Source organism: Stenotrophomonas sp. YJH_SMC_110 (assembly GCF_059369255.1).
The window spans coordinates 224,477-279,884 of record NZ_JCAFSM010000006.1 but is presented as its reverse complement, the minus strand read 5'-3'; the positions used below and the strand labels follow the sequence as shown (position 1 = coordinate 279,884).

At 67.0% G+C, this 55,408-nt stretch carries 51 protein-coding genes and 2 rRNA genes (1 of these 53 only partly in view); 33 read left to right on the top strand and 20 right to left on the bottom strand.

The annotated features are described in order from the left end of the window. Positions 1-98: ribosomal RNA gene (rrf, locus tag AC5P6H_RS13585) — 5S ribosomal RNA — on the top strand; the annotation flags it as partial. A 133-nt stretch (positions 99-231) separates the two neighbouring features. After that, positions 232-346, top strand: a 5S ribosomal RNA gene (gene rrf, locus AC5P6H_RS13580). Between the two features lie 314 nt (positions 347-660). Here the strand turns inward: rrf (AC5P6H_RS13580) and AC5P6H_RS13575 are convergent. Together AC5P6H_RS13575 and AC5P6H_RS13570 are read right to left on the bottom strand one after the other, a co-directional pair. Further along, positions 661-2,370: a M28 family metallopeptidase gene (locus AC5P6H_RS13575; protein WP_495202758.1), complete on the bottom strand. Its 1,710-nt coding sequence runs from the start codon at positions 2,368-2,370 to the stop codon at positions 661-663. An 86-nt stretch (positions 2,371-2,456) separates the two neighbouring features. Next, the gene (locus tag AC5P6H_RS13570) at positions 2,457-3,119 is read right to left on the bottom strand and encodes a DUF4097 family beta strand repeat-containing protein (protein WP_197575132.1); all 663 of its coding nucleotides are present in this window, start codon (positions 3,117-3,119) and stop codon (positions 2,457-2,459) included. Between the two features lie 95 nt (positions 3,120-3,214). Between AC5P6H_RS13570 and AC5P6H_RS13565 the strand changes: the two genes are divergently transcribed. Beyond that, positions 3,215-4,516: a murein hydrolase activator EnvC family protein gene (locus tag AC5P6H_RS13565; protein WP_049441387.1), complete on the top strand. Its 1,302-nt coding sequence runs from the start codon at positions 3,215-3,217 to the stop codon at positions 4,514-4,516. Positions 4,517-4,624: 108 nt separating this feature from the next. After that, positions 4,625-6,085, top strand: a complete 1,461-nt coding sequence (locus tag AC5P6H_RS13560) for a S41 family peptidase (RefSeq protein WP_495202757.1) — start codon at positions 4,625-4,627, stop codon at positions 6,083-6,085. Positions 6,086-6,168: 83 nt separating this feature from the next. Here AC5P6H_RS13560 and AC5P6H_RS13555 read toward each other — a convergent pair whose 3' ends face one another. Then, positions 6,169-6,861, bottom strand: a complete 693-nt coding sequence (locus AC5P6H_RS13555; protein WP_005414994.1) for a rhomboid family intramembrane serine protease — start codon at positions 6,859-6,861, stop codon at positions 6,169-6,171. 225 nt (positions 6,862-7,086) lie between these two features. On the opposite strand from AC5P6H_RS13555, the gene AC5P6H_RS13550 reads away from it, so the two are divergent. The 3 genes from AC5P6H_RS13550 to AC5P6H_RS13540 all read left to right on the top strand — a co-directional run bounded on the left by AC5P6H_RS13550 (position 7,087) and on the right by AC5P6H_RS13540 (position 10,287). Next, positions 7,087-8,514: an outer membrane protein transport protein gene (locus AC5P6H_RS13550; RefSeq protein WP_049419231.1), complete on the top strand. Its 1,428-nt coding sequence runs from the start codon at positions 7,087-7,089 to the stop codon at positions 8,512-8,514. A 113-nt stretch (positions 8,515-8,627) separates the two neighbouring features. Next, the gene (pnuC, locus tag AC5P6H_RS13545) at positions 8,628-9,227 is read left to right on the top strand and encodes a nicotinamide riboside transporter PnuC (protein WP_014645686.1); all 600 of its coding nucleotides are present in this window, start codon (positions 8,628-8,630) and stop codon (positions 9,225-9,227) included. After that, positions 9,214-10,287: an AAA family ATPase gene (locus AC5P6H_RS13540; RefSeq protein WP_197575136.1), complete on the top strand. Its 1,074-nt coding sequence runs from the start codon at positions 9,214-9,216 to the stop codon at positions 10,285-10,287. The genes pnuC and AC5P6H_RS13540 overlap by 14 nt, the downstream gene beginning before the upstream one ends. Positions 10,288-10,438: 151 nt before the next feature. On the opposite strand, the gene putA is transcribed toward AC5P6H_RS13540, so the two are convergent. Beyond that, positions 10,439-13,657: a bifunctional proline dehydrogenase/L-glutamate gamma-semialdehyde dehydrogenase PutA gene (gene putA / locus AC5P6H_RS13535; protein ID WP_495202756.1), complete on the bottom strand. Its 3,219-nt coding sequence runs from the start codon at positions 13,655-13,657 to the stop codon at positions 10,439-10,441. Between the two features lie 274 nt (positions 13,658-13,931). Here putA and AC5P6H_RS13530 point away from each other — a divergent pair, with 274 nt between their 5' ends. From AC5P6H_RS13530 to AC5P6H_RS13505, 6 genes are read left to right on the top strand one after another with little or no spacing between them, the layout of a single operon-like run. Then, a complete protein-coding gene (locus tag AC5P6H_RS13530) occupies positions 13,932-14,408 on the top strand; it encodes a DUF2244 domain-containing protein (RefSeq protein ID WP_495202755.1) in 477 nt (158 codons plus the stop codon). Between the two features lie 11 nt (positions 14,409-14,419). Beyond that, on the top strand, positions 14,420-15,373 hold the full coding sequence (gene coxB / locus AC5P6H_RS13525) for a cytochrome c oxidase subunit II (RefSeq protein WP_041863004.1): 954 nt from the start codon (positions 14,420-14,422) through the stop codon (positions 15,371-15,373). A 59-nt stretch (positions 15,374-15,432) separates the two neighbouring features. After that, positions 15,433-17,040, top strand: coding sequence for a cytochrome c oxidase subunit I (gene ctaD, locus AC5P6H_RS13520; protein ID WP_049441400.1), 1,608 nt, complete (start codon positions 15,433-15,435; stop codon positions 17,038-17,040). An 8-nt stretch (positions 17,041-17,048) separates the two neighbouring features. Then, positions 17,049-17,249, top strand: coding sequence for a hypothetical protein (locus tag AC5P6H_RS13515; RefSeq protein ID WP_032957755.1), 201 nt, complete (start codon positions 17,049-17,051; stop codon positions 17,247-17,249). After that, positions 17,246-17,836, top strand: coding sequence for a cytochrome c oxidase assembly protein (locus tag AC5P6H_RS13510; RefSeq protein ID WP_014645692.1), 591 nt, complete (start codon positions 17,246-17,248; stop codon positions 17,834-17,836). The genes AC5P6H_RS13515 and AC5P6H_RS13510 overlap by 4 nt, the downstream gene beginning before the upstream one ends. Positions 17,837-17,849: 13 nt before the next feature. Next, positions 17,850-18,725, top strand: a complete 876-nt coding sequence (locus AC5P6H_RS13505) for a cytochrome c oxidase subunit 3 (RefSeq protein ID WP_005407793.1) — start codon at positions 17,850-17,852, stop codon at positions 18,723-18,725. 20 nt (positions 18,726-18,745) lie between these two features. Here the strand turns inward: AC5P6H_RS13505 and AC5P6H_RS13500 are convergent, their stop codons facing one another. Beyond that, entirely contained in the window at positions 18,746-18,964 is a 219-nt protein-coding gene (locus AC5P6H_RS13500) for a twin transmembrane helix small protein (protein ID WP_005412025.1), read from the bottom strand. Positions 18,965-19,021: 57 nt separating this feature from the next. Here AC5P6H_RS13500 and AC5P6H_RS13495 point away from each other — a divergent pair, with 57 nt between their 5' ends. The 5 genes from AC5P6H_RS13495 to AC5P6H_RS13475 all read left to right on the top strand — a co-directional run bounded on the left by AC5P6H_RS13495 (position 19,022) and on the right by AC5P6H_RS13475 (position 23,421). Next, entirely contained in the window at positions 19,022-19,738 is a 717-nt protein-coding gene (locus AC5P6H_RS13495) for an SURF1 family protein (RefSeq protein ID WP_495202754.1), read from the top strand. A 95-nt stretch (positions 19,739-19,833) separates the two neighbouring features. Then, complete coding sequence (locus AC5P6H_RS13490; RefSeq protein ID WP_046428212.1) at positions 19,834-20,403, top strand: redox-active disulfide-containing membrane protein; 570 nt, start codon at positions 19,834-19,836, stop codon at positions 20,401-20,403. Positions 20,404-20,413: 10 nt separating this feature from the next. Beyond that, a complete protein-coding gene (locus AC5P6H_RS13485) occupies positions 20,414-21,577 on the top strand; it encodes a COX15/CtaA family protein (RefSeq protein WP_041863006.1) in 1,164 nt (387 codons plus the stop codon). A 4-nt stretch (positions 21,578-21,581) separates the two neighbouring features. Further along, a complete protein-coding gene (gene cyoE / locus AC5P6H_RS13480; RefSeq protein WP_046428214.1) occupies positions 21,582-22,475 on the top strand; it encodes a heme o synthase in 894 nt (297 codons plus the stop codon). Positions 22,476-22,611: 136 nt separating this feature from the next. Next, complete coding sequence (locus AC5P6H_RS13475) at positions 22,612-23,421, top strand: TraB/GumN family protein (RefSeq protein WP_495202753.1); 810 nt, start codon at positions 22,612-22,614, stop codon at positions 23,419-23,421. Positions 23,422-23,536: 115 nt separating this feature from the next. Here the strand turns inward: AC5P6H_RS13475 and AC5P6H_RS13470 are convergent, their stop codons facing one another. From AC5P6H_RS13470 to rpsU, 6 genes are all read right to left on the bottom strand, one after another. After that, positions 23,537-24,508, bottom strand: coding sequence for a bile acid:sodium symporter family protein (locus AC5P6H_RS13470; protein WP_032957769.1), 972 nt, complete (start codon positions 24,506-24,508; stop codon positions 23,537-23,539). A gap of 28 nt (positions 24,509-24,536) precedes the next feature. After that, positions 24,537-25,037, bottom strand: coding sequence for a protein tyrosine phosphatase family protein (locus AC5P6H_RS13465; RefSeq protein WP_032957770.1), 501 nt, complete (start codon positions 25,035-25,037; stop codon positions 24,537-24,539). Positions 25,038-25,064: 27 nt separating this feature from the next. After that, positions 25,065-26,804 (bottom strand): DNA primase, encoded by a 1,740-nt coding sequence (dnaG, locus tag AC5P6H_RS13460; protein WP_227864187.1) that lies wholly within the window; start codon positions 26,802-26,804, stop codon positions 25,065-25,067. A gap of 61 nt (positions 26,805-26,865) precedes the next feature. After that, entirely contained in the window at positions 26,866-27,786 is a 921-nt protein-coding gene (locus AC5P6H_RS13455) for a YihY/virulence factor BrkB family protein (protein WP_032957774.1), read from the bottom strand. A gap of 105 nt (positions 27,787-27,891) precedes the next feature. Then, positions 27,892-28,335 carry a GatB/YqeY domain-containing protein gene (locus AC5P6H_RS13450; protein ID WP_014645703.1) on the bottom strand — a complete coding sequence of 148 codons (444 nt, stop codon included), beginning with the start codon at positions 28,333-28,335 and terminating at the stop codon, positions 27,892-27,894. Between the two features lie 133 nt (positions 28,336-28,468). Beyond that, positions 28,469-28,684: a 30S ribosomal protein S21 gene (rpsU, locus tag AC5P6H_RS13445; RefSeq protein WP_002808376.1), complete on the bottom strand. Its 216-nt coding sequence runs from the start codon at positions 28,682-28,684 to the stop codon at positions 28,469-28,471. A gap of 166 nt (positions 28,685-28,850) precedes the next feature. On the opposite strand from rpsU, the gene tsaD reads away from it, so the two are divergent. Then, positions 28,851-29,876, top strand: a complete 1,026-nt coding sequence (gene tsaD, locus AC5P6H_RS13440; RefSeq protein WP_032957776.1) for a tRNA (adenosine(37)-N6)-threonylcarbamoyltransferase complex transferase subunit TsaD — start codon at positions 28,851-28,853, stop codon at positions 29,874-29,876. Between the two features lie 33 nt (positions 29,877-29,909). On the opposite strand, the gene AC5P6H_RS13435 is transcribed toward tsaD, so the two are convergent. After that, a complete protein-coding gene (locus AC5P6H_RS13435) occupies positions 29,910-30,575 on the bottom strand; it encodes a hypothetical protein (protein WP_049441410.1) in 666 nt (221 codons plus the stop codon). Between the two features lie 357 nt (positions 30,576-30,932). Here AC5P6H_RS13435 and folB point away from each other — a divergent pair, with 357 nt between their 5' ends. From folB to AC5P6H_RS13415, 4 genes are all read left to right on the top strand, one after another. Beyond that, positions 30,933-31,286, top strand: a complete 354-nt coding sequence (folB, locus tag AC5P6H_RS13430; RefSeq protein ID WP_005407807.1) for a dihydroneopterin aldolase — start codon at positions 30,933-30,935, stop codon at positions 31,284-31,286. A 91-nt stretch (positions 31,287-31,377) separates the two neighbouring features. Next, positions 31,378-32,649: a mechanosensitive ion channel family protein gene (locus tag AC5P6H_RS13425; protein WP_046428231.1), complete on the top strand. Its 1,272-nt coding sequence runs from the start codon at positions 31,378-31,380 to the stop codon at positions 32,647-32,649. 128 nt (positions 32,650-32,777) lie between these two features. Then, positions 32,778-34,952 carry a glycoside hydrolase family 3 N-terminal domain-containing protein gene (locus AC5P6H_RS13420; RefSeq protein ID WP_014645707.1) on the top strand — a complete coding sequence of 725 codons (2,175 nt, stop codon included), beginning with the start codon at positions 32,778-32,780 and terminating at the stop codon, positions 34,950-34,952. 128 nt (positions 34,953-35,080) lie between these two features. Next, complete coding sequence (locus tag AC5P6H_RS13415; RefSeq protein ID WP_049441418.1) at positions 35,081-35,632, top strand: hypothetical protein; 552 nt, start codon at positions 35,081-35,083, stop codon at positions 35,630-35,632. A gap of 110 nt (positions 35,633-35,742) precedes the next feature. Here the strand turns inward: AC5P6H_RS13415 and AC5P6H_RS13410 are convergent, their stop codons facing one another. Then, positions 35,743-36,909, bottom strand: coding sequence for a PQQ-dependent sugar dehydrogenase (locus AC5P6H_RS13410; RefSeq protein WP_495202752.1), 1,167 nt, complete (start codon positions 36,907-36,909; stop codon positions 35,743-35,745). Positions 36,910-37,077: 168 nt separating this feature from the next. On the opposite strand from AC5P6H_RS13410, the gene yiaA reads away from it, so the two are divergent. Further along, positions 37,078-37,530 (top strand): inner membrane protein YiaA, encoded by a 453-nt coding sequence (gene yiaA / locus AC5P6H_RS13405; protein ID WP_014645710.1) that lies wholly within the window; start codon positions 37,078-37,080, stop codon positions 37,528-37,530. Between the two features lie 107 nt (positions 37,531-37,637). Here the strand turns inward: yiaA and AC5P6H_RS13400 are convergent, their stop codons facing one another. The 6 genes from AC5P6H_RS13400 to AC5P6H_RS13375 form a co-directional block, all read right to left on the bottom strand. Continuing rightward, positions 37,638-37,961, bottom strand: coding sequence for a hypothetical protein (locus AC5P6H_RS13400; RefSeq protein ID WP_053495439.1), 324 nt, complete (start codon positions 37,959-37,961; stop codon positions 37,638-37,640). A 110-nt stretch (positions 37,962-38,071) separates the two neighbouring features. Beyond that, a complete protein-coding gene (locus AC5P6H_RS13395; protein ID WP_014645712.1) occupies positions 38,072-39,373 on the bottom strand; it encodes an APC family permease in 1,302 nt (433 codons plus the stop codon). Beyond that, positions 39,370-40,131 carry a L,D-transpeptidase family protein gene (locus AC5P6H_RS13390; RefSeq protein WP_262224811.1) on the bottom strand — a complete coding sequence of 254 codons (762 nt, stop codon included), beginning with the start codon at positions 40,129-40,131 and terminating at the stop codon, positions 39,370-39,372. The genes AC5P6H_RS13395 and AC5P6H_RS13390 overlap by 4 nt, the downstream gene beginning before the upstream one ends. Positions 40,132-40,146: 15 nt before the next feature. Then, positions 40,147-40,995, bottom strand: a complete 849-nt coding sequence (locus AC5P6H_RS13385; protein WP_495202751.1) for a MurR/RpiR family transcriptional regulator — start codon at positions 40,993-40,995, stop codon at positions 40,147-40,149. A 514-nt stretch (positions 40,996-41,509) separates the two neighbouring features. Further along, complete coding sequence (locus AC5P6H_RS13380; protein WP_495202750.1) at positions 41,510-42,604, bottom strand: dipeptide epimerase; 1,095 nt, start codon at positions 42,602-42,604, stop codon at positions 41,510-41,512. After that, positions 42,601-44,040: a C40 family peptidase gene (locus AC5P6H_RS13375; RefSeq protein ID WP_126411641.1), complete on the bottom strand. Its 1,440-nt coding sequence runs from the start codon at positions 44,038-44,040 to the stop codon at positions 42,601-42,603. Before AC5P6H_RS13375 ends, AC5P6H_RS13380 begins: the two co-directional genes overlap by 4 nt. 132 nt (positions 44,041-44,172) lie before the next feature. Here AC5P6H_RS13375 and AC5P6H_RS13370 point away from each other — a divergent pair, with 132 nt between their 5' ends. The 9 genes from AC5P6H_RS13370 to hglS all read left to right on the top strand — a co-directional run bounded on the left by AC5P6H_RS13370 (position 44,173) and on the right by hglS (position 55,033). Next, positions 44,173-45,645, top strand: a complete 1,473-nt coding sequence (locus tag AC5P6H_RS13370) for a transglutaminase-like domain-containing protein (RefSeq protein WP_495202749.1) — start codon at positions 44,173-44,175, stop codon at positions 45,643-45,645. Positions 45,646-45,696: 51 nt separating this feature from the next. Beyond that, positions 45,697-48,696, top strand: coding sequence for a TonB-dependent receptor (locus tag AC5P6H_RS13365; protein ID WP_164166856.1), 3,000 nt, complete (start codon positions 45,697-45,699; stop codon positions 48,694-48,696). Next, positions 48,684-50,270: a serine hydrolase gene (locus tag AC5P6H_RS13360; RefSeq protein ID WP_495202748.1), complete on the top strand. Its 1,587-nt coding sequence runs from the start codon at positions 48,684-48,686 to the stop codon at positions 50,268-50,270. The genes AC5P6H_RS13365 and AC5P6H_RS13360 overlap by 13 nt, the downstream gene beginning before the upstream one ends. Continuing rightward, entirely contained in the window at positions 50,203-50,916 is a 714-nt protein-coding gene (locus tag AC5P6H_RS13355; protein WP_049441432.1) for a M15 family metallopeptidase, read from the top strand. The genes AC5P6H_RS13360 and AC5P6H_RS13355 overlap by 68 nt, the downstream gene beginning before the upstream one ends. 209 nt (positions 50,917-51,125) lie before the next feature. Continuing rightward, positions 51,126-51,497 (top strand): hypothetical protein, encoded by a 372-nt coding sequence (locus AC5P6H_RS13350; protein WP_046428249.1) that lies wholly within the window; start codon positions 51,126-51,128, stop codon positions 51,495-51,497. A gap of 232 nt (positions 51,498-51,729) precedes the next feature. Next, complete coding sequence (locus AC5P6H_RS13345; RefSeq protein ID WP_014035758.1) at positions 51,730-52,140, top strand: EF-hand domain-containing protein; 411 nt, start codon at positions 51,730-51,732, stop codon at positions 52,138-52,140. A gap of 95 nt (positions 52,141-52,235) precedes the next feature. Continuing rightward, entirely contained in the window at positions 52,236-52,988 is a 753-nt protein-coding gene (locus AC5P6H_RS13340) for an HAD family hydrolase (RefSeq protein ID WP_049397778.1), read from the top strand. A 31-nt stretch (positions 52,989-53,019) separates the two neighbouring features. Beyond that, complete coding sequence (locus AC5P6H_RS13335; RefSeq protein ID WP_495202747.1) at positions 53,020-53,508, top strand: hypothetical protein; 489 nt, start codon at positions 53,020-53,022, stop codon at positions 53,506-53,508. 160 nt (positions 53,509-53,668) lie between these two features. Continuing rightward, positions 53,669-55,033 carry a 2-oxoadipate dioxygenase/decarboxylase HglS gene (gene hglS, locus AC5P6H_RS13330; protein WP_197606666.1) on the top strand — a complete coding sequence of 455 codons (1,365 nt, stop codon included), beginning with the start codon at positions 53,669-53,671 and terminating at the stop codon, positions 55,031-55,033. 75 nt (positions 55,034-55,108) lie between these two features. Here hglS and scpC read toward each other — a convergent pair whose 3' ends face one another. Continuing rightward, a protein-coding gene (scpC, locus tag AC5P6H_RS13325; RefSeq protein WP_032960979.1) for a succinyl-CoA:acetate CoA-transferase ScpC crosses the window boundary here: on the bottom strand, positions 55,109-55,408 show its 3' end. The gene runs 1,215 nt beyond the window's last position; the window shows 300 of its 1,515 coding nt (coding positions 1,216-1,515); its start codon lies off the right edge, out of view — the gene reads right to left on this strand; its stop codon occupies positions 55,109-55,111.

Genomic DNA, 55,408 nt, shown 5'->3' with positions numbered 1-55,408 from the left:
TGTGGAACCACCCGATCCCATCCCGAACTCGGAAGTGAAACGCAGCTGCGCCGATGGTAGTGTGGCTCAAGCCATGCGAGAGTAGGTCATCGCCAGGGTTTATACCCAAAACCCCGCTGCTCACGCAGCGGGGTTTTTCTTATTAAGTGAAGGCACTGCATTTTGCGGGTCCCTTCCGCCCCAAGGGCAAGATCGCGAAGCTGGCGCTGCAAGCGCTGCTGCAACCGTCTCCCTGGTGAAATTAGCGCTGTGGAACCACCCGATCCCATCCCGAACTCGGAAGTGAAACGCAGCTGCGCCGATGGTAGTGTGGCTCAAGCCATGCGAGAGTAGGTCATCGCCAGGGTTTACACCCAAAACCCCGCTGCTCATGCAGCGGGGTTTTTCTTTGTGCGCAGGAAACCCCGGTAGTGCCGGCCGCTGGCCGGCAATCCGATGGCGTTGCATTGCCCGGTAGATCCACGCCATGCGTAAGTGCTCCGCGAGGAGCATGGCGCCAACCAGGGTTGGCCGCTACCAATCGATTGCCGGCCAGCGGCCGGCACTACCGGCAGATCCACACCAACCGTGGATGAGCCGCCGACGGTACGCAAAAGAAAAGCGGCGCCCCGTGGGGCGCCGCTCTGCTCTCAACAGTGCTCAGTCGAGCATGGCCCGACTTTACTTGGCCGGGACCTTGTCCTTCATCATCGCGTCGCGGGCTGCCTTGAACGGATTGCCTGCATACCAGTTCGGCCAACGATCGCCACCGGCCAGTTCCTTGCCCACGCCGTACATCAGCTGCAGGTCTTCGACGGTGCCGTCCAGCTTCCAGGAGGCGGCGTCGAACTCGTCCTTCGGGCCGTGGTAACGGTTGGCGCCGTAGTCCGCCGCCGCCTTGCGGCCCGCTTCCACGCCACCCTCGCGCAGGTCTTCGCCGCCATCGGCGTACAGGGCCGGCACACCCGCCTTTGCGAAGTTGAAGTGATCGGAGCGGAAGTAGAAGCCGCTCTGTACCGAGGTCTCACCGTGCAGGGTGCGGTCCTGGGCGGCGGCCAGCGGCTTGAGGATGTCCTCCAGCTCCGAGCTGCCGAAGCCGGTGACGGTCACGTCCTTGGCACGGCCGGCCACCGACATCGCATCGATGTTGATCACACCGGCGATCTTGTCCAGCGGGAAGGTCGGGTGGGCGACGTAGTATTTGGAACCCAGCAGGCCGGACTCTTCCAGGGTCACCGCCAGGAACACCACCGAACGCTCCGGCTTCGGCTCCTGGTGGGCCATGGCTTCGGCCACTTCGAGAATGCCAGCCACGCCGGTGGCGTTGTCGACCGCGCCGTTGTAGATGTTGTCGCCGGTCTCACCCTCATGCTTGCCCAGGTGGTCCCAGTGCGCCATGTACAGGACGGCCTCGTCAGCGCGCTTGCTGCCCGGCAGCACGCCGACCACGTTGCGCGACTGCTTCTGTGCGATCTGGCTCTTCAGGTCGACCGCAGCGGTGGCCTTCAGCGGCACTGGCTTGAAACCGCGCTTGCTGGCGTCCTTGTAGGCCTGGGCGAGGTCCAGGCCGGCACCGGCGAACAGCGCCTTGGCCGCGTCGGCGCTCAGCCAGCCCTGTACCGGGATGCGCGCTTCCGGGTCATCCTTGGCGGGCAGGTCGTACTGCGGGCCAGCCCAGGAATTCTTCACCACGTCCCAGCCGTAGGACGCGCCGGCGGTGTCGTGCACGATCAGCGCGGCGGCGGCGCCCTTGCGGGCGGCCTCCTCGAACTTGTAGGTCCAGCGGCCGTAGTAGGTCATGCGCTTGCCGTCGAACAGCTTCGCGTCGTCGACGTGGAAGCCCGGGTCGTTGACGAACATCACGACCGTCTTGCCCTTCCAGTCCTGACCGGCGTAGTCATTCCACTTCTGCTCCGGCGCATCGACGCCATAGCCGACGAACACCAGGTCGCTGGCATCGACCTTCACCTCGGCCTGGCCGGTACGGGTGCCGACCACCATGTCGGTGCCGAACTTCAGTTCGGTGGTCTTGCCGCCCTGGGTGATCTTCAGCACGGTCGATTCATCGGCCGTGGTCTCGGTCATCGGCACATCCTGGAACCAGCTGTCGCCGTTGCCGGGCTGCAGGCCGATGCGCTGCATCTGGTCGCGGATGTAGTTGACCGTCAGTTCTTCGCCCTTGCTGCCCGGGGCGCGGCCTTCGAACTCATCCGAAGCCAGGGTCTTGACCATCTCGGCGAAGTCGCCGGCGTTGATCTCCGGTGAGAACTGATGGGCGGCCGGCTTCGCGGCAGCGGTATCGGTGGGCGGCGTGGCAGCCGGCGTGGATTCGCCTTTGCAGGCACTGAGCGCGGCCGCGGCGGCCAGGCACAGGAGGAGTTTGCGGGGCATCGTCGATTCCTGGAGAACAAAGGGCGGTCGCATCTCATGCGCGACCGGTAAACGCGAGTATCACCGAAGCGGCGGGTGCGACGGGTTCAGTCGGCCGGCGCGGTTTCGGTATCGAACGGGATCGGCTCGGCCCCGGTGACCGGGCCGATGCGTGCGGTACGATGCACGTACAGCACCACCTCGCGCTCGAACTGCAGCGGCCCACTGACGACCGCGTTGGGGCCGATGATCACGCGCGGCTTGCGGCTGGCGGTGAGCGAGACACTGAAGTTCGGCTTGCGCACATGCACGCCGCCGTTGACCTGCGAACCGATGCCGACGGTGATGTCACCGTTGACGGTCTCGACGTCTTTGCCGACGCGGCTCTCGACCAGACCGATGCCGCCGTTCACGGTCTCTACGCCGCCTTCGATCTGGCTGCCGCGATCAGTGAAGATGCTGCCGTTGACGGTGCTGACGCCACCGCTGGCGATCACTTCGCGACCCAGGCGGACACCGCCGTTGACCGTTTCGATCTTGCCGGTGCGTGCGCGGTCGGCAACCTTCACCCCGCCGTTGACGGTGTCGATGCTTCCGGTCTCGACGCCTTCGCCGACGCGGATGCCGCCGTTGACGGTGTCCAGCTTGCCGTAGCGTTGGCCGGGGTCGGCGCTGATGCTGCCGTTGACCTTGCTGATGTTCTCCTGGGCGCAGACCGGCCCGGTGACCAGCAGTACGCCCAACAGCAGCGGAATGGATAGAGTTTTCATGGAGACCTCGATGGATGTGCGGCTGGCAGGCCGCGTGCGGAGATGTCACCATTCCCCGGTACCCCCCGCAACTGCCTGAAGTCACTGGAAAGCCCTTGCGCGACAACGCCTTCCCATCACGCCGACATCACATCGCCGCCCTACGCGGCGGGCGCTGGCTGCTGCTGGGGCTGGCTGTGGCGCTGGCTCTGCCCCTGCCGGGTGCTGCGCAGACCACCCGCGAGACCGAGCGCAAGCTGCAGAAGCTGCGTACCGAGCTGAAGGGCGTGGCGCAGGAGCGACGGCAGATCGAAGGGCAGCGTGGCCAAGCATCGCAACAGCTGCGCGAGGCCGACGAGAAGGTGGCACGCACCGGCCGCGCGCTTGCGCAGACCGAAGCGGCGCTGCGCGAGCAGGCCCAGGCCCTGGCCCAGGCCGAGCAGCGCCGCAGCAGCCTGCAAACCAACCTGGCCCAGCAGCACCGCGAACTGGCCGGCCTGCTGCGCGCGGCGTATCAGCTTGGCAATCACGCACCGCTGAAGCTGCTGCTGTCGCAGGACACGGTGGCCGATGCCAATCGCGCCCTGGCCTACCATCGTTACCTGCAGCGCGAACGAGCGCAGCGCATCACCACGCTCACCGCCGACCTGAAGGAACTGGAAGCGCTGCAGGCGCAGATCGCCGAGCGCAAGCAGAAGCTGCAGGGGGCGCAGCAGGACCAGAAGCAGCAGGCAGCGGCGCTGGCGGCCGACCGCCGTGACCGCGCGCAGACCGTGGCCTCGCTCGACGAACGCTTCAAGGACCGGCGCGAGAAGGAACAGGCACTGGGCCAGGATGCCAAGGCGCTGGAAACGCTGCTGGCCAATCTGCGTGCCGCTGCCGCCCGGGCCGAAGCCGAGCGTCGCGCGGCGGCACGTCGAGCTGCTGCCGAAAAGGCCGCTGCCGAGCGGGCCGCACGCCAGGCGGCCGCACAGGGCCGGCCACCGCCGCCGGCAACCAAGGTTCCACCTGCGGTGGCGTCGGCACCGGCACCGAAGGTCGGCGGCCTGGGTTGGCCGTTGTCCGGCAACCTGCTGGCCCGCTATGGCGGCAAGCTGCCCGATGGCCGTACCAGCAGCGGCGTGCTGATCGGCGCGCCGGCCGGCAGCACCGTCACGGCCGTGGCCGACGGCACCGTGGTGTTCTCCGACTGGATGACCGGCTACGGCATGATCCTGATCGTCGACCACGGCAATGGCTACATGAGCCTGTATGCCCACAACGACACCCTGCTGAAGGATGCTGGCGCACGGGTCAGCCGCGGTGATGCGGTGGCCAAGGTCGGCAATTCCGGTGGCCAGGGCGTCACCGCGCTGTACTTTGAGCTGCGCCGCGGCGGGCAGCCGGTCAACCCGGACAGCTGGCTGCAGCGGCGCTGAATCCAGGCCTGCCGGATGCGGGTTGGATTCAACGGGAATTTAGCTGTGCTTCGCGCATAATCGGTGCATGTGCCTTGGGCACGATGTCAACGTCGACAGGAGTGATCCATGCGCGCAGCCCGTACCGCCACCCTCTTGCTGGCCCTGTTGCCAGCGCTGTCCTGGGCGCAGCAGACCGCGCCCGCCCCGAGCCAGGAAACCAGCGGGCAGGCAGCGAACAGCGAGGAGGCGGTGACCTCGAAGGTGCCGCTGGAGGACATCCGCCGTTTCGTGGCCGTGTACAACGCGGTGCGCGCCGCCTATGTCGATCCGGTCGATGACAAGAAGCTGATGCAGTCGGCCGTGCGTGGCCTGCTGCTCGACCTCGATCCGCACAGCACCTACTTCAACAAGGAAGACGCGCAGGCCTTCGACGAGCAGGCCAATGGTGCCTACGAGGGCATCGGCGTGGAGCTGCAGCAGCAGCCGGACAACGCCAGCATGAAGGTGATCGCGCCGATCGACGACACCCCGGCGGCCAAGGCCGGCATCCTCGCTGGTGACCTGATCATCGCCATCGACGGCAAGCCGATCAGTGCGATCGATGCCAGCGAGCCGCTGCGCGGCCCGGCCGGCAGCAAGGTGGTGCTGACCATCGTGCGCGAAGGCAAGCCCAAGCCGTTCGACGTGAGCCTCACCCGCCAGACCATCCGCGTGACCAGCGTGCGCAGCCGCCTGCTGGAACCCGGCTATGGCTACATCCGCCTGAGCACCTTCCAGGCCGATACCGGTTCGGACTTCCAGAAGCACGTGCAGCAGCTGCAGAAGCAGTCCGGTGGCCAGCTCAAGGGCCTGGTGCTGGACCTGCGCAGCAACCCGGGTGGCCTGCTGACCGCTGCCGTGCAGGTGGCCGATGATCTGCTCGACAAGGGCAACATCGTCAGCACCCGTGGCCGCATCAGCATCAGCGATGCACGATTCGACGCGACCCCGGGCGACCTGCTGAAGGGCGCACCGGTGGTCGTGCTGGCCGATGCCGGTTCGGCCAGTGCATCGGAAGTCCTGGCCGGCGCGCTGCGCGACAACAAGCGGGCGCGCGTGGTCGGCAGCCGTACCTTCGGCAAGGGCTCGGTGCAGACCGTGCTGCCGCTGGACAACGGTGATTCGGTGAAGCTGACCACCGCGCGCTATTACACGCCCAGCGGCAAGTCGATCCAGGCCACCGGCATCGTGCCGGACGTCGAACTGAAGCCCGCCGCCACGCCGGCCGAGGATGCACTGCCAGCCAGCCTGAGCGACTACAGCGAAGCGACCCTGCCGGGCCATCTGCGCGGCGATGACGAAGGCACGGAGGGCTACCACGCCGGTGCGGTGCTGCCGGGCGATGGCCCGATCAACGATGCGCTGGCCGAGCTGAAGAACCCGGGTTCGGTGGCCGCACGATTGAAGGCCGAGGCCGCCAAGGCGGATGCGGCCAAGGCCGCGAAGGCCGCTGCGGCGAAGCCGGAAGCAAAGCCGGAAGCAAAGCCGGAAGCAAAGCCGGAAGCAAAGCCGGAAGCAAAGCCCGAACCCGTCCCGGCCAGGCCTTGACTCTGTAGAGTCGAGCGATGCTCGACTGATCTACGAACGAGCGGGTGAGCGTGGAGCCGGCCAGCGGCCGGCACTACCAGGGGTCAGAATCCGTGCCGCTTGCGCAGGCGGCGCGCGATCGCGGCGCGCACGTACACGCCATACACCACGCCAAACACGAAGCCGCCGATGTGCGCCCACCAGGCCACCATGCCGAAGCTGGGGCCGATATGGGCGAACACCACCTGCAGCGCGGCCCAGACGCCGATCAGCAGGTAGGCCGGGGCGCGCACGAACTCCAGGAACAGGCCCAGCGGGATCACCACGCCCAGCCGGGCACCGGGGAACAGGGCCAGATAGGCGCCGATCAGCGCCGACACCGCGCCGCTGGCGCCGATGATGATCTGGTCCGGGCTGCCCATGGTGTAGATCGCCACCAGGTTGGACACCGCGCCGCCCACGAGGAACAGCAGCAGCAACCGCCAGGGTCCCAGCACCCGCTCGGCCGGCAGGCCGAAGATCAGCAGGAACACCAGGTTGCCCAGCAGGTGCGACCAGTCGGCGTGCAGGAACAGCGCAGTGAACAGGCGCAGCACGCTGCCGTCCTGCAGGGTCGCCCACCAGTCCAGCGGACGGGTCAGGCCGGTGGACAGGGCGCCCCAGTCCAGCCAGAGACTGCCGCGGGCATCGTCCGGGCGCGAGATCGACCACAGGAATGCCAGCCACAATGACGCGAACAGCACGGGCGTGGCCCAACGCAGGGCCGCCTTCTTGCGCGACGGGAGGGAGACGAACATGCCAATAGCCTAGCGTGCGGCCACGTTCGGTGGGGACGGTCCTGTTCAGCTTTTGAGACGAAAAAACCGCCTGCGCTGTTATTGTTTCATTAACAGCTCTGGGTAATACTCGCATACGGCGTCGTATGTCGGGAGGGGAATCCGGCGCGCTCCGATGGGTCCCAGGACCCGGCGGGCGCAGGCGCACTCAGAGCACCATCACCGCTTACCGGAGAGAGAACTACGATGCAAACCGCTTCCACCATTGCCCGACTGACCCTGCTGGCCGTCGGCGTTGCCGGTGCGCTGGCCGCCGCCGATGCCAATGCTGCCGCCTTCCAGCTGAAGGAAAACAGCGCCAAGGGCCTGGGCCGCGCGTTCGCCGGCTCCACCTCGACCGAAGGTGACGCCTCGGTCATCGCTACCAACCCGGCGTCCATGCGCCTGCTCGACGGCACCCTGGTCCAGGGCGACGTCAGCGCCATCAGCTTCGGCGCCAAGTTCCGCGGCCAGGGCAAGTACGCCAACGGCGCGCCGATTTCCGGTGGCAACGGCGGCGACGCCGGCATGATCGCCCCGGTTCCGGCCGCGTACTTCCACGTGCCGTTCGGCGAGAACGACAACATGCACTTCGGTGCTTCGCTGACCGTGCCGTTCGGCTTCAAGACCGAATACGACCGCGACTGGGTCGGCCGCTACAACGGCGTCAAGACCGAGCTGCAGGCCATCGACCTGGGCGTGGCGTTCTCCTATGACGTCAACCCGTACCTGTCGTTCGGTGCGTCGGTGTTCGCCGAGCGCCTGAACGTCGACCTGACCAGTGCTGTCGACACCGGCACCGCGATCAACGCCACTGCCCAGCGCACCGCTGCGGCGCGTGTGTTGGCTGCCGGCGGCACCGCAGCCCAGGCTGCGGCGGCCTCGCAGGCCGCTGCACGCCAGGCCGCCCAGCTCGGCTTCTCGCCGGGCACCGCCGATGGCTACCTGCGCATCAAGGGCGATGAAGTGTCGGTCGGCTACACCCTGGGCATGACGGTCACCCCGGTGGAAGGCACCAACATCGCGTTCAGCTACCGCTCGAAGGTCGAGCACAAGATCACCGACGGCAAGGCCGATTTCACCATCCCGCAGAATGCGGCGGCCTTCCTGGCCACTGCTGCCCCGGGTACCTTCATCGACAGCAACGGTCGCGCGACCATCACCCTGCCGGCCAGCGCCACCGTGGGCTTCACCCACCGTGTGAACGACCAGTGGCAGATCATGGCTGAAGTCACGCGCACCGCGTGGAGCAAGTTCGACCAGGTCGTCGTCGATTACGACTCCAACCAGCCGGACAGCGTGCTGCCGTTCCACTACCGTGACACCACCTTCGCGTCGATCGGTACCGATTTCCGCGTGAACGACAAGCTGACCCTGCGCGGCGGCCTGGCCTATGACCAGACCCCGACCACCGATGCCCACCGCGACGTGCGCGTGCCGGACACCACCCGCAAGTGGCTGTCGCTGGGCATGACCTACGCCGCTTCGGACAAGATGGAATACAGCGTGGGCTACACCCACCTGTTCACCAAGGATCCGAACATCACCTCGACCTCGGCCACCGGCAACACCGTGACCGGCAAGTACAAGGTCAGCGGCGACGTGCTGGCGGCGTCGATGCAGTACAAGTTCTGATTCGGGCGATTGCCTGGAGCAGTACGAAGGAGGCCCCGCGCAAGCGGGGCCTTTCTTTTTGTGGGGACGGGCCGGGGCGTCCACGCAGCGCACGGATCCACGACAATAGCGACATGAACCTGTCCGATCCGAACTTCCAGCTGGAGCTGGCTGCCAACATCGCCGTCGCCGGCTCGATCCTGCTGGCCGGCCGCAACAACGTGCACACCTGGTGGCTGGGCATCGTCGGCTGCGCCTTGTTTGCTGCCGTGTTCGAACGATCGCATCTGTATGCGGACATGGTGCTGCAGTTCTTCTTCATCGCCATCAGCGTGCTGGGCTGGTGGCAGTGGCTGCGTGGTGACCATGGCGCGCCGTTGCCGATCACTTCATTGCGGCCGCGCGCCTGGGCCTGGCTGGCGCCGCTGGCGGTAGTGGCCACGTTCGGCTACGGCTGGATGCTGACCCGCCTGACCAATGCCTATGCGCCGTACATCGATTCGGCGGTGCTGGTGTTGAGTGTGATCGCGCAGATCCTGATGATGCGACGCAAGCTGGAATCGTGGTGGGTATGGCTGCTGGTGAACACCGTTGCGGTGCCGCTCTACTACAGCCGTGGCCTGCACCTGACCTCGATCCTGTATGTGGGCTTCTGGATCAACGCGCTGGTCGCCTTGCGCCATTGGCGGCACCTGATGCGGGACGAGGCCAGGGCGGCCGATGCCGCTGCCTGAGCGCGTTGCACGCGGCCTGGTGGTGGGCAAGTTCTGCCCGCTGCATCGCGGCCATGAACGACTGATCGACTTCGCCGCCACGCGCTGCCAGCAGCTGCTGGTGATCGGCTGGTCGCAGCCGGGCTTTGCCGGCTACAGCGCTGCGCGCCGCGAGCGCTGGCTGCGTGCGCGTTTCCCGCAGGCCACGGTAGCGGTGCTTGACGACGCGCGACTGGCCGCATTGTGCACGCAGCATGGCTTGCCGGTGCGAGCGCTGCCGCAGGACAGTGATGACGAACAGGTGCAACGTGACTTTACCGCCTGGCTGTGCCTGAACCTGTTCGGTGGGCCGGTGCAGGCGGTGTACACCGGTGAGGACTACGGTGACGGCTTCGCGCAGGCGCTGGCCACGCACTTCGGTGCGCCGGTACGCCATGAGCGGCTCGAACGCGCATTGGACGTCGGGCAGGCCTGCGGCACCGAGCTGCGCAGCGATCCGCATGCGCATCGCCATGGGCTCGCACCGCAGGTGTATGCCGACCATGTACAGCGCGTGGCCTTCATCGGTGGCGAGTCCAGCGGCAAGACCACGCTGGCCCGCGTGCTGGCCGAGCGTCTGCAGACTGTCTGGGTGCCGGAGTATGGCCGCACGGTGTGGGAGCAGCGAGGCGGAGAGCTGACGCCGGGCGATCTGCTGCGCATCGCAATGACACAGCCACAGCACGAAGACGAAGCTGTGCGGCGTGCGCATCGCTGGCTGTTCTGCGATACCACGCCGCTGGTGACGCTGGGCTACAGCGGCTGGATGTTTGGCACGGCGCCGCAGCCGCTGCGGCAAGCGGCACGACGACGCTACGACCTGCTGTTCCTGTGCGCGCCGGATATTCCGTTTGACCAGGATGGCACGCGCGTGGGCGAAGCTTTCCGGGCGCAGCAGCATGCGTGGTACCTGGAGCAGCTGCAGGCAGAGGGTGTCGCGCATGTGCTGCTGGAAGGCGATCTGGAGACGCGCATCGCACGCGTGCAGGGCGAGCTGGCGAAGCGGGCGGACAATCGGTTCAGTGTCGCCTTGCCTCTGTAGAGCCGAGCCCACGCTCGGCTGCGCCCGAAAAGCCGAGCATGGGCTCGGCTCTACAGCCAGGAAAGCCGAGCGTGGGCCCGCCTCTACAGGAAGCAAAGCACAAAAAACCCCGCGCTCGCGGGGTTTTTTGTTTACTGCATCAAGCAGGCGATCAGTCGCCCAGGGTCAGCAGCGAGGCGTTGCCGCCGGCGGCGGTGGTGTTCACCGTCACCGTCTTTTCGGTAGCGAAGCGCAGCAGGTAGTGCGGGCCGCCGGCCTTCGGGCCGGTGCCGGACAGGCCCTGGCCGCCGAACGGCTGCACGCCGACCACCGCGCCGATCTGGTTGCGGTTGACGTAGACGTTGCCGACGTGGACGCCGTTGCTGATGCGATCAACGGTCTCGTCGATGCGCGAATGCACGCCCAGGGTCAGGCCGTAGCCGGTGGCATTGATCTGGTCGATCACCGCGTCGAGCTGGTCGCCCTTCCAGCGGATCACGTGCAGGACCGGCCCGAAGATTTCCTTGTGCAGCTGGCCCAGGTCCTTCAGTTCATACGCGCGCGGTGCGAAGAAGGTGCCATTGGCCGCTTCGGCGGACAGCTCGGCGGCCGCGATGAGGCGCGCTTCGCGGTCCATGCGCTCGGCGTGGTCCTGCAGGATCTTCAGCGCGTCGGCGTCGATCACCGGGCCGACGTCGGTGGACAGCAGGCCCGGGTTGCCGACCTTCAGTTCCTTCATCGCGCCGGCCAGCATGGTCATCACCTTGTCGGCGATGTCGTCCTGCACGAACAGCACGCGCGCGGCCGAGCAACGCTGGCCGGCGGAGGTGAAGGCCGAACCGATCGCGTCCTTGACCAGCTGTTCCGGCAGCGCCGAGGAGTCGGCGATGAAGGCATTCTGGCCGCCGGTCTCGGCGATCAGCACACCGATGGCGGCGTCACGCGCGGCCATGGCGCGGTTGATCGCACGTGCGGTGTCGGTGGAGCCGGTGAAGGCCACGCCGGCCACGCGCGGGTCGGCGGTCAGTGCGGCACCGACGGTGGCGCCGTCGCCCGGCAGGTACTGCACCACCTCGGCCGGCACGCCAGCTTCGTGCAGCAGCTTCACCGCGTAGTAGCCGATCAGGTTGGTCTGTTCGGCCGGCTTGGCGATGACGCTGTTGCCGGCGGCCAGTGCAGCGGCGACCTGGCCCAGGAAGATCGCCAGCGGGAAGTTCCACGGGCTGATGCAGACGAACACGCCGCGGCCGTGCAGCTGCAGCTCGTTGGACTCACCGGTCGGGCTGGGCAGCTTCTCGGCGTGGCTGAACTGCTCGCGCGCCTGCTTGGCGTAGTAGCGCAGGAAGTCCACGGCTTCGCGCACTTCGGCGATGCTGTCGGGCAGGCTCTTGCCGGCTTCCTTCACGCACAGCGCCATGAACTCCGGCATGCGCGCTTCCAGCTGGTCGGCGGCGTGCTCGAGGATGGCGGCGCGGCTGGCGGCCGGGGTGCGGTTCCAGGCCGGCTGCGCGGCTACGGCATTCGCCAGCGCCTTCTGCACGGTGGCGGCATCGGCGGCCAGCCACTGGCCGACCACTTCGCGGGTGTCGGCCGGGTTGGTCACCGGCAGCGAGGCGCCGGCCGGGTTCGCACCCGGCACCAGCGGGGCGGCCTGCCACGGCTTCACGGCCGCGTTGAGCTGCTCGGCGAGGGCGCGCAGTTCGTTGTCGTTGGCGAGGTTGGCGCCCATGGAGTTCTTCCTGTCGTGGTTCTGGCTGCGCAGCAGGTCTACCGGCAGCGGGATCTTGGGATGCGGAATCGAAGCGAACGAGGCGACCATCTCGACCGGATCGCGGATCAGGTCGGCGATCGGCACGCGCTCATCGGTGATGCGGTTGACGAAGCTGGAGTTGGCGCCGTTTTCCAGCAGGCGGCGCACCAGGTACGGCAGCAGGTCTTCATGCGAACCGACCGGGGCGTACACGCGGCAGGGCAGGCCCAGGCGATCGGCCGGCACCACTTCGGCGTACAGGTCATCGCCCATGCCGTGCAGCTTCTGGTGCTCGTACACGCCACCGTTGGCGATGCTGCGCACCGCAGCGATGGTGTGCGCGTTGTGCGTGGCGAACATCGGGTAGATCGCGTCGACATGGGTGAACAGGCGCTTGGCGCATGCCAGGTAGGACACGTCGGTGTTCTGCTTGCGGGTGAACACCGGGTAGCCCGGATAGCCTTCGATCTGCGCGCGCTTGATCTCGGCATCCCAATAGGCGCCCTTGACCAGGCGCACCTGCAGGCGGCGACCGGCGCGGCGCGCCATGTCGGCCAGGTGGTCGATCGTGTACGGCGTGCGCTTCTGGTAGGCCTGCACGACCACGCCGAAGCCGTCCCAGCCGGCCAGCGAGGCGTCGGAGAACACCTGCTCGATGATGTCCAGCGACAGTTCCAGGCGGTCGGACTCTTCGGCGTCGACGGTGCAGCCGATGCCGTAGCTCTTGGCCAGCTGCGCCAGCTCCAGCACGCCCGGCACCAGGTCCTTCAGCACGCGCTCGCGCTTGGCGTGCTCGTAGCGCGGGTACAGCGCCGACAGCTTGATCGAGATGCCCGGTGCGTTATTGACGTCGCCATCCGGGCGGCCGCCGCGGGCCTTGTGATCACCGCCAATGGCGTGGATCGCGCGACGGTAGTCTTCCAGGTAGCGCAGCGCGTCCTTCATGGTCAGCGCGCCTTCGCCCAGCATGTCGAAGGAGTAGCGGTAGTTCGCGTTGTCGCCCTTGTGCGAGCGCGACAGCGCCTCGCTGATGGTGCGGCCCATGACGAACTGGTGGCCCATGATCTTCATCGCGTGGCGCACGGCCAGGCGCACCACCGGCTCACCGACGCGGCCGACCAGGCGCTTGAACGCGCTGGGCGCATCGGCGCGGGTGGCGTCGTTCATCTGTACCAGCTTGCCGGTCAGCATCAGGCCCCAGGTGGAGGCGTTGACCAGCACCGAGTCGCTGCCGCCCAGGTGCTTTTCCCAGTCGGCATCGGCCAGCTTGTCGCGGATCAGCTTGTCGGCGGTGTCCTGGTCCGGAATGCGCAGCAGCGCTTCGGCCACGCACATCAGCAGCACGCCTTCTTCGCTGCCCAGGTCGTACTGGCGCATGAAGGCTTCGATCGCGCCCTGGTCCTTGGCACGCACGCGCACGCGGCCGACCAGGTCGGCGGCCAGCGCCTGCACCCTGGCCTGCTCGTCGGCCGGCAGCCGGGCCTGCGCCAGCAGCTCGCGGACGTGGCTGGCCTCGTCCTTCAACCAGGCATCGGTGATGGCCTGGCGGAACGGGTTGGGGGGCGCCGGCAGTTCCGGCGACAGCAGCACGCCGGGACGCTGGGCGTCGCTGGCGGCAGGGGAGGAGGAAGGTGCGTTCATGCCGGTCCGGCCAATGGAAAACTTGGCGATTTTAATCATTTTTGCGGGTTGCGGAAGTGCCCCACAGCCACCTTCGTGAAGGGCTGATAGCCCCTAACGGTGGTGTATTCAGCGTGTTCAGCAAGCCCGGCAATATTTGTGCTGAATTCGGCATTCGCGCCGCCGACCCCATGCTGTGTTGCAGCATGGGAAAAAGTGTGAATGCACCCTTGCTACCGGCGAGAGCGCGGGGCTACCATCGAGACGTTTCCCGCGGCAGGAACGCGGTTGCGACATGATCGAGGTGCTTCCAGCTCCGGATGGGTCAGGTACGCAGCTGCGGCTGCGTCCCCCACGGGCGCTCGATGCCCGGCAGTTCGTCCTGTTGTTCACCGTGTTGTCGGGTGCGATGTGGCTGGTGTCCGCCCTCGGGTGGTTGGCCGGCAATGCATTCGCCCCCCTGTTCGCGCTGCTGTACAGCCTGGTGCTGGCGGCGGCACTGCGTGCCTTGTGGCGCAGCGGTGAACGGCAGGAGGAGATCCGGGTAGTGCCGGCGTACGTGGAGGTCATCCCCGCACCCGGTGGATCGCCGGTGTTCCGGGCCCACCCCCACTGGGTGCGCCTGCTCACCGGCGATGAGAGGGTCCGGCTGGCATCCAGCGGCCGGCAGGTGGAGGTGGGGAGTTTCCTCGCGCCGGCCGAACGTCAGACGCTCGCAGAGACACTTGAAAGCTTGCTCGCCGCCAGCGATGGCGGCAACCGACGACGCTAAGGGTCTAGGCAATGAAGCAAAGCAGCAGGTGGGGCACGAAGTGCGTTGCAGCGGTCACCGCCATGGTGGCCGGGGGACTGATGCCGGCGTTGGCCTGGGCCCAGGCGGCCGATCCCAAGCCGTGGCAGCTGAACATGGGCAAGGGGGTGACCCAGACCTCGCGCCTGGCCTGGGAATCGAACAATCTCTCGTTGATCATCTGCACGGTGATCGGCGTCATCGTGTTCGGCGCGATGGCCTACGCCATCTTCAAGTTCCGCAAATCCAAGGGGGCAGTCGCCGCCACCTTCAGCCACAACACCAAGGCCGAGATCATCTGGACGGTGATCCCGGTGATCATCCTGATCGTGATGGCGTGGCCGGCCACGGCCAACCTGATCAAGATGTACGACACCCGCGATGCCGAGATGACGGTCAAGGTCACCGGCTACCAGTGGATGTGGAAGTACGAATACCTCGGCGAGAACGTCACCTTCACCAGCCGCCTGGACCGCGAGTCCGACCGCGTGCGGCAAAGTGGCATCGTGCCGACCCGTGAAAGCCATCCGCACTACCTGCTGGATGTCGACAACCGGCTGGTGCTGCCGGTCGACACCAAGGTGCGCTTCGTCATCACCTCCGACGACGTGATCCACGCCTGGTGGGTGCCGGCGCTGGGCTGGAAGCAGGATGCCATTCCCGGCTTCATCAACGAAGCCTGGACCAGCATCGAGCAGCCTGGCGTGTACCGCGGCCAGTGCGCCGAGCTGTGCGGAAAGGACCACGGCTTCATGCCGATCGTGGTCGAGGCGGTGTCCAAGGAGGAATTCAAACAGTGGCTGGCGCAGCGCAAGCCGGCGCCGGCTGCCGCGCCGGCCACGCCTGCGGCACCTGCCGAACCGGCTGCACCGGCGGGCGAGGCGCCGGCTGCGCCTGCTGCTGCAGAAGCGGCCAGCGCACCTGCCACTGCAGCCAGCGGCGCGTGATGTAAAGCCCGCGGCCGCCCGCGGCCGTGGTGACAACCGATTCTGAGAGGTGTTTTGCAATGGCGCACTCGGCAGTTGGGCACGACGATCACCATCACCAGCAGAGTTTCTTCGAGCGTTGGTTCTTCTCGACCAACCACAAGGACATCGGCACGCTGTACCTGGGTTTCAGCTTCATCATGTTCATCATCGGCGCGGCGATGAGCGTGGTGATCCGCGCCGAGCTGGCACAGCCCGGCCTGCAGTTCGTCAGGCCCGAGTTCTTCAACCAGATGACCACCGTGCATGCGCTGGTGATGATCTTCGGTGGCGTGATGCCGGCCTTCGTCGGCCTCGCCAACTGGATGATCCCGCTGCAGATCGGCGCGCCGGACATGGCGCTGCCGCGCATGAACAACTGGTCGTTCTGGTTGCTGCCGGTGGCCTTCAGCCTGCTGCTGCTGACCCTGTTCCTGCCCGGTGGTGCGCCGGCTGGTGGCTGGACGCTGTATCCGCCGCTGTCGCTGCAGGGCGGCTACAACGTGGCCTTCAGCGTGTTCGCTATCCACGTGGCCGGCATCAGTTCGATCATGGGTGCGATCAATATCATCGCCACCGTGCTGAACATGCGTGCGCCGGGCATCGACCTGCTGAAAATGCCGATCTTCTGCTGGGCCTGGCTGATCACCGCGTTCCTGCTGATCGCGGTGATGCCGGTGCTGGCCGGTGCGGTGACCATGCTGCTGACCGACAAGTTCTTCGGCACCAGCTTCTTCAACGCCGCCGGTGGCGGTGACCCGGTGATGTACCAGCACATCTTCTGGTTCTTCGGGCACCCCGAGGTCTACATCATGATCCTGCCCGCCTTCGGCGTGGTCAGCGAGATCATCCCGACCTTCAGCCGCAAGCCGCTGTTCGGCTACCAGGCGATGGTGTACGCCACCGCGGCGATCGCGTTCCTGTCGTTCATCGTCTGGGCCCACCACATGTTCACCGTGGGCATGCCGCTGGGCGGCGAGATCTATTTCATGTTCGCCACCATGCTGATCTCGATCCCGACCGGCGTGAAGGTGTTCAACTGGGTCAGCACCATGTGGCGTGGCTCGCTGACGTTCGAGGCACCGATGCTGTGGTCGGTGGCCTTCGTCATCCTGTTCACCATCGGTGGCTTCTCCGGCCTGATGCTGGCCATCGTGGCCGCCGACTTCCAGTACCACGACACCTACTTCGTGGTCGCGCACTTCCACTACGTGCTGGTGACCGGTGCGGTGTTCGCGCTGATCGCCGCGGTGTACTACTGGTGGCCGAAGTGGACCGGGCGCATGTACAGCGAGAAGTGGGCCAAGGTGCACTTCTGGTGGTCGATCGTGTTCGTCAACCTGCTGTTCTTCCCGCAGCACTTCCTCGGCCTGGCCGGCATGCCGCGCCGCATTCCCGATTACAGCGTGGCGTTTGCCGACTGGAACCTGATCAGCTCGATCGGTGCGTTCGGCATGTTCGTCACCCCGTTCATGATGGCCGCGATCCTGCTGTCCTCGCTGCGCAACGGCGAGAAGGCCGAAGCGCGTTCCTGGGAGGGTGCACGCGGCCTGGAATGGACGCTGCCGTCGCCGGCACCGGCGCACACCTTCACCACCCCGCCGACCATCCGCCCGGGGGATCTGGCGCATGACGACATCACGCATTGAGGTGGGGCATGCATAACGAGAGCCCGCTGCAGACCTGTAGAGCCGAGCCATGCTCGGCGGATGAGAAGCAGCCGACCAGCGGTCGGCTCTACCAGGGCGGAAGCATCGAGCAGCAGCGCCAGCGTGCGAAGCGCACGGCGGTGTGGGTCGGCGCCATCGCTGTGCTGGTCTACGTCGGCTTCATCCTCAGCGGGGTGATCGGCCGATGAGCGAGGCACCGGCCAGCACACCGTCACGCAGTGCCGGGCTGCCGCGCCTGATCGGCGTGGCGGTGGCGGTGTTCCTGCTGACGTTCTCGCTGGTGCCGCTGTACCGCATTGCCTGCGAGAAGGTGTTCGGCGTGCGCCTGGAACGCGGTCCCGGTGGCGAAGCCAGCGCAGGTGCCGCGGCCGGCAAGCGCACCGTGCGGGTGGAGTTCGATGGCGGCGTCAATTCGCGACTGCCGTGGTCGTTCCATCCTGAGCAGCTGACCATGGACGTGGTGCCCGGCGAGCTCAACGAGGCGCTGTACTTCGCCCGCAACGACAGCGCAGCTGCCGTGGTCGGCAGCGCGGTGCCTTCGGTGGCACCGGCGCGTGCGTCGGGCTTCTTCAGCAAGACCGAGTGCTTCTGTTTCACCGCGCAGACGCTGCAGGCCGGCGAGAAGCGCGACATGCCGGTGCGCTTCATCGTCGATCCGGACCTGCCGCCGGAGATCAGGACGATCACCTTGTCCTACACCTTCTACCGCAACGACGCGCTGTCCGATCGGCTGGCCCCGGCCGCCACCTCGGACGGCGCGCACGCCGCACCCTGACCCGGATACCGACATGGCCCAGACACCGACCGACGCCAACGTGTACTTCGTCCCGGCCCAGAGCAAATGGCCGTTCGTGGGTTCCATCGCCATGATGGTGACCATGGTGGGCGTGGCCAGCTGGCTCAACGATGCCAGCTGGGGACGCTGGACGTTCTACATCGGCATCGCGATGCTGGTGCTGACCCTGTTCTGGTGGTTCAGCGACGTGGTGCGCGAATCGCAGGCCGGCAACTACAACCACCAGGTCGACGGATCATTCCGGATGGGGATGATCTGGTTCATCTTCTCCGAGGTGATGTTCTTCGGCGCGTTCTTCGGCGCGCTGTTCTACACCCGCAACCTGGGCCTGTCGTGGCTCAGTGGCGAAGGCCGTGGGGTCATGACCAACGAGCTGCTCTGGCAGGGCTATTCCGCCGGATGGCCGACCAATGGCCCGGCGGCGATCGGTGGCGCGTTCCAGACCATCCCGGCCTGGGGCCTGCCACTGATCAATACGTTGATCCTGTTGACCTCCGGCGTGACCCTGACCATCGCCCACCACGCACTGAAGGCCGGCAACCGCCGCCAGCTGCTGATCTGGCTGGGCCTGACCGTGGTGCTCGGCCTGGGCTTCCTGACCCTGCAGGCAGAGGAGTACATCCATGCCTACAAGGAACTGAACCTGACGCTCGGCTCCGGCATCTACGGGTCGACGTTCTTCATGCTGACCGGCTTCCACGGCGCGCACGTGCTGCTGGGCACGATCATGCTGATCGTGATGTGGCTGCGTTCGGCCAAGGGACACTTCACCCGCGACAACCATTTCGGTTTCGAAGCCGCCGCGTGGTACTGGCACTTCGTCGACGTGGTGTGGCTGATGCTGTTCCTGTTCGTCTACGTGCTTTGATCAGGCGCGCATCGGTGGTCTCAGCCGCCGATGCCGTGTGGTTTGATCCAGCCCATGTAGATGCTCACGATCACCAGCAGGATCAACGCTACCGACACCGCGATGCGGCGCGTCAGTGCATTGACCGTGCGCTTGGTCTGGCCGCGGTCGACCAGCAGGTAGTACAGGCCGGCGCCCAGATTCCAGACGATGACGATCAGAAACGCGATTACCAGCAGGGTCTTCAGCGAATCACTCATGCGCGGCTCGAGGGCAGGGTGGATGTGCCTATCTGACCGCGTTTGCGCGGACTTGTCATGATGCGCCAGCACACGCGCGTGTTCGGATGGTTGCTGGCCGTGCTGGCGATCGCCGGATTCACCGCATTGGGGCTGTGGCAGCTGCAGCGCATGCATGCCAAACAGGCAATGTTGGATGCACAGGGTCCAGCCGTGGCACAGGCGTTGCCGCTGTCGGAGGCCCTGGCGGCGCCCGGCGCGTTGCACGGCGTGGCCGACCACGGTCGCTTCCTGCCCGGCGTGGTACTGCTGGACAACCAGATCCGGCATGGCCGCGCTGGCGTGAAGATCTATCGCCCCTTCCGCAGTGACGACGGCAGCGTGCTGCTGGTCGACCTCGGTTGGCGTGCGCTGCCGCCGGATCGCACGCTTCCGGAGGTGCCGTCGCCGCCTTCGCCGGTGGCCGTGCGCGGGCTGCTCGCGCCGCCACCATCGGCGGGACTGCTACTGGGCCCGGCGTTCTCTGCTACCGGTGAGGCCGGGCGCTGGCTGGCCAGCCGGTTGCCGGACGACGGGCTGGCGCGCGCGCTGGGGCTGCAGGCGCTACCCGACCGCGTGCTGAGGCTGGACCCGGCGCTGCCCTTTGGCGACGAGCGCGATCTGGACCTGCTGCCGAACACGCTGCCGCCTCAGCGCCACCTGGGCTACGCCGTGCAGTGGTTCGGGCTGGCCCTGACCGTGCTGGTGGTGGCCGTGGTGCTGGAGCGGCGGCGGAGGCGCGTGATTACCCGGTAGTGCCGGCCGCTGGCCGGCAACCCCCGCAATCCTGGATGCCGGCCAGCGGCCGGCACTACCGGCATCCCCTACCCAACCATGAGAAAATGCCCCGCATGAACACTGCTACGTCCCCGCAGGCGCGCGGTTCCGGCCGCCGGACCCTGGTGCTGCTGTTTGCCGTGTTCTTCGGGGCGATGGCACTGGCCGCCGTGCTGCGCTTCTCCGGCTGGCAGCCGACCGGGCACCGCAATGCCGGCCAGCTGCTGAAGCCGCCGGTGGACCTGCGCCAGCAGGCGCCGACCCTGGCCAGCGGCCAGTCCTACCCCTGGAACCCCGAGGCCCGTACCTGGCGCCTGCTGGTGGCGCCGGCCGGTGCCTGCGACGCGCAGTGCGTCACTTTGTCGCAGGGACTGGGCAAGGTGTGGCAGCTGTTCGGCCATAACGCCGATAATGTCGAGATCCTGTGGCTGGGTACGCCACCGGCGTCGATCGCCTCGCTGCCCGCGCTGCGGCCGCTGGCTCCGTCGCCAGCCCTGCGCGCGGCGTTGCCGGGCGTCGACGATCCGGCGGGACTGCCGGTCTACGTGATCGATCCGAACGGCTTCGTGATCATGCGCCATGCCCCGGGTTCCGACCTCGGTGGCCTGCGCAAGGACATGGCCACGTTGCTGAAACTGAAGTGAGTCCCGTTTGATGAGCCTTTCCGCGCGTCCGGCGCTGCACCGCAATTTCCACCGCCTGGCGTGGTTCGCCATGATCATGACCGCGAGCACGATCATGTTCGGCGCCTTCGTGCGCCTGTCCGATGCCGGCCTGAGCTGCCCGGACTGGCCGACCTGCTATGGCCAGGCCACCTGGCCGCAGCACGTGGAAGAGACCATCGGCCACCCGGCGGCGGAGATCCGCCCGCTGGAGACCCACAAGGCCTGGCGAGAACAGGTGCATCGCTTCCTGGCCGGCGCGCTGGGCATCGAGATCCTGACCCTGGCGCTGCTGGCCACGCGCAAGCGGCGATTCGGAAGCACGGCGGTGGTGACCGCCTGCGTGCTGGTGGCCGCCGGCATACCGCTGTACATGATGGGCTGGCACGGCACCGCCAGTGCCCTGGCCTTGACCGGCGAGGCGATCCTGCTGATCGCCGCGCTGCGCTGGAGCAACATCGATCTCGCACGTGCGGCGCTGCTGACCTTGGCGGTGGTGATCTTCCAGGCCCTGCTGGGCATGTGGACGGTGACCCTGCTGCTCAAACCCATCGTGGTGATGGGCCATCTGCTGGGCGGCATGCTGATGTTCGGCCTGCTGGTGTGGATGGCCTGGCGCGCGACGCACATGCCGATCACCCTGGCTGAAGCGCCGAAGCTGAAGTGGCTGATGCGCATCGGCGTGGCGGTGCTGGTTACCCAGATCGCGCTGGGTGGTTGGGTCAGCGCCAACTACGCCGCACTCGCCTGCGGCGGTGGCAGCGCCTCGCTGGACAACTTCCCGCGCTGCGCCAACCAGTGGTGGCCGCAGCACAACTTCGTCGAAGGCTTCACCCTGTGGCGCGGCATCGGCGTGGATTACGAAGGCGGTGTGCTGGATGGCGCTTCGCGCATCGCCATCCAGATGGCGCATCGCCTGTTCGCGGTGGTGGTGGCCGTCTACCTGCTGTGGCTTGGCGTGCGCCTGTTCCGGTTGCCGAGCATGCGTGGCTGGGCCAGCGCGCTGATCGCGCTGCTGGTGCTGCAGGTCACGCTCGGCATCCTCAACGTGAAGCTGGCGCTGCCGCTGGAAGTGGCCGTGGCCCACAACGGCGTGGCCGTTGCCCTGTTGTTCGTACTGGTCAGCCTGCTGGCCCGCCTGCGTGCCCCGGACTGATTCCATGTTTTCCAATTACCGCCAGTACTGGGACCTGACCAAGCCCAAGGTCGTCGCCCTGATCGTCTTCACCGCCCTGGTCGGCATGGTCCTGGCCATCCCCGGCGTGCCGAGCTGGGAGCAGGTGCGCGCCGGCCTGCTCGGCTTCCTCGGCATCTGGCTGGCGGCCTCGGCCGCGGCCGCCATCAACCAGCTGCTGGACGCGCACATCGATGCGCAGATGGCGCGCACCTCGTGGCGCCCGCTGGTGGTGGGCAAGGTCAAGCCGTGGCAGGTGCTGGTGTTCGCCGGCGTGCTGATCGTGCTGTCGATGACCCTCCTGGTGCTGTGGGTGAACCTGATCACCGCAGTGCTGACCTTCGCCTCGCTGATCGGCTACGCGGTGATCTACACCGTGTACCTCAAGCGTGCGACCTCGCAGAACATCGTCATCGGTGGCCTGGCCGGCGCGATGCCGCCGATGCTGGGCTGGGCCGCAGTGACCGGCATGCAGGGTTCGTCGGACTGGGCGTACTCGTCGCTGCTGGTGCTGATCATCTTCATCTGGACCCCGCCGCACTTCTGGGCGCTGGCGATCTTCCGCCGCGAGGATTACGCCAAGGCGGAGATCCCGATGCTGCCGGTGACCCACGGCGTGGCGCATACCCGCAAGCAGATCATGGTGTATTCGGTGGTGCTGGCGCTGGTGTGCCTGCTGCCGTACCTGGTGGGCATGAGCGGTGCGTTCTACCTGGGCGGCGCGATCGTGCTCAACGCCGTGTTCCTCTGGTACGCCTGGCGCATGCTCGACCCGCCGGATGAGCTGTTCTCGATGAAGATGTTCTATTACTCCATCGTGTACCTGATGGCGCTGTTCGCCTTCCTGCTGGTGGACCACTGGATCCTGCCCTGGTTGTGACCTCGGGGTCGGATCCCCGAAGGGGCTCTGACCCCACCTGATCGCGCGGACATCCTCGCATGACGTGGATCACCTTGAACCGCCGTCTCGGCGTCGCCATTGCTGTTCCTGACCCCAGGGAAAGGAAGCAGCAGGGATGCATTCGTTCTTCCGTTGGACCACCGCGCTGATGCTGGCGCTGGGCATGGCCGTGACCGCGCATGCCGACGACACTACCGCGCAGATCCGCCAATACGCCGCTGGCCATCGCATGCTGGTGCTGGGCGAATTCCACGGCACACGCGAGACGCCACTGCTGGTGCGGCAGCTGGTGGATGACTACAGCCGCAATGGCGCGCCGGTCCTGCTGGCGCTGGAACTGCCACGCGCCGAGAACCCTGTGCTGCGCGACTATCTGGAATCCGATGGCGGGGCCGCGGCGCGCCGGCACCTGCGCGGCCGCGCGTTCTGGACCGTGCGCGATGACCAGCATGATGGTCGCCGCAGCCGCGACATGCTGGCGATGATCGAAGGCCTGCGCGCGCTGAAGGCGCAGGGCCGCGCGATCGAGGTGGTTGGCTACGACGTCAATCACAGTAACGGCGGCAGCCAGGCCCGCGATGACCGCATGGCCGCCGAATTGCGACGGCTCTATCGAGGGTTGCCAGACAATGCACGCATGCTGGTGCTGACTGGCAATGTCCACGCCATGCTGCGGCGGCCGGAAGGTATGCCGCCGGAAATGCAGAGGCGGCCGATGGCCTCCCAGCTGCGGGACCTGGATATCTACAGCGTGCGGTTGGGTGCGCTGCGTGGCCAGGCGTGGGCGTGCGCGGACCGTTGCATGGCGCGGCCACTTCCAGAGCAGGTGGCCCCGCGGCTGCGGGGCGATACCCATGCGGAACGGGCGTACGACCTGTGGGTGTGGATGCCGGAGCTGAGCGTCGGCACGCTCGTGGATCCGTAGCGTCAGGCAACCCATCCACGCATGGCGTGGATCTACTGTGGTTCACGCCATCCGTGGTATGGAGTAGATCCACGCCATGCGTGGATGGTCTACCCGGAACAACCCGCGCGCCCTGTCAGGGCTTGCGCCGCGCATACCGCTGCGCGATCACACCGCAGACGATCAGCTGGATCTGGTGGTAGATCATCACCGGCAGCACGATGGCGCCGAGACTGCCGCCGGCGAACAGCACCTTGGCGATCGGCACGCCGGTGGCCAGGCTCTTCTTCGAGCCGCAGAACACGATGGCGATCTCGTCCTCGCGGTTGAAGCGCAGGCGACGGGCGATGAAGGTGATCAGCGGCATGGCGATGCCCAGCAGCACAGCGGCCACGATGGCCACAGCCAGCAGCGACAGCAGCGGGGTCTTGCTCCACAGGCCTTCGGTCACCGCTTCGCCGAACGCCGAGTACACCACCAGCAGGATGGTGGCCTGGTCGGTGTAGCGCAGCAGCGCGCGCTGGCGTTCCACCCAGCCGGCAATCCACGGCCGCAGCAGGTGGCCGGCCACGAACGGCACCAGCAGCTGCAGCATGATGCCGCCGATCGCATGCAGCGGATCATGGATGCCGCCCGAGGTGCCGGCCAGCGCGGTCAGCAGCAGCGGGGTCAGGAACACGCCGAGGATGCTCGACAGCGAGGCGCTGCACACCGCTGCGGGCACGTTGCCATGCGCCATCGAAGTGAACGCGATGGACGACTGCACGGTGGAGGGCAGGGTGCACAGGAACAGCACGCCGAGGTACAGCTCCGGGGTCAGCAGCCAGCCCGACAGTGGCTTGAACATCAGCCCCAGCAGCGGGAACAGGATGAAGGTGCAGGCCAGGATGGTCAGGTGCAGCCGCCAGTGCAGCATGCCGCCGATGATCGACTCGCGCGGCAGGCGCGCGCCATGCAGGAAGAACAGTGCAGCGATGGCGACGGTGGTGACATCGTCGAGGACGATGGCGGCGGCGCCCTTCATCGGCAGCAGCGAGGCCAGGCCGACGGTGCACAGCAGGGCGAGGGTGAAGTTGTCCGGTCGCAGGCGCGACCACCAGCGGGTCATGGTGGGCAGTGTCCTTGGTGCGGAGGGTTCAGGGCGAGGTGACCGGCGTTGCCAGGCGTTGGCGGGTGGCGGCTTCCAGCGACTTCAGGCCAGCACGCTGGCCCAGCTGAAGGGCCTGTTCGGGGCTGGCATGTTCGTACCGTGCATTGACCAGGCCGAGCACGGCGCCGGCGCGGTTGCCGGACGCACAGTGCAGCAGCACCGGCCCCTGGCTCTGCTGCAGGGCCAGGTGCACGGCGCGCACGTTGGCCGTATCCAGGCCATCGGCGCCGGCCACCGGAATGCGCACGTAGCGCAGGCCCAATGATTCGGCGACGCGGGTTTCATCGAAGCCCCGGTCCTCGCCGGGCTGGCGCAGGTCGATCACAGTGCGCACGCCCTGTGCAGCCAAGGCCTGCAGCTGTGCGGCGCTGGGCTGGCCGCCGGCATACAGGCCGGGGCGGACTTCGTTGAGGGGCGCGTCTTCGGCCAGGGCCGTCAGTGACAGGCAGAGCGACAACAACAGCAGGCAGGTCAGGCGCAGCAGCATGGTCTTCTCCGTGAAAACGTTCTGCCGCTACAGGCGCAGTCCGGCGCGCGCCTTCAGCAGCTCGCGCAGTTCGTACTTGTCAGTATCGTCCAGGCCCTGCTGGCGCTGCTTTGCCAACAACTCCTCCAGACGTTGCACCAGCAGCTGTTTCTCCAGCTGTGCCACTGCGTCGTGCAGTTCCTGGGTCCAGCTGTCCTCGGTGCCGGGCAGCGTCTGTGCCGCCAGGGTATGCAGCGAGGCCTGTTCCTCGCGCCCGTCGAAGTGTTCCAGCAGGGCGCCGGTGCTGATGTCCGGGCGCTGTTCGACCAGCCCCAGCAGCTCCAGCAGCAGTTCCACGCCGGGCAGGCGCAGGCCCTGGAAGTGGTGCTTGCCGCCCAGCGTCAGCGCCAGCGACGGCTGCTGCAGCAGCACGGCGATCGCGCCGCGCACCAGGCTGCGCTTGGCCACGGGCTGGATCGTCCGCTGCGGCTGGCGTTGCGGCATCGGCGCGCGCGTGGCCTGGGCAGTACCGCCCAGGCCGGTCAGCTGCGCCAGCTGCTGCTTCATCAGGTCGCCAAAGGCGCCGTCGGGAATCTGCGCCAGCATCGGCTTGGCGCGTTCTGCCAGGCGCGCCTTGCCGTCCAGCGTGCCCAGGTTGATCTCGCGGGTCAGTTCATCGAAGAAGAACTGCGACAGCGGCGTAGCCTGCTTCAGGCGCTCGTTGAACGCTTCGGCGCCTTCCTTGCGCACGATGGTGTCCGGGTCTTCGCCATCGGGCAGGAACAGGAAGAAGGCCTGGCGGCCATCCTTCATGCGCGGCAGCACCGACTCCAGCGCCTTCCAGCCGGCGCGGCGGCCGGCGGCGTCGCCGTCGAAGCAGAAGAACACGTCCGGTGCGTTGCGGAACAGCAGCTCGGCATGGTCCGGCGTGGTCGCGGTACCCAGCGTTGCCACCGCCTGGGTGACGCCGAACTGGAACAGCGAGACCACGTCCATGTAGCCCTCGACCACGATCAGCCGCTCGATCTTCTGGTTGGCCTGGCGCACCTGCCACAGGCCGTACAGTTCGCGGCCCTTGTGGAACAGCGCGGTCTCGGGCGAGTTGAGGTACTTGGGGCCGTCGTCCTTCTCGAACACGCGGCCGCCGAAGGCGATCACCCGGCCACGGCGGTCGAAGATCGGGAACATCACCCGGTCGCGGAACTTGTCGTAGACGTGGCCGCGGTCGTTCTTGGAGAACAGGCCGGCGCGGTCGAGCAGCTTCATGCGCCGCTCGTCCTTGCCCAGCGCGTCGCGCAGGCCGCTGTAACCATCCGGCGCGTAGCCGATCTGGAAGCGCGCGCGGTTCTCTTCGTCCACGCCACGGCCATCCAGGTAGCTGCGGGCCTTCTCGCTGCCCTCCAGGTTCTTCTGGAAGAACTTGGTCGCCGCGTCCAGCGCCGAGTACAGCTCGCGGCTGTCGTCCTGCTGCTGCGGGCTGCGCGGATTCTCGTTGCGCGGCACTTCCATGCCGGCGCGCTTGGCCAGTTCATCCACCGCGTCGAGGAACTCGAGGCGGTCGTAGTTCATCAGGAAGCTGATCGCGGTGCCGTGCGCGCCACAGCCGAAGCAGTGATAGAACTGCTTGGTGGGCGAGACCGTGAACGACGCCGAGCGCTCGTCATGGAACGGGCAGCGGGCGGCGTACTCCTTGCCCTGGCGCTTCAACGGCACGCGGCTGCCCACCACCTCGACGATGTCGGTGCGGGCGAGCAGGTCGTCGATGAAAGCGTCGGGGATACGGGCCATGGGCAACAGGGCAGGGCGCGGTGCAGGACCACGCGACGGAACCGGGGGCGGTCGGCCTAGTTTACCCCCTGTCGGGCACCTGGCTGGCGGTTGCCGGATCAATGCCGGCTGCGGCCAGGTGATGACGCGCGCGCAGGCGCTCATCGATCACCGCCGTCATCAGTGCGCCAACGAAGAACACGACGGTGGCGTAGTAGATCCAGACCAGCGAGATCACCAGCGCACCCATCGAGCCGTAGGCACTGCCGGGGGCCACGGTGGCGATGTAGACGCCGATGCCGTAGCGGCCCAGTGCGAACAGTGCCGAGGTGATGACGCCGCCGATGAAGGCCTGGCGCCAGGCCACGCGGCGGTCGGGCAGGTAGTGGTACATGAAGGCGAAGCCGACTGCGTAAAGCAGCAGGCTCGTGACGTACCCCAGCGCGGGCAGGATCGAGGGCAGCTGGGCGAAGGCCACCTGCAGCACCGTGGTGGCCGTCATCGACAGGATCAGCAGGAAGCCCAGGGCCAGCACCACGCCGAACGAGAACACGCGCTTGCGCAGCCAGGCCTTGAGGCCTTCCAGGCGCTCGCCGCTGGTGCGGAAGATCAGGTTCAGTGCGTTCTGCAGCTGGGCGAACACGGCGGTGGCGCCGACGAACAGCAGCAGCGTGCTCCACACACCCGCCAGCGAGCCGACATCCGGCTGGTTGTCGGCGTTCTTCAGAACGGTTTCGGCCACGGTAGCCGCGCTGCTGCCGGCCACCGAGCTGATCTGGTCGATCAGCGCCTGCTGGGCCGGTGGGTACAGCGAGGCGGTCAGCCACAGCAGCAGCACCAGCAACGGTGCCATCGACAGCAGGGCGTAGAAGGAGACGGAAGCTGCCTGGGTCAGCACGTCGACGTCGATGAAGCGCTTGGCCACCGCCATCGGAAAGCTGTCCTGCAGGCGCTTGAGGTACTTGTGCAGGGACACGGGAACGTTGGGCTCGGGTTCAACCATGTGTGCGGTTGTAGCAGGCGACCGACGAAGGTGCGGTGAAGCGGGTGCATCAATGGGGTCAGAGCCCTTCCGCGCTGCGGAAGGGATCCGACCCCAGGTGCTGGATTACGCCAGCAGCTGCTTGACCAGCTTGGAGACCAGGCCCATGTCGGCCTGGCCGGCGAGCTTGGGCTTCAGCGCGCCCATCAGCTTGCCCATGTCGGCCGGGCCGGCGGCACCGGTCTCGGCGATGGCGGCCTGGATGGCGGCCACAATCTCGGCCTCGCCCATCTTGGCCGGCAGGTAGGCTTCGATGACCACGATCTCGGCGCGCTCGATCTCGGCCAGGTCTTCGCGGTTGGCGGCTTCGTACTGGCTGACCGAGTCCTTGCGCTGCTTGACCATCTTGTCGAGCACGGCGATCACGGCGGTGTCGTCCAGCTCGATGCGCTCGTCGACTTCGCGCTGCTTGATGGCAGCGTTGATCAGGCGGATCACGCCCAGCTTGTGCTTCTCGCCCGCCTTCATGGCGGCCTTCATGTCTTCGGTGAGCTGCTGCTTCATGCTCATGAGGAACCTCGTGGTGGTAGGTGGGGCGGGGCGGATGCCCGAACCCGGAAACGCAAAAAGCCGGCGACGCTCGCGCGTGCCGGCTTCGGCTCCATCGCGACAGGCAGGCCCGCCGCAATGAAGATGCGTCCGATCAGTACAGGCGCTGACGCTTGGTGACGTCGCGCGACGAGCGGCGCAGCTGACGCTTCACAGCAGCGGCGGCCTTGCGCTTGCGCTCCTGGGTCGGCTTTTCGTAGAACTCGCGCTTGCGGGTTTCGGCCAGCACACCGGCCTTTTCGCAAGTGCGCTTGAAGCGGCGAAGAGCAAACTCGAAGGGCTCGTTCTCGCGGACTTTGACGCTGGGCATGGAATCTCCGGGACACAGTAGAACCGGGTCACGCCCGGCGAGCCGCACATTATAGCGGCGAAACGACAAACTGCAAGCGGCCAACCCTGAATACGGGCCGGGGGTTCGAAAGCAGTGAGATCTGCACGTCCCCCGAGGGGGCGGCAGGGGCGTCATAATAGCAGGCATGCGAGTCCTTGGCATCGAATCTTCCTGTGATGAGACCGGCGTGGCGGTGTATGACACCGACCTGGCCGGCAGCGCGGCCCTGCGCGCCCATGCGGTCTACAGCCAGATCGCCCTGCACGCCGAATACGGTGGTGTGGTGCCCGAGCTGGCCAGCCGCGACCATGTCCGCAAGCTGCTGCCACTGGTACGCCAGACCCTGGCCGACGCCGGCCTGGGCGTGGGCGATATCGATGGCGTGGCCTACACCGCCGGTCCCGGCCTGGTCGGCGCGCTGCTGGTGGGCGCTGGCGTGGCGCGTTCGCTGGCCTGGGCGCTGGAGGTGCCGGCCGTGGGCGTACACCATATGGAAGGCCACCTGCTGGCCCCGCTGATGGAAGACGACCCGCCGGAAGCGCCGTTCGTGGCGCTGCTGGTGTCCGGTGGCCACACCCAGCTGGTGGCGGTGGACGCCATCGGCCAGTACCGCCTGCTGGGCGAGACCCTGGACGACGCGGCCGGCGAAGCCTTCGACAAGACCGCCAAGCTGATGGGCCTGCCGTACCCGGGCGGCCCGCAGCTGGCCAGGCTGGCCGAGCAGGGCACGCCGGGCGCGTACCGCTTCGCGCGGCCGATGACCGACCGCCCTGGGCTGGATTTCAGCTTCTCCGGCCTGAAGACCCAGGTCCTGATGGCCTGGCGCGACAGTGACCAGAGCGAGCAGACCCGCGCCGACATCGCCCGGGGCTTTGAGGACGCGGTGGTCGAGACCCTGTCGATCAAGTGCGAGCGCGCACTGGAAGCGGCCGGCACCAACGTGATCGTGGTGGCCGGCGGCGTCGGCGCCAACACGCGCCTGCGCGCCCGCCTGCAGCAGATGGCCGAGCGCCTCGGCGGCCGTGCCTGCTTCCCGCGGCCGGCACTGTGCACCGACAACGGCGCGATGATCGCCTTCGCCGGCGCGCTGCGCCTGCAGGCCGGCCAGCACAGCCCGCCGAAGGTGGATGTGACCCCGCGCTGGGACATGGCGACCCTGCCGGCGGTCTGAACCGATAGCGCCGGGCCATGCCCGGCGGACGCATTACCGATGCACTGCCAACGGCGACGCCGCCAGCACGGTTGTCGCCCGCTCATGGCGCTGCAGCCAGCCCAGCGTGTGTGGGCAGCGGGCATGGATCAGCCGCCCGATCGCGGCCAGGTCGGCGCCGAGGTCACGTTCCAGGACCGGCTCGTGGTGGGCGATGCGGTTGCGCAGGTGGCGGATGCGTCCGATATCCGCATGGACGGCTTTCCTGACGGCACTGGGATGAGCGGAGGGAGCATGCTGCAGAACCCTGCTGAGTGCGGGTATCCAAAGCGTGGAGTCGAAGCGACAGGTAAAGAGCTGCTGCCAGAACACCATCGGCAGGTTGGCGACGATCCCAGGTGTATCGGTTACGCGGCTGGCAAGTTGTTCCAGTACCGTGCGCGGAGAAGTACTGGATGAGGTTGGCAGCCTCCGTCGGAAGGCACCATTCCAGGGCCAACGCGGGCCATGCTGCCTGGCGAGCACAGCTGCAGCGGCGTTGCGGGTGACCACTTCGCACAGATGGACCGGCATCATCAGTGCACTGCACATCCGCATGTTCCACAGGTACAGGGATTCGGCTGTGACGTCGGGGCTGCAGGTCGATGCGATTCTCTCGTAAGTAGACAGACGCTCCGCTGACAACGCGCGCCGCAGTACATCGTATGGAGCCATCGTCATGTGCGGTGGTGAAGGAGGAATCGATGTTCGCGAGAGTGGGCGGCGGCGACCATCAGGGAACGTCCTTGTCCGCGCGGCTTATTTTCTGCGTTTTGCCTCGGACGAATACCTGACCTGTCCTGTCGGATTTGGCCTTGACCGGCGATCTGGTCCTTGCCTAATCTGCGTGCCTGCGCCACCGGGACTCGCGGCTGGATTTCAGCTCCCCCCGGGGACAAACGGTAGTACCAAAGGGCCCCGCTAGCAGGGCCCTTTGTTTTTTCCGGGCCACCCCACGCCGGTGGCCCACCGCCCGTTCCGGGCAGGCTCACCGCCGTGCCGTTACCATGGCCGCCTGTATTCGTGCCGGTAAGCGCAATGGACAAGGTTTTCATCGAAGGGCTGACGATCGACGCCCTGATCGGTATCTACGATTGGGAACGACGGATCCGCCAGGACCTGGTGTTCGACCTGGAAATGGGTTTCGACAACCGTCGCCCTGCAGCCACCGATGACATCGCCCACACCCTGAACTACAAGGCGGTGAGCAAGCGCCTGGAACAGTTCGTGCGCGAGTCGGAGTTCGGCCTGGTCGAGACCCTGGCCGAGCGCTGCGCGCAGATCGTGCTGGACGAATTCGACGTGAAGTGGCTGCGCCTGAAGTTGAGCAAGCCGGGCGCAGTGCGCGGCGCGCGCGCGGTGGGCGTGATCATCGAACGCACGCGGGACTGACCCGGTCGTGCCGGCCGTTGGCCGACAACCCCGGTAGTGCCGGCCGCTGGCCGGCAACCTTGGCAACAACGAAACAGACAGGAGACAACCGATGGTGGACGCGGTGGTGGCGGTACAGTGGCTGGAACGGCTGCAGAACACACTGGAACCCTATCCCGGCGCCTACCTGGCGTTGATGATCTCGGCGCTGCTGATCGCCGCTGGCCTGGCCAACTGGGTGACCAAGCGCATCCTGCTGCGCGGGCTGCGGCGGCTGCTGAGCCGCCTTCCGGGCGCTGATACCGGCCGCGGCAGCCACCTGATGCGGGTGATCTCGCGCCTGTCGAACGTGGTGCCCAGCCAGGTGATCGCCTCGGGCATCCGCATCGTGCCGGACCTGCCGCCGGGCCTGGTCAGCTTCATCATCGGCGCCTGCCAGGCGTGGGCGATCCTGACCGTGGTGCTGGCCATCTCGCATGCGCTGGATGCGGCCAACGATCTGTACGAGCGCCGCCCCGAGGCACGCAACAAGCCGATCAAGGGCTACCTGCAGGTCGCCAAGATCGTCCTCTTCGTGATCGCCGGCCTGTCGATCGTCGCTACCCTGGCGGGCGTCGACCTGCGCTATCTGGTCACCGGCCTGGGCGCGGCCACGGCGGTGCTGATGCTGATCTTCCAGGACACCATCCTGTCGCTGGTGGCCAGCGTGCAGATCAGTGGCGATGGCCGCGTGCGCATCGGCGACTGGATCGAGATGCCCAGCCAGAACGCCGACGGCGACGTCATCGACATCGCGCTGCACACCATCACCGTGCAGAACTTCGACAAGACCATCACCACCATCCCCACCAAGAAGCTGGTGACCGAGTCGTTCAAGAACTGGCGCGGCATGCAGGAGGCCGGCGGGCGCCGGATCAAGCGCGCGCTGTACCTGGACCAGCACAGCGTCGGCTTCCTGGACGAGGGTGACCTGGCCTTCCTCGGCGAGTTCGCGCTGCTGCGCGACTACCTGCGCGACAAGGAACAGGAACTGGGGCAGTGGAACGGGCGCCTGCGCGAGCAGGGCGTGGCCGAGGTCAACAGCCGCCGCGTGACCAACCTGGGTACGTTCCGGGCCTATGTGGAGCGCTACCTGCGCAGCCACCCGGGCATCCATACCGACATGACCCTGCTGGTACGGCAGCTGCAGCCGACCACCGAGGGCCTGCCGCTGGAGCTCTACTGCTTCACCCGCAGTACTGCCTGGGCCGAGTATGAGGCGGTGCAGTCGGACATCTTCGACCACCTGCTGGCGATCCTGCCGGCCTTCGGCCTGCGGGTATTCCAGGCCTCCAGTGACGCCATGTTGATGGCCGGGCAGCGCCAGTTGGCCGGCTCGGAGTAAGCTGCGGTGCCCCCGGCGGGGCCATACGGACCCCGCTGGTGGCTGAAACTGAATGAAGAAACCTCTCGCCAAACGGCTCGGGATCGCTAGAATGCCGGGCTTGTAAACGTTTTCATCAAGGACTGCCGGTGGCCTCCGATCGCATCGAATCCCTCATTGCCCAGATGACCGTCGAGGAAAAGGTCGGCCAGCTGGGTGTCTTCGCGGACATGGTCCGCCCGTTCGCCCCGGACGTGAACCCGGAAGCCAACGTGCGCAATGCCGACCAGGTGCTGCAGCAGGTGCGCGAGGGCAAGGTCGGCTCGCTGTTCAATGGTGTGGGCGCCGAACTGGGCCGCCGCATCCAGCAGGTCGCCACCGAGGAGAGCCGCCTGGGTATCCCGGTGATCCTGGCGGCCGACGTCATCCACGGCATGCGCACCGTGTTCCCGATTCCGCTGGGCGAGGCCGCCAGCTTCGAGCCGGACCTGGCCGAGCGCACCGCGCGCGCCACTGCGATCGAAGCCACCGCCGCGGGCCTGCACTGGACCTATGCGCCGGCCGTGGACATCGCCCGCGACCAGCGCTGGGGCCGTGGCGCCGAAGGTGCCGGCGAGGATGTGGTGCTGGGCTGTGCGTTCGCCGCCGCCCGCGTGCGTGGCTTCCAGGGCAGCGACCTGCGTGCGGCCGATTCGCTGCTGGCCACGCCCAAGCACTTCGCCGCCTACGGCGCGGTGATGGCCGGCATGGAATACAACATGGTGGACATCTCGCCGCAGACCCTGCGCGACGTGCACCTGCCGCCGTTCAAGGCCGCCTTCGAGGCCGGCGCGATCACCGTGATGTCCTCGTTCAATGACATCAATGGCGTGCCGGCCAGTGCCAATGCCGAACTGCTGACCGACATCCTGCGCGGCGAATGGAAGTTCCCGGGCGTGGTGATCTCCGACTATACCGCCGACATGGAACTGGTCGCGCACGGCTATGCCGCCGATGACCGCGATGCCACGGCCAAGGCGTTCACCGCCGGCCTGGACCTGAGCATGCAGAGCGGCTTCTATGCCGAGCACCTGCCCGGCCTGGTCGAGAGCGGCGAGGTGCCGATGGCGGTGCTGGATGAGGGCGTGCGCCGCATCCTGTGGCTGAAGGAGACCATCGGCCTGTTCGACGACCCGTACCGTTCGCTGGACCCGGCGCGCGAAGCGGATACCTCGCACATTGCCGCGCATGACGAACTGTCGCGCGATGCCGCGCGGCGTTCGATCGTGCTGCTGAACAACCGTGACAACGTGCTGCCGCTGCAGAAGACCGGGCAGAAGATCGCGCTGATCGGCCCGTTCGTGCAGGACCGCGAGAACATCGAAGGCTGCTGGACGCTGTTCGGCGACAAGCAGCGTTACGTGGACCTGGAAACCGGCGTGCGTGCCGCCATCGGCGACGAAGCGCTGCTGGAAATCGTGCCGGGCTGCGAACTGGAAGCCGCGATTCCGGGCGGCACGGAAGCCGCTGTGGCGGCCGCACTGCGTGCCGACGTGGTGGTGCTGGCGCTGGGCGAACCGCAGCGCTACAGCGGCGAAGCACAGTCGCGCGTGGAGATCACCCTGCCGCCGGCACAGCAGGCGCTGGCCGAGGCCGTGGCGATGACCGGCAAGCCGCTGGTGGTGCTGCTGCGCAATGGCCGCGCGCTGGCATTGCAGGGCGCAGTGCGCAATGCGCAGGCCGTGGCGGTGACCTGGTACCTGGGCACGCAGACCGGCCATGCCGTGGCCGATGTACTGTTCGGCGACTACAGCCCGTCCGGCCGCCTGCCGGTCAGCTTCCCGCAGGTGTCCGGCCAGCAGCCGTACTTCTACAACCACCCGCGCACCGGCCGTCCGGAACTGCCGACCATGTCGGAGTTCAAGGCGCGCTGGCGCGAGATTCCCAATGAACCGCTGTACCCGTTCGGCCATGGCATCGGCTACACCACCTTCGCCTACGGCGTGCCGCAGCTGAGCACGGCACAGCTCGGCTGGGACGACACCCTGACCATCACCACCGTGCTGACCAACACCGGCCGCGTGGCGGGCGAGGAAGTGGTGCAGCTGTACATCCATGATCGCGTGGCCAGCCGCGTGCGTCCGGTGCGTGAACTGAAGGACTTCCGCAAGGTGGCGCTGCAGCCGGGCGAGTCAGCCGAAGTGGTGTTCACCTTGACCCGCGAGCAACTGGCCTTCACCGGCCGCGACGGCGTGCTGCGTGCCGAGCCGGGCCAGTTCGACCTGTGGGTCTGTGCCTCGTCGGCCGCCGGCGAAGCGGTGCAGTTCGAGCTGCTGAAGGCCTGATCGAAAAAAAGGGGACGGAGGGGATTAAGTCGTTTGTGCCAAAACGACTTAATCCCCTCCGTCCCCTTTTTTGTGGTCCTCACTGTGGCGGCGCTACCATCGGGCCTCCTGTTCGATGGAGTGCGCGCATGCGCCGGATGGCCTACCTGATTCCCGCCCTGCTGCTGGCGGCCTGTTCGCAGCCGGCGCCGCCGGCCGAGCCTGCAGCGGATGCGCCGCCGCCGATGGAGGCCAGTGCTGCTTCGACACCTGCGGCTGAACCGGCGGCGCCGGCTGCCGAAGCCGCCGCTGCACCTGCCGCACCGGCAGCCGAGGTGTCCGCCGAGGATGCGCGTGCGCGCATCGAGTCGCTGCTCGGCGATGCCGCGCAGTTCGAAAAGGTCTTCAATGCGTTCAAGGCCGCCGTGGTCGGCGGTGATCGCGCTGCGGTGGTCGAGGAAGTGCGATTCCCCTTGAACATCAGCGGCGGAAAGAAGATCTCCGGCCCCGGAGAGTTCCAGCGCAACTACGAGAAGATCATCACGCCGGAGGTGGTCAAGGCGGTGTCCGAGCAGGACTTCGGCAAGGTGTTCGTCAACCAGCAGGGCGTGATGATCGGCAGCGGCCAGGTGTGGTTGAGCGGCCAGTGCCTGGACCAGGCCTGCACGAAGACCGAGGTGAAGGTCATCACCATCCAATGAATGCAGACGCCCCGCGTGCGGGGCCGTTTGGCAAGGGTAGTGCCGGCCGCTGGCCGGCAACCGCAGGATGCCGGAAGGATCCAGGGTGCCGGCCAGCGGCCGGCACTACCTCAGGCCTTCGGCGTGAGCTTCAGCAGGCGCGCCTTGCTGCCGTCTTCCAGCAGCCACAGCGCGCCGTCCGGGCCCTGTTCCACTTCGCGGATGCGCTCGCCCATGTTGAAGCGCTCGGCTTCGCGCGCGCTGTCGCCATCGAAGGCCACGCGCACCAGCGAGGTGGACGACAGGCCACCGATGAAGCCGCTGCCCTTCCACTGCGGGAACAGGCTGCCGCTGTAGATCACGAAGCCGGCCGGCGAGATCACCGGCGTCCAGGTCACCTTCGGCGCGGCGAATTCCGGGCGCGTATCGTGGTCGGGAATCGGCCGGCCGTCGTAATGGTCACCGTTGGAAACGATCGGGTAGCCGTAGTTGGCGCCACGCACGATCAGGTTCAGTTCGTCGCCGCCGGCCGGGCCCATCTCGTGCGCCCACAGCTTGCCGTTGGCATCGAAGGCCATGCCGAGGATGTTGCGGTGGCCCAGCGACCACACCTGTGCGGCCACCCCGCCCTGCGACGCGAACGGATTGTCGGCGGGCAGGCTGCCATCGTCGTTGAGGCGGATGATCTTGCCGAGGTTGCTGCCCATGTCCTGGGCCGGATCGAACTTCTGGCGCTCGCTGGAGCTGATCCACAGCTTGCCGTCCGGGCCGAAGGCGAGGCGATGCCCGTAGTGACCCTCACCGCTGACCTTGGGGCTCTGCCGCCAGATCACCTTCAGGTCCTTCAGCTGGCCACCGCCGTTGGCATCCAGTGCCAGCGTGGCCCGGGCCACCGCGGCACCGCGGGTATCCAGCGTGCCTTCCTCGGCATAGCTGACGTAAACGACATGATTCCGGGCGAAATCCGGGTGCAGGATGATGTCGCCGAAACCACCCTGGCCAGCATAGGCGACCTTCGGAACGCCGGTGATCTCGTGCTTCTGGCCGCTGGCCGGGTCCAGGTGCTGGAGCTTGCCGCGCTTTTCGGTGACCAGCAGGCTGCCGTCGGGCAGGAAGGTCATCGCCCAGGGCTGGTCGAAGCGGCTGACTTCGGTGGCGTTGAACGGGCGCTGGTCGGTGGCGGCAGAGGCCGCTGTGGCGGTCTGCGCACCGTTGGCGGCCGGATCGGCAGCATTGCAGGCGGAGGTGGCAAGGATCGGCACGAGGCCGAGGGCGAGCAGCAGGGGCGTGCGGGTCATGGGTATCTCCAGTGCGGGGATGCGGATGGCCGGGCTGTCCCTTGTATACCACCGGCGCCGTGAGCGTCGTGGCCCGAAGGTCCTGCGCCCCCTGTGCGAGCGCGGCGGGATCGTCTAGGGTGGGCACGCCCGGGCAAAGCGTGCCCGCCTGCCTGCCAAGGACCTGCAATGAACACTGCCATGCCCCACAAGCCGTCCACCGCCTTCATCGCCGCCTCCTGGGTGGCCCTGCTGCTGGGGGCGGCGGCGTACCTGATCGGCCTGTTCAACGCCACGATGGCGCTCAACGAGAAGGGCTACTACCTGACCCTGCTGCTGTTCGGCCTGTTCGCGGCGGTGTCGCTGCAGAAGAGCGTGCGCGACCGCGTCGAAGGCATTCCGGTGAGTGGCCTGTACTACGCGCTGTGCTGGTTCGCGCTGCTGTCGGCGCTGATGCTGCTGCTGGTCGGCCTGTGGAATGCCACGCTGGCGCCGAGTGAGAAGGGCTTCTATGGCATGGCGTATGCGCTGTCGCTGTTCGGCGCGGTGGCGGTGCAGAAGAACACCCGCGACCTGATCGCCGCCGGTGGGGGCGAGAGCAAGCGCAGCGCGATCGTGCCGCCGCTGCCGGAACAGGAGTGATCGATCCGGTGTAGAGCCGGGCCATGCTCGGCTCAGTCGAGCGTGGCTCGACGTTACAGACGAGGTGCGAGAGCCGAGCGCAGGCTCGGCTCTACAGAAGTCTGGCGCTATCGTGCCAGCCGCGGATCCGCCAGCTGTGCCTCCTCCCAGCCACGACGCACCGCATTGCGTGCCTGCGCCCAGTCCAGGCGGCTGCGGCCGCGTTCGTTGGCCCAGCGTGATTCGAGCTCGGCCTCGACCTGTTCATAGGCGCGGATCATGTCCTGTGCACGCGCGCCGTGGCCGATGCGGTAGGCCGGCTCGTAGTCCTCGAAGAACAGCTGGTCGTCGTAGTACGGCTCGGCCGTGTAGCGCTCGCGCCAGTAGTTGCTGACCGCGTCGCGCGGCGTGCTGTCGTCCGGTACGCGGCCGGGGATCTGGTACTCGGTCATGGAAGGCTCCGTTGTGGACGAAGCCCGATCGTGCCTGTGTGGCGGTTAACGGCCCGGTCCGGCAGCGTGATCACCAGATCAATCCGCCGGGCATGGCCCGGCGCTATCGGTCATCCGGCATCGGTATCTTTTCGCGGCAGCGTGTAGATCACCGCGCCGATGGCGAACGCCACCAGCGCAGCAGCGATGTTCTGCCAGCTGGCACTGGCGAACAGCGCCAGGCACAGCAGCAGCGCCAGCACCGGAATCAACGGCCCGCCGGGCAGCTTCAACGCGCCCGGGCGGTCGGCGTAGCGCTTGGCCAGTACCAGGACTGCTGCGGCAGTGCCGATGTAGGCGAACAGGCGCGTCGTCATCGACAGCAGGGCCAGCTGCACGAACGAACCGGACAGGGCCAGGCCGAGCGCGATCAGGCCCTGGCAGAGGATCGACGCGGCCGGGGTGTGGAAGCGTGGATGCACCTGCGCCAGGATCTTCGGGCCGTAGCCATCGCGGGCCAGTGCGAACAGGAAGCGTGGGCCCATCATCATCGTGTTGCTGTTGGTGCCGAGGATGGAGATGGTGGCACCGACGGTCAGGATCAGCGCCAGTGCTTCGCCACCGAAACCGGCGGCGGCATCGGCCAGCGGGGTGGCCGAACTGGACAGGCCGGCCAGCGTTCCCTGCGCCACCACCTGCACCGCGCCGTAGATGACGGTGACGGTGATGATCATGGTGATCAGGGCGAACGGAATATCGCGGCGCGGATTGCGGTACTCGCCGGCGGCGGCCGGGATGTTCTCGAAGCCCGCGTAGGCGTAAAGCAGCAGCAAGGCGGCTTCGCCCATGCGCTGCAGGTCATGCGGGTCCGGGCGTTGGCCGGAGAAGGCCAGCTGTGGGTCGATGTGGAACGCACCGATGGCCACGAACAGCAGCAGCGGCAGCATCTTGCCGATCACCAGCACCACGCCGGTACGCGCAGCCGAGCGCACGCCGATGATGTTGATGCCGGTGAGGAAGCCCAGCGATACCACGATCACCGCGATGCGGCCCAGGCCGGCATCGGCCCACGGCCAGAAACGCGCAACCGCGTCGGCCAGCGCGTTGCTGAGCGCAGCGGCCGAGCTGATGCGGGTCAGCCAGATCATCCAGCCGATCTCGAAACCGGCGAAGCGCCCGAACGCCTCGCGTGCATACAGGTAGCTGCCGCCAGGTTCATCGAAGTAGCTGGCGGCCTGCGCATAGCACAGCACCAGCAAGGCCACGACGATGCCGGCGGCGACCACGCCCCACAGGCTGAAGGGGCCGAGCAGGGCGACGGTGGCGGCCGGCAGCAGGTAGATGCCGCTGCCGATCACATCGTTGATCGACAGGCCGACGATCTGCCAGCGGCTGACCGCGCGTTGCAGCTGCGGTTCGTCCTGCGTGCTCAACGGACGTCTCCGGCCAGCGCGGGCAGTTGCCACTGCGCCTGCAGGCGCTTGTACTCCGCGCGCGGCAGGAGCACGAAACGCGGCGCGTCCTGCGGCCGCAGCCAGTCCAGCAGTGCCTGCATGCGTTCCTGCGGCATGGCCGTGCAGCCGGCGGTGGCCTCGCCGGGCTGGCGCCACAGATGGGCGAAGATGCAGCTGCCCTTGCCGGGCTGGTTGTCCGGGTTGTGGGCGATGATGAAGCCTTCCCGGTAGCGCACGTCGCCCTTGTTGTGCAGGTCCAGCCGCATCGGCTCGGTGGAGCCCTTGACCGCTGCATTGCCGACCTTCTTTTCATCGACGATGCGGTTGTAGAACGGCGAACCGGGTACGTCCATGCAGTAGCTGCTGTCCAGCATCGGCTGGTAGGGCATGGCAGTGCCGCGGCGGGTGACGGCATAGCCGAACGCACTGCCGAGCGCGAATATGCCGGCCGGGCTGCGGCCATCGCCTTCCTGCTTCTGCGGGCCATCGGCCTGTGCCGGATGCAGGCCCAGGCCCCAGGCGCTGCCGGTGCGGCCAAGCGCCACCGGGAACGCCTGGCCATGCGGGTGCCAGCCCTGGCCGTCGCGCACATAGGCCTGCAGTTGCCCCTGGGTGCTGTCCCAGCCTTCGCTGGTGACCACGATCAGCTGGCGCGCGCCATCCAGCGGCGCCGCGTGAACGGACACCGCCGTAGCAAGCAGCAGTGCAGCGGTAGCGAGGCGAACCAGCGATTTCATCAACATGCGCTCCGGTCAGGAATCCAGCAGGTGGTCGATCCGCTCCAGGTTCACCGCAAGCTGCTGCTGGCGATCCGGATTGGTGTGGCAGAGCAGCACGAACAGAAAATCGAGCAGGGCGTGCATGGCGCTACGGTACAGCAGCTGCGCGACCTGTGGCGTGCGGTCGTGCGCGCAGACCGCCAGTGCCGCATCCGCATGCGCGCGCAGCGGGTTGGCGGTGTGGCGGGTGATGGAAATCACCTTGCCACCCATGTCCTGGAACTGCCGCGACAACTGTGAAAGCTGGGGCAGGTTGCCGAACTCGGAGAACATCAGCAGCGCATCGCCGGGGCGTGCGGCCGAGAGGTTGGCCAGCATCAGGATCGGATCGGTATGCGGCACCACCAGCAGTCCGAGCAGCGACAGCCGCATGGCGAACTCGCGGGCGAACAGGCCGTCGTCACCCAGGCCGTAGACGAACAGTTTGGGCGCACCTTCGAGCAGCTGCACGATGCGCTCGATCTCCCCGCGTGGATTGGCCTGGCGTGTTTCCTCCTCGGCCTGCGCCTTGCTGCGGCGCAGGGCCTCGCCCAGGCGCAGGTAGTCATCGCCGCTGTCGGGTTCGTCGGGCGCCTGCTGCGGATCGGCACCTGCGCGGGCCACATCTTGGCCGATGGAGTACTTCAGATCCGGGTAGCCCTTGAAGCCAAGCTTCTGGCTGAACTTCACCACGCTGGACTGGCTGATGCCGAGCGCGCTGGCCAGCTGCTGGGAGGAGTAGTCGCGCAGCAGGTGGGCGTTGTCGAGGATGAAGTCGGCGATGCGGCGCTCGATGGCCGACATCTGCCCACGCTCGGTGCGGATCTTCAGCAGGGGCGGCATGCGGGGTGTCCGGGGGTCTGCAAAGGCGTTGCGGTTGGCCGCATAAAGCGAATTATGGGGTGGGTCGGGCAGGTGGGGATTGCGGGGGACGCCGCAAGTACGTCCGTGTAGGCTTGGCCGCCGCATCCATGCGGCGGACACCCCCGCAAGCCCCACCCGCCCGACCCTGGACACATCGCGCGCGTGCCAGCCGCGAAGGGATTACGGGGTAGGGCAAAAACAAGCGCTTCCACGCGTGGCGTGGATCTACTGGGTGCAGCTGTTGCATTGGACGTTGAGTCCGCCTTGTAGCGAGCCGAGCACCGCAGGTCCGGCGAGGGCGAAGAGGCGCGGGTGTCTGAGCGCAGCGAGTTCCCGCGCCGTCCCTCGACGGGCCGAGGAGCGCAGGGAACCGGTGCGTAGCACCGGCTCGCGGCCGGCGGAGCGTTTCTTTTGGTTACTTTTCTTTTCGCGAAAAGAAAAGTAACGCGCGACCCAACGTCAGTGGCACGCAACGTCAGCCGCAAGGCAGAAATCAACCCAGCATCTCCAGCCCGCGCACTTCGGTGATGCCCAGCCCCGGCACGTCGCTGATGCTGATCTCCGATTCGTTGAAATGCACGCCGCCGCTGACCGGATCGAACTGGCCCAGCGAGGGGCCGTCCAGATCGACCTTGGTGATCACATCGCTCTTGGCCACGGCCAGGTGCACGGCGGCGGCCACGCTGATGCTCGATTCGATCATGCAGCCGATCATGCACGGCACGCCGTAGATGCCGGCAATGTCGGCGATGCGGATCGCGTTGGACAGGCCGCTGGTCTTCATCAGCTTGATGTTGATGATGTCGGCCGCGCGCTGCTGGATCAGGTCCATCACCTGGCTCGGGCTGAACACGCTCTCGTCGGCCATCACCGGCGTGTTGACGCGGTCGGTGACGTACTTCAGGCCGCTGATGTCGGCCGCTTTCACCGGCTGCTCCAGCAGTTCAAGCACCACGCCGGCGTCTTCCAGGGTACGCATCGCATGCACTGCCTGCTTGGCGGTCCAGCCCTGGTTGGCGTCCAGGCGCAGCAGGGCGCGGCCTTCCACGGCGGCATGGATCGCCTTGACCCGTTCGATGTCCAGGCCGATGTCCTTGCCGACCTTGATCTTCAACGACTCGAAGCCGCGTTCGATCGCCGACAGCGAGTCGGCCACCATCTTGTCGATGTAGTCCACGCTGATGGTGATGTCGGTGGTGATCACCGGGTCGCCACCACCGAGCATCTGGTACAGCGGGGCGCCGTGCAGCTGCGCCCACAGGTCGTACAGCGCGATCTCCACCGCCGCCTTGGCGCTGGTGTTTCGCTCCATCGCGGTCTGCACCAGCGTGCACAGGTGGTTGAGGTTGACCACGTCCTGGCCGATCAGACGCGGGGCGATGAAGTGGCGGATCGCTTCGATGATCGAGCCGTGCGTATCGCCGGTGATCACGGCGGTGGCCGGGGCTTCACCATAGCCGGTGTTGCCGGTGTCGGTGCGGATCAGCACCACCACGTCTTCCACGGTTTCCACCGTGCGCAGGGCGGTCTTGAACGGTGTCTTCAACGGCACGCGCAGCATGCCCAGTTCGATGGCGGTGATCTTCATTCAGGAGTCTTGGCCCGCAGGCGCTGGATGTTGGTGATGCGGTCGATGTAGCGGACGGTATCGCTGGCCATCATCGGCTCCAGCGGCGTGACCGAAACACCATTGAGATGGGCCTGCACGCGCGTGCCGTCGGCACCGAACCAGCTGCCGCCCGCCGTATCGTGGATCACCCACGTACGACCGTCGACGTGGCCGATGGCCATCATCACGTGGCCGGGGATGTAGACCAGATCGCCGACCTTCAGGTCGGTGACGGCACGGTCGCGCAGTGCCTTGCCGTCCTTGCCGGTGAACGGCAGGCGATCCAGCGCCGGGCTGACCGCCTGTGCACTGGTATTGCGTGGCAGCAGCACGCCGAAGCTGCGGTAGATCTCGGAGACGAAACCGCTGCAGTCGCGGGTGTCGTAGTCGTGGCCCCAACCGTAGCGCTCGCCGAGGAACTTGAAGGCCTGCTGCAGCAACAGGCGCGGGGTCAGGGCCAGGTAGTCGGCGGCGGTGTCCTGCGAGCGCGGCAGCAGGGCCGGTACCAGTTTCAGGCGACCATCTGCCTCGCGTACCGGCAGCTGCACCACCCACGATGCGTGCGCCTGCTGGCCGTTCACCGGTTCTGACGCGGGCCAGTCGGCCAGCACCGGCAGGCGCACGCCCATGTCCAGCTGCAGGCGCGAGACACGCGGTTCTTCCGGGGTGTAGGCGGTCTGCGCGGTGGCACCGGTGATGATCCGGTAGGGTCCCTTCGCGCCGTAGCCGAGCACCGTGGCCTTGTCGCCGCTGGCGATGGCGTCGGCTTCGATCCACGCGCTGTAGCGCTCGCTGTGCACGAACAGCCAACGGCCGTCGGCACTGCGGTGGACCACGGCGACCTTGTCGCCGGGGAACAGTGCCGATTCCTGGAAGCGGTCGATGTCGGTGTCACCGACGGTGCTGAAGACGCGCTCGCGGGTGGGGAAGGTGCGCAGTGCGGCACGCTTCACCACCAGCCCGTAGGCCGGTGCCACCTGGGCGGGAATCGCATCAAGGCCGAGGTTGGCTTCGATCGCGCTGCGCAGGGCCGGCGCGATGGGCGTGCCCTTGTCGCTGTAGAGGGTGCGCGTGGGCCAGCTCGACAGCGCGGTGATGCTGGCACGCACCGTCGCCCCATCAAGCTGGGCTGGCAACGCCGCGATGTCCTGGATGTGGCTGTCCTGCGCCCGCATCCGTGCGTTCTGTGCCTCGATCTGCGCGCGATCCAGGATCGGCGCATCGGCGTTGTCCAGACGCGCCGCCCAGTACTGCGGCGTCAGGTAGGCCTCGTGCAGGCCGATCACATAGGGCAGCGGTGCGCCGGGATCGGGCGCCGGGGCGGCCTGTGCAAAGGCCGGTGCGGCCAGCAGGCACAGGGCCAAGGTCAAGCGGCGCGGCCAATGCCGGTGCCGTTCGCGGGAAGCCAGGCTCATGCGGTGCACACCCTCCTCGAATGCCTTGTGGAATATTTATTCCTTTCGGCATCGAAAGCAAGAATAAATTATTGACCGGCATCCCGGCCCGTGTTACACAGCCGTTACCACCCGCGCTGGGGAAGTGTCGCTGTGGATCCTGCCATTCGCAAACCGCGTCTGCCTGCTGCTGCCGGCCTGTGTGCCGCGCTGCTGCTGTGGGTGTCGGTCACGCAGGCGGCAGACGGGCGCAGCAGCCAGCAGCGTGCGCGCCAGGCGCAGGTGATCGACCTGATCGACGGCGGCCGCTTCAGCGACGCCGATGCGTTGCTGGCGACAGGGAGCGATGCTGCCGAAGGCGCGTTCCAGCGTGAGCGCATGCGCCGCATCCGCCTGGATCTTTCCCTCGACGAAACCGCCGCCAAGTCTGCCGTGCGCCGCTGGATTCCCGACCTGACCGACGAGGAATTCGCGCGCTGGGACCAGCTTGGCCTGATCGAGCATCTCGATATCGATGGCGAGCGTTGGTACTTCAAGCGCGCACCGTCGAACCTGTTCCTGCTCAGCGACGAAGCACGCGCACGCCGCCGTGCGGATGCACCGATGCCGCCTCCGGGGCCCAACGAAGTGCTCAACGCGCACCACGCGCGCGTGCTTGCCGCGGCCGAACAGAGTGGCCGGGCGTCGGTGCTGCCGCAGCGTATCGAATTCACCCAATCGCTCACGGTGAAGGCCGATGCCGTGCCGGCCGGCGAGACCGTGCGTGCCTGGATTCCGTACCCACGCGAGATCCCCGGCCAGCAGGAGCAGGTGCAGTGGCTGGGCAGCAGCCCAGGCAAGGCGCGGGTGGCACCGGCCAGCACCTTGCAACGCACGGCCTATCTGGAAGCCAAAGCGGTGGCCGGGCAGCCGACCCGCTTCGAGATCCGCTACGCGGTCACGATCTTCGCCCGGCATACCGCGATCGACCCGGCCGTGGTGCAACCCACCCCGGCCTATACGGCGTTGAAGCCGTATCTGGCCGAGCAGCTGCCGCATGTGCGCTTCACCCCTGCGTTGAAGCTGTTCTCCGACCAGGTGCTGCAGGGCGAGACGCGCCCATATGAAGTGGTGCGCAAGCTGTTTGCTGCGGTCGACCGTATTCCCTGGGCCGGTGCGCGCGAATATTCCACGCTCAGCAACATCAGCGATTACGCGCTGCGTTCCGGCCATGCCGATTGCGGGCAGCAGACCCTGCTGCTGATCGCGCTGCTGCGCCTGAACGGCATTCCCGCGCGCTGGCAGTCGGGCATGGTGTTCTCCGACGATGGCAGTCGCTACAACAACCTGCATGACTGGGGACAGGTCTACCTGGCGCCGTATGGCTGGCTGCCGATGGACGTGACCACCGGCGCACTGGCCAGCGATGTGCCGGCCTTGAGCAACTTCTACCTGGGTGGCCTCGATGGCTACCGCATCGCCTTCAACGATGATTTCGGCCAGCCCCTCGTGCCGGCCAAGCAGCACTTCCGCTCGGAAACGGTCGACTCGCAGCGCGGCGAGGCCGAGTGGGCAGGCGGCAACCTGTACTTCGACCAATGGAGCTACGACTTCCAGTGGCGGGTACTGCCAGCCAGGCAACGCTAGCGCGACACATCGCATTCCACACCATTCAATTCTTGCAGGAGAGAGCAGGGGATGAAGGCTTACAGCATCAAGCGGGCGGCGTTGTGCGTCGCTCTCGGGGCGTGTCTGGGCGTGATCGCGCCCAGCGCATTCGCACAGGATGGTTCAGTGGTCGGCCGGCTGGTCAGCGATGCCGGCCAGGTACCGGCCGGTGCCACGGTGACCGTACGCAACCCGGCAACGGGCTTCGTGCGCTCCGTGCAGGCCGAAGCCAACGGCAGCTACCGCATTCCGCTGCTGCCGGTCGGCACCTATGAGATGGAGGTGAGCCTGCCCGGCGGAGGGGCCAGCCGTGTCGGCCAGGTGACGGTCAGTCTCGGCAGCGCGACCACGGTGAACGTGCCGCTGGGTGCGGTCAGTACCTTGGGCACGGTCGAAGTGCGGGCGCCGCAGGTGGTGTCGATGGTGGATGTGAAGTCCACCGAGTCGGCCACCAACATCACCCGCGAGGAACTGTCGCGCCTGCCAGTGGACCGTGACATCACCGCGGTGGCGCTGCTCGCGCCGGGCGCGGTGAAGGGCAAGGGGTCGCTGGGCGGGCAGGGCATTTCCTTCGGCGGTTCGTCGGTGGCCGAGAACACCGTCTACATCAATGGCCTGAACGTCACCGACTTCTACAACCGGGTCGGCTTCTCGTCGGTGCCGTTCTCGTTCTACCAGGAATTCCAGGTCAAGACGGGCGGCTACTCGGTGGAGTTCGGGCGCAGCACCGGCGGCGTCATCAATGCGGTGACCCGCTCGGGCAGCAACGATTTCAAGGCCGGTGCCGAACTGGTGTTCGAGCCGCGCGCGTGGCAGTCGCAGGCACGCGACCGCTACGACGGCAGCGGCAGCCGCTACATCACCGCCAGCCGCGACGACTACAGCCGCAGCGCGCTGAATGTGTTCGCTTCCGGTGCGCTGGTGCAGGACCGCCTGTTCTTCTTCGGCATGTACGAGGCGCGCGACTACCGTCCCACCTCGACCAATGATGCCGGCACGCGCCTGAGCCAGGGCAAGGCCGATGATCCGTTCTGGGGCGGCAAGATCGATTGGCAGATCACCGACAACCAGATGCTGTCGCTGTTCGGCTTCTCGGACAAGAGCAAGACCCTCACCGACGTCTACGCTTACGACTACGCCACGGGGCAGACCGTGGGCGAGCGCAGCAACCAGATCTACAACACGGTGGGTGGCAAGAACTGGTCCGGTACCTACAGCTGGCAGGTCAACAACGACCTGACCATGAAGCTGATGTACGGCGAGAACAAGCGCAACCGTGTGCAGAGCTCGTTGATGGACCAGAACTGCAACCGCGTGTTCGACAACCGCACGGCCGGCCAGGGCGTGCCGCCGTCGCTGCAGGGCGACCGCAGCTGCACCAGCAGCTCGCAGCTGGAGTCGGCGCTGGACACGCGCAAGGCCGCGCGCGCGGACTTCGAATGGACGTTGGGCAACCACCTGCTGCGGTTCGGCCTGGATCGGGAAGAGAACACCTCCGATTACAGCCGCGCCTATCCGGGCCCGGGCGGCTTCCGCTACGACATCTACTACCGCACTCCCGGCAGCTCGCTGAACGGTGGCGTGGTGCCGGCCAGCGGCGTGGTCGTGCGCACCCGTCGCTATGAAGTGGACGGGGCCTTCGAGACGATCAACTCGGCCTACTACCTGGAAGACAACTGGCAGGTGACGCCGAATCTGCTGCTGAACATGGGCCTGCGCCTGGAAGCCTTCGACAACAAGGGCGGCGACGGCAGCAGCTACATCAAGATCGACGACATGCTGGCCCCGCGCCTGGGCTTCTCCTGGGACGTGCGCGGCGATGGCACGACCAAGGTGTTCGGCAACCTGGGCCGATACTTCCTGCCGGTGGCCAACGTCATCAACATCAAGCAGGCCGGTGGATTCCTCGACGAGCGCACCTGGTACGAGTTCCTCGGCTACACCGGCGCAGCCAACAACATCCCCAACCTGGGCGCGCAGATCGGCCCAGTGGACAACTCGCAGGGCGACGGCAGCGTGCCGGACCTGCGCGCGGAAGTGAACCGGGACATGGACCCGGTCTACCAGGATGAAGCGATCCTGGGCTTCCAGCAGATGATCAACGAGGCCTGGTCGGTAGGCGCCAGCGTGACCTACCGGCGCCTGCACAATGCCATCGATGACATGAACATCACCGCGACCGGCCAGTGTGGTGCCATCGACGGCGTGTGGATCATGGGCAACCCGGGGCGCACCAACACCGTGTGGGGTGACACCGACTGCGACGGCCGCAACGATGGCTGGATCAGCATCGACACCTCGAAGGAAGGTTGGGCGCTGTATGACGACAACGGCAATTATGTCGGCCAGCGCGGCTGGGTGAAGCCCAAGCGTGACTACAAAGCGCTGGAACTGCAGGTCGACCGCGCGTGGGACGGCAAGTGGGGCTTCAACGCCTCCTACACCCTTGCATACGGTCGCGGCAACGCAGAAGGCCCGGTCAACTCCGATACCGACTTCGCCGATGCCGGTCGCACCGAGAACTTCGACAATCCGTGGGTGAACTACGGGGGCTATGGCTACCTGGCCAATGATCGCCGCCACCAGTTCAAGTTCCGTGGCAGCTACGCGCTGACCGAGAACCTCAGTGTGGCGGCTACGCTGGGCGTGCAGTCGGGCAGCCCGATTACCCGCTTCGGCGCCGGCAATCCGTTCGACGACACCGACTTCCACAGCTACTACGTGTGCGTGTCCAACTGCCAGGCGACGGTTCCGTCCCAGCGCGTGTTCGTGCATTCGCCACGCGGTGGCGATGGCCGCACCCCCTGGACCTATGACCTGGACGTGAGCGTCTCGTACAAGGTGCCGATTCCCACCGATCTGCGCCTGAAGCTGGCGGTGTACAACGTGCTCAACCAGCAGCGCGTGGTGACCGTGGACCAGGACTACGAGCCGCAGGACAGCATCGGCACGCCGAACCCGCTGTACCGCTACGGCACCGGCTTCCAGTCACCGCGCTATGCGCAGTTGACCGTGACATGGGCCTATTGAAGCCCGCACGGCAGGCTCGAAACTGCGTCTGCGCGGCGGCGCTGGCGGTGTTCCCGGTTGCGGTGGCACAGACCACCGCGACCGCCTCCCTCGATGCCGATGTCGCTGCCGTCGTCCAGCTCGAGCACCTGCCCGGGCTGGCGATGGCGGTGGTCGACAACGGGCAGGTGGTCTATCGCCACGCCGAGGGCGCGCGTGGCGATGGCGGCCGCATCGACGAGGACACGTTGTTCAAGATCGCCTCCAACAGCAAGGCGATGACTGCTGCACTGCTGGCGCGGCTGGTGCAGCAGGGCAGGCTGCGCTGGGATGATCCAGTGCAGCGGCATCTGCCGGGCTTCCGCATGCACGATGCGTGGGTGGGCCAGCAGATGCAGGTGCGCGACCTGCTGATCCACAACAGCGGCCTGGGCCTGGGCGCCGGGGACCTGATGCTGTGGCCGGAACCGAACGCGTTCACCCGTGCCGACATCATCGCCGCATTGGCGCATCTCAAGCCGGTCAGCAGCTTCCGCAGTCACTATGCCTACGACAACCTGATGTACGTGGTGGCCGGTGAAGTGGCCGCTGCGGCGGGCGGCAAGCCGTATGACCAGCTGATGCGCGAGCAGGTGTTCGAACCACTGGGCATGACGCGCTGCCAGGTGGGGGCGTGGTCGGTGAAACGCGTTGGCAACGTAGCGCAGCCGCATGCCTGGCGTGGCGAACGCAATGAAGTGGTGAACGCCGATGGTGAAACCAGCCCGGACGTGCCGTCGATGGCGGCCGGCGGCATCCGTTGTTCGTTGCGCGACATGACGCGCTGGATGCAGGTGCTGCTCGATCCCACCCTGGCGCCCGGCTGGCTGGACACGGAGCAGCGCCGCACGCTGTGGACCCTGCACATGCCGATGCCGCTGGGTGAACGCCAGCGGCGCTGGGACAACGCGCACTTCTACGGCTACGGCTATGGCTGGCGCGTGTCCGACATGGACGGCCAGTGGAAAGTGGCGCACACCGGCACGCTGTCAGGCATGTATTCATCGCTGGCGCTGCTGCCTGACCGGAAGGTGGGCGTGGTGATGCTGATCAACGGCGAAGGCGAGGACGCACGCATGGCCCTGATGCAGGCCGCGCTGAAGCGCTTCACCGCAGCGGACGATGCGCGTCCGGCGATGGACTACCTGGCCGAACTGAAGGCTGACCAGGCAACGCGGGCCGCGACCGGCCATTCGCGGCCATCCACCGCGGCGGCGCAGGAGACGAGCCGCACGGACCTGTCCCGCTGGCAGGGCCGCTACCGCGATCCGTGGCTGGGCGCGGCCTCGCTCTGCCCGGGCAAGGACGGCCTGCGTTTCAGCGTGGACAAGTCGCCCCGGCTGCAGGCCACGGTGCTGCAGCTGCAGGGGCGCTGGCTGCTGCGCTGGGATACGCTGGGCGACGAGGCGCAGGCGTGGTTGCAGCCAGGCGAAGCCCCGGCACCGACGCTGGACCTGCGCGCCATCGACCCGGACATCGACTTCAGCTATGACTTCCAGGACCTGCATTTCACTCGTACTGGCGACTGCGCTGGCGGCGACCACCCGCGCCGCTGAGCCACCGCGCGTTTCACCGGCAGCCGACGCGGCCAGCGCCGGACTGGTGGAGATCCGCACGTTGTCGCCGCGCATCGACCTGGACATCCGCTACGCCGGTGCCAACAACTTCACCGGTGCGCGCGTGCCCGGCTACGAGGCGCCATCGTGTTATCTGCTGGCGCCGGTGGCGAAGGCGCTGGCACAGGTGGAACAGGACCTGCGCGGCGATGGCTTCGGCCTGCGCCTCTACGACTGCTACCGGCCGGTGCGTTCGGTGCAGGCCTTCATGGCCTGGGTGAACGATCCGCGCGAGCGCTCGCGCAAGGCACAGCAGTACCCGGACCTGGACAAACCACGGTTGCTGGCCGACGGCTACATCGCCGAGCGCTCTGGCCATAGTCGTGGCGCCACGGTTGATCTGGGCCTGCTGGATTGCCGCAGCGGTGCATGCACGCCGCTGGACATGGCCACCGACTTCGATTTCTTCGGTCCACGCGCGCATACGCAGGCAAGCGGATTGAGCGATGCGCAACAGGCCAATCGCCAGCAGCTGGTGCGCGCGATGGCGCGGCGGGGCTTCGTCAACTATCCGCAGGAGTGGTGGCACTACACCCTGCAGCCCGAACCGGATCCCGGCACCGCGTACGACGTCCCGGTACGGTAGGGGCATCGGCAGGGCTGCGCCCCGCCTCTGACAGTTTCCCGCGTGGTCCGTTGTAGAGCCGAGCCCATGCTCGGCTGCTCCTTGTTCAATCGTCGAGATATTCGATTTGGATGGAGATTCATCCACGCATGGCGTGGATCCACTGTGGCTGCCGATTGGGTCCGGCGCAGATCCCTTACACTGGCCGCCTTCTCATCCCAGCCCACCCGATGAACCTTCCCCTGCACTTCGGCCTGCTCGGCACCCTGGAAGCCGGCGCCATCGCCCTGCTGGTCGGGCTGCTGGTGTACTTCGTGTGGTCGCGGCTGTGCCGGCTGCTGCACTGGTCGGTGGGACATGCGATCGGCTGGTCCTGCGTCATCTCGGTGGTGGCCTCCGCTGGCATCGATGCGTGGAAGCTGTTCTACATGGGCATCGTGCGACTGGAGTCGCCGCTGTACGCGCGCCTGTTCCTGGCCACCATCCACGATCCGAACGAGCTCGGCAGCCGTGTCGTGCTGGAAATCGCCGGCGCGCTCGCCGGTGTCGCCTTGGGATGGGTGTTGTTCAGTTCGCGGTCATTGGAAAAAACCGTCGACTGACGCAGGTTTTTCGTTGCCTGCCGGTTAAATGCAGAGGCGTTGAATGCGCATCTTATGAGCCGCTCACTCCTCGCTAACCAGCGCGCTAAAGCATGCGTGGATGCGAGTGGTTAATCGTGCGTGTGGAGGCCGGTCGCGGCCCAAAATCGATTCAGAAACGCGGTGGCAGGGTAGGTGCCGTGCGGAAACAACAGGCCGCGCAACACCACCCAATATGCAGGAGACACCCCTGATGACTATTCGCAACCGCAAGCCCCTGATCGCCCTGATCGTCGCCGCTGGCAGCGTGCTGGCCATTCCGGCGATGGCCCAGTCGGCCAAGCAGCAGGCCGCACATGCGCAGAATGAAGCGGCGCAGGCCCAGCAGGCGGCAGCACAGGCCGGGCAGGCGGCTGACCAGGCGACCGATGCGGCCGCAGCGGCCTCGGCGCAGGCCAACGGTGGTGGCCAGACCTGGGCCAGCATCGATACCGATGGCAACGGCACCATCAGCAAGACCGAGGCGCAGGTGAACGCCGGCCTGGCCCAGGTGTTCGACCAGGCCGATACCAACAAGGACGGCGAGCTGAGCGCCGACGAGTACAAGGCCTACGTGGCCGCGCAGCAGGCCGGTGCGGGTGCCGGCGCGGCGCAGGGCCGCTGATCCAGACCTGATTCGGGAAGACCGGTGCATGGGGACCCGGGCGGCTGCGGCCGCCCGGGTTTTTCTCGTCATCGCCACCCCTGTATCCTTGGCCGATGAACACGTCCACGCCTGCGCCGTCGCGCGCCATCGGCCTGGTCGGTTTTGACGGTGACGACACGCTGTGGAAGAGCGAGGACTACTACCGCAAGGCCGAGCAGGATTACCTTGACCTGCTGTCGCGCTATGTCGACGTGCACGACACCCAGACCGCGCGCCACCTGCTGGAAGTTCAGCAGCGCCACCTGGGCACCTTCGGCTACGGCGTGAAGAGCATGACCCTGTCGATGATCGAAGCGGCCATCGACATCACCGGCCAGCGCATCGAGGCCAAGGACATCCAGCGCATTCTGGATATCGGCCACGATACCCTGCGCCACCCGGTGGAACTGATCGACGGTGTGCGCGAAGCGGTGGCGGCCATCGCCGAGCACTACCCGGTGGTGCTGATCACCAAGGGCGATCTGTTCCACCAGGAAGCGAAGATCAAGGTCGCCAACCTGGCCGAGCTGTTCCCGCGCATCGAGATCGTTTCCGAGAAGGACCCGGAGACCTACGCCCGCGTGCTGGCCGAATTCGACCTGCCGATGCAGCGCTTCGTGATGGTCGGCAACTCGCTGCGCTCGGACATCGAGCCGGTGGTGACCCTGGGTGGCTGGGGCGTGCATACCCCGTACGCGGTGACCTGGGCCCATGAGACCCAGCACGGCGTGGCCGACGACGAACCGCGCATGGTCACCGCCGATACCGCCCACGACTGGCCGGCCGCACTGGCGGCGATCGAGGCCAAGGCCGCTGCGGCGGCCTGACAGGGCCCGGCAGGTGCGGCAGAATCGTGGCATGAACGTTCGACTGCGCGCGCTGTTGTTGTTCCTGCTGCTGGCGCCGGCCACCGTGCTGGCCCAGCAGACCGCCGAGCGTTCGGCTGCGTATGAGGTGGCAACCGGTGACCGCTGGATCGATGCCCAGTTGCAGGACATCAACCATTACGCCGAACGCTACCCCGATGCCTTCCTCGATGAAGTGTCGCGCTACGCCGATGTCCCCCGCGGCTACATCAATGCGCTGTTCACCACCCATGGCTGGCAGGCCGGGGATATCTATTTCGCCTGCTTCTGGGCCAAGGCCAGCGGCCAGACCTGCCGCGACAGCGTGCGCGCCTTCAGCCAGGACCCGGAGGGCGGCTGGGAAGCGGTGGTGAAGCGCATGCCGGCCAAGCCGGACAACCTGCATTACCGCGCTGTGCGGCATGCCATCGTGGCCAGCTACCAGCACTGGGACCGGCCGATCACCCTGGATGCCACCCTGAAGCGGCAGTTGAAGCGGTAGTGCCGGCCGTTGGCCGGCAACTGCACCGTTACAGGCATCAGGAGGTTGCCGGCCAGCGGCCGGCACTACCCGGCCATGTTGCTCTGCGTATCGCCGCCGCCGCGCGCTCCGGCGACAATACGGGTCCGAGCTGTTCCCCGTTCCCGTAATCGAGTGACTGATGAGCGCCTCTTTCGTTTCGCCTGATGTGATCCGCCGCCTGTTCGCGCAGGCCATGTCCCGCATGTACCGCACCGAAGTGCCGCTGTACGGCACGCTGGTGGAACTGGTGGAGCGGATCAACGCGCAGGTGCTTGCCCAGGACCCGGCACTGGCCGCGCAGCTGCAGCGCAACGACGAGCGTGCGCGCCTGGACGAAGAGCGCCATGGCGCGATCCGCGTCGGCACCGCGCAGGAGCTGGCGACGCTGCGCCGCCTGTTCGCGGTGATGGGCATGTACCCGGTCGGCTACTACGACCTGTCGGTAGCCGGCGTGCCGGTGCACTCCACCGCGTTCCGCCCGCTGACCGGCGCCGCGCTGGCGCAGAATCCGTTCCGCGTGTTCACCTCGCTGCTGCGCCTGGAGCTGATCGAAGACGAAACCCTGCGTGCCGAGTCGGCGAAGATCCTGGCACGCCGCCGCATCTTCACCGACGGCGCACTGGCGCTGATCGACCAGGCCGAGCGTGACGGTGGCCTGTCGCAGGCCGATGCCGAGCGCTTCGTCCACGAAGCACTGGAAACCTTCCGCTGGCACGGCGATGCCACGGTCGATCTGCCGACCTACCACGCGCTGCACAATGCGCACCGCCTGGTGGCCGACGTGGTCAGTTTCCGTGGCCCGCACATCAACCACCTGACCCCGCGCACGCTGGACATCGACGCAGCGCAGGCGGCAATGATCGAGCACGGCATGGCGGCCAAGGCGGTGATCGAAGGGCCGCCGCGCCGCGCCTGCCCGATCCTGCTGCGCCAGACCAGCTTCAAGGCGCTGGAAGAGGCCGTGCATTTCCCGGATGCGGACGGTGGCGATGCCGGCACCCATACCGCGCGCTTCGGCGAGATCGAACAACGCGGCCTTGCGCTCACCCCGAAGGGCCGCGCGCTGTACGACCAGCTGCTGTCGCAGGCACGCGATGCCGGTGGCGAAGGCAGTACCGGTGGCGACTACGGGCAGCGCCTGCAGGCGGTGTTCGCCAGCTTCCCGGATGACCATGACACGCTGCGCCAGGAAGGATTGGGCTACTACCGCTACCAGCTGACCGACGCCGGCCGCGCCGCGCCGGAACGCGTGGCCGATCTGCCTGCCGAAGTGCTGGTGGCCGCCGGCCTGGCCACGGCCGATCCGATCGTCTACGAGGATTTCCTGCCGGTCAGTGCCGCGGGCATCTTCCAGTCGAACCTGGGCGGCGAAGAACAGCGCGCGTATGCCGCGCACGCCAACCGCGAGGCTTTCGAGCAGGCGCTGGGCGTGGCGGTGAATGACGAGTTCGAGATCTACGAGCGGCTGCAGGCTGAGTCGCTGGCGGCGCTGCGCACCGCGTGAAGGTAGAGCCGGGCGCTGGCCGGCTGTAGGGGAAGCCGGCCAGCGGCCGGCTCTACCCGATGTCCGGACCTGGGGTCAGCCCTTCATCGTGCCCGTATCCAGCCAGCGCTGGTGCCACGACAGTGCTTCGGGCAACAGGTGCGGGGTGTGCTTGCCGTAGCTTTCGCGGCTGGCACGGTCGAAGTAATCCTGCAGCTGCGGGCGGAAATCCGGGTGCGCGCAGTTGTCGATCAGCACCTGCGCGCGCTTGCGCGGGGTCAGGCCACGCAGGTCGGCCAGGCCCTGTTCGGTGACGATCACCGACACGTCGTGCTCGGTGTGGTCGACATGGCTGGCCATCGGCACGATCGCCGAGATGGTGCCGTTCTTGGCAGT

Coding starts and splice junctions, on each gene's coding strand:
- AC5P6H_RS13575 (WP_495202758.1), bottom strand. CDS start 2,370: ATGCCCCGCAAACTCCTCCTGTGCCTGGCCGCCGCGGCCGCGCTCAGT.
- AC5P6H_RS13570 (WP_197575132.1), bottom strand. CDS start 3,119: ATGAAAACTCTATCCATTCCGCTGCTGTTGGGCGTACTGCTGGTCACC.
- AC5P6H_RS13560 (WP_495202757.1), top strand. CDS start 4,625: ATGCGCGCAGCCCGTACCGCCACCCTCTTGCTGGCCCTGTTGCCAGCG.
- AC5P6H_RS13555 (WP_005414994.1), bottom strand. CDS start 6,861: ATGTTCGTCTCCCTCCCGTCGCGCAAGAAGGCGGCCCTGCGTTGGGCC.
- AC5P6H_RS13550 (WP_049419231.1), top strand. CDS start 7,087: ATGCAAACCGCTTCCACCATTGCCCGACTGACCCTGCTGGCCGTCGGC.
- pnuC (WP_014645686.1), top strand. CDS start 8,628: ATGAACCTGTCCGATCCGAACTTCCAGCTGGAGCTGGCTGCCAACATC.
- AC5P6H_RS13540 (WP_197575136.1), top strand. CDS start 9,214: ATGCCGCTGCCTGAGCGCGTTGCACGCGGCCTGGTGGTGGGCAAGTTC.
- putA (WP_495202756.1), bottom strand. CDS start 13,657: ATGAACGCACCTTCCTCCTCCCCTGCCGCCAGCGACGCCCAGCGTCCC.
- AC5P6H_RS13530 (WP_495202755.1), top strand. CDS start 13,932: ATGATCGAGGTGCTTCCAGCTCCGGATGGGTCAGGTACGCAGCTGCGG.
- coxB (WP_041863004.1), top strand. CDS start 14,420: ATGAAGCAAAGCAGCAGGTGGGGCACGAAGTGCGTTGCAGCGGTCACC.
- ctaD (WP_049441400.1), top strand. CDS start 15,433: ATGGCGCACTCGGCAGTTGGGCACGACGATCACCATCACCAGCAGAGT.
- AC5P6H_RS13515 (WP_032957755.1), top strand. CDS start 17,049: ATGCATAACGAGAGCCCGCTGCAGACCTGTAGAGCCGAGCCATGCTCG.
- AC5P6H_RS13510 (WP_014645692.1), top strand. CDS start 17,246: ATGAGCGAGGCACCGGCCAGCACACCGTCACGCAGTGCCGGGCTGCCG.
- AC5P6H_RS13505 (WP_005407793.1), top strand. CDS start 17,850: ATGGCCCAGACACCGACCGACGCCAACGTGTACTTCGTCCCGGCCCAG.
- AC5P6H_RS13500 (WP_005412025.1), bottom strand. CDS start 18,964: ATGAGTGATTCGCTGAAGACCCTGCTGGTAATCGCGTTTCTGATCGTC.
- AC5P6H_RS13495 (WP_495202754.1), top strand. CDS start 19,022: ATGATGCGCCAGCACACGCGCGTGTTCGGATGGTTGCTGGCCGTGCTG.
- AC5P6H_RS13490 (WP_046428212.1), top strand. CDS start 19,834: ATGAACACTGCTACGTCCCCGCAGGCGCGCGGTTCCGGCCGCCGGACC.
- AC5P6H_RS13485 (WP_041863006.1), top strand. CDS start 20,414: ATGAGCCTTTCCGCGCGTCCGGCGCTGCACCGCAATTTCCACCGCCTG.
- cyoE (WP_046428214.1), top strand. CDS start 21,582: ATGTTTTCCAATTACCGCCAGTACTGGGACCTGACCAAGCCCAAGGTC.
- AC5P6H_RS13475 (WP_495202753.1), top strand. CDS start 22,612: ATGCATTCGTTCTTCCGTTGGACCACCGCGCTGATGCTGGCGCTGGGC.
- AC5P6H_RS13470 (WP_032957769.1), bottom strand. CDS start 24,508: ATGACCCGCTGGTGGTCGCGCCTGCGACCGGACAACTTCACCCTCGCC.
- AC5P6H_RS13465 (WP_032957770.1), bottom strand. CDS start 25,037: ATGCTGCTGCGCCTGACCTGCCTGCTGTTGTTGTCGCTCTGCCTGTCA.
- dnaG (WP_227864187.1), bottom strand. CDS start 26,804: ATGGCCCGTATCCCCGACGCTTTCATCGACGACCTGCTCGCCCGCACC.
- AC5P6H_RS13455 (WP_032957774.1), bottom strand. CDS start 27,786: ATGGTTGAACCCGAGCCCAACGTTCCCGTGTCCCTGCACAAGTACCTC.
- AC5P6H_RS13450 (WP_014645703.1), bottom strand. CDS start 28,335: ATGAGCATGAAGCAGCAGCTCACCGAAGACATGAAGGCCGCCATGAAG.
- rpsU (WP_002808376.1), bottom strand. CDS start 28,684: ATGCCCAGCGTCAAAGTCCGCGAGAACGAGCCCTTCGAGTTTGCTCTT.
- tsaD (WP_032957776.1), top strand. CDS start 28,851: ATGCGAGTCCTTGGCATCGAATCTTCCTGTGATGAGACCGGCGTGGCG.
- AC5P6H_RS13435 (WP_049441410.1), bottom strand. CDS start 30,575: ATGACGATGGCTCCATACGATGTACTGCGGCGCGCGTTGTCAGCGGAG.
- folB (WP_005407807.1), top strand. CDS start 30,933: ATGGACAAGGTTTTCATCGAAGGGCTGACGATCGACGCCCTGATCGGT.
- AC5P6H_RS13425 (WP_046428231.1), top strand. CDS start 31,378: ATGGTGGACGCGGTGGTGGCGGTACAGTGGCTGGAACGGCTGCAGAAC.
- AC5P6H_RS13415 (WP_049441418.1), top strand. CDS start 35,081: ATGCGCCGGATGGCCTACCTGATTCCCGCCCTGCTGCTGGCGGCCTGT.
- AC5P6H_RS13410 (WP_495202752.1), bottom strand. CDS start 36,909: ATGACCCGCACGCCCCTGCTGCTCGCCCTCGGCCTCGTGCCGATCCTT.
- yiaA (WP_014645710.1), top strand. CDS start 37,078: ATGAACACTGCCATGCCCCACAAGCCGTCCACCGCCTTCATCGCCGCC.
- AC5P6H_RS13400 (WP_053495439.1), bottom strand. CDS start 37,961: ATGACCGAGTACCAGATCCCCGGCCGCGTACCGGACGACAGCACGCCG.
- AC5P6H_RS13390 (WP_262224811.1), bottom strand. CDS start 40,131: ATGAAATCGCTGGTTCGCCTCGCTACCGCTGCACTGCTGCTTGCTACG.
- AC5P6H_RS13385 (WP_495202751.1), bottom strand. CDS start 40,995: ATGCCGCCCCTGCTGAAGATCCGCACCGAGCGTGGGCAGATGTCGGCC.
- AC5P6H_RS13380 (WP_495202750.1), bottom strand. CDS start 42,604: ATGAAGATCACCGCCATCGAACTGGGCATGCTGCGCGTGCCGTTGAAG.
- AC5P6H_RS13375 (WP_126411641.1), bottom strand. CDS start 44,040: ATGAGCCTGGCTTCCCGCGAACGGCACCGGCATTGGCCGCGCCGCTTG.
- AC5P6H_RS13365 (WP_164166856.1), top strand. CDS start 45,697: ATGAAGGCTTACAGCATCAAGCGGGCGGCGTTGTGCGTCGCTCTCGGG.
- AC5P6H_RS13360 (WP_495202748.1), top strand. CDS start 48,684: ATGGGCCTATTGAAGCCCGCACGGCAGGCTCGAAACTGCGTCTGCGCG.
- AC5P6H_RS13355 (WP_049441432.1), top strand. CDS start 50,203: ATGACTTCCAGGACCTGCATTTCACTCGTACTGGCGACTGCGCTGGCG.
- AC5P6H_RS13350 (WP_046428249.1), top strand. CDS start 51,126: ATGAACCTTCCCCTGCACTTCGGCCTGCTCGGCACCCTGGAAGCCGGC.
- AC5P6H_RS13345 (WP_014035758.1), top strand. CDS start 51,730: ATGACTATTCGCAACCGCAAGCCCCTGATCGCCCTGATCGTCGCCGCT.
- AC5P6H_RS13340 (WP_049397778.1), top strand. CDS start 52,236: ATGAACACGTCCACGCCTGCGCCGTCGCGCGCCATCGGCCTGGTCGGT.
- AC5P6H_RS13335 (WP_495202747.1), top strand. CDS start 53,020: ATGAACGTTCGACTGCGCGCGCTGTTGTTGTTCCTGCTGCTGGCGCCG.
- hglS (WP_197606666.1), top strand. CDS start 53,669: ATGAGCGCCTCTTTCGTTTCGCCTGATGTGATCCGCCGCCTGTTCGCG.